The organism is Comamonas denitrificans, assembly GCF_017368815.1.
Lineage (GTDB): Bacteria > Pseudomonadota > Gammaproteobacteria > Burkholderiales > Burkholderiaceae_C > Comamonas > Comamonas denitrificans.
Map to the genome: position 1 here is coordinate 56878 of NZ_JAFNME010000005.1, position 57671 is coordinate 114548.

50 protein-coding genes (2 of these 50 only partly in view) are annotated in these 57671 nt (G+C 59.3%); 15 read left to right on the forward strand and 35 right to left on the reverse strand.

Features of this window, described 5'->3' with window-relative positions; translation table 11 throughout:
• From murI to J1777_RS03555, 4 genes are all read right to left on the reverse strand, one after another.
• Positions 1-296: the 5' end (the start) of a glutamate racemase gene (gene murI, locus J1777_RS03540; RefSeq protein WP_207574458.1), read on the reverse strand. Its footprint begins 559 nt before the window's first position; the window shows 296 of its 855 coding nt (coding positions 1-296); its start codon is at positions 294-296; its stop codon lies beyond the left edge, outside the window.
• Between the two features lie 179 nt (positions 297-475).
• Positions 476-1147 (reverse strand): c-type cytochrome, encoded by a 672-nt coding sequence (locus J1777_RS03545; protein ID WP_207574459.1) that lies wholly within the window; start codon positions 1145-1147, stop codon positions 476-478.
• Positions 1148-1302: 155 nt separating this feature from the next.
• The gene (locus J1777_RS03550) at positions 1303-1617 is read right to left on the reverse strand and encodes a helix-turn-helix domain-containing protein (RefSeq protein ID WP_207574460.1); all 315 of its coding nucleotides are present in this window, start codon (positions 1615-1617) and stop codon (positions 1303-1305) included.
• Positions 1618-1808: 191 nt separating this feature from the next.
• Entirely contained in the window at positions 1809-3368 is a 1560-nt protein-coding gene (locus tag J1777_RS03555; RefSeq protein WP_207574461.1) for a fumarate hydratase, read from the reverse strand.
• 196 nt (positions 3369-3564) lie between these two features.
• Between J1777_RS03555 and fumC the strand changes: the two genes are divergently transcribed.
• A complete protein-coding gene (gene fumC / locus J1777_RS03560) occupies positions 3565-4956 on the forward strand; it encodes a class II fumarate hydratase (RefSeq protein ID WP_207574462.1) in 1392 nt (463 codons plus the stop codon).
• Between the two features lie 40 nt (positions 4957-4996).
• Here the strand turns inward: fumC and J1777_RS03565 are convergent, their stop codons facing one another.
• The 20 genes from J1777_RS03565 to rpsB form a co-directional block, all read right to left on the reverse strand.
• Positions 4997-6748: an amidohydrolase gene (locus J1777_RS03565; protein ID WP_207574463.1), complete on the reverse strand. Its 1752-nt coding sequence runs from the start codon at positions 6746-6748 to the stop codon at positions 4997-4999.
• Positions 6749-6999: 251 nt separating this feature from the next.
• On the reverse strand, positions 7000-7476 hold the full coding sequence (gene greA / locus J1777_RS03570) for a transcription elongation factor GreA (RefSeq protein ID WP_207574464.1): 477 nt from the start codon (positions 7474-7476) through the stop codon (positions 7000-7002).
• A 142-nt stretch (positions 7477-7618) separates the two neighbouring features.
• Positions 7619-10867: a carbamoyl-phosphate synthase large subunit gene (carB, locus tag J1777_RS03575; protein WP_207574465.1), complete on the reverse strand. Its 3249-nt coding sequence runs from the start codon at positions 10865-10867 to the stop codon at positions 7619-7621.
• Positions 10867-12042, reverse strand: a complete 1176-nt coding sequence (gene carA / locus J1777_RS03580; RefSeq protein ID WP_207574466.1) for a glutamine-hydrolyzing carbamoyl-phosphate synthase small subunit — start codon at positions 12040-12042, stop codon at positions 10867-10869. Before carA ends, carB begins: the two co-directional genes overlap by 1 nt.
• 171 nt (positions 12043-12213) lie before the next feature.
• On the reverse strand, positions 12214-12996 hold the full coding sequence (locus J1777_RS03585; RefSeq protein ID WP_207574467.1) for a TrmH family RNA methyltransferase: 783 nt from the start codon (positions 12994-12996) through the stop codon (positions 12214-12216).
• Positions 12993-13622, reverse strand: a complete 630-nt coding sequence (rnhB, locus tag J1777_RS03590) for a ribonuclease HII (protein WP_207574468.1) — start codon at positions 13620-13622, stop codon at positions 12993-12995. Before rnhB ends, J1777_RS03585 begins: the two co-directional genes overlap by 4 nt.
• Positions 13615-14796, reverse strand: a complete 1182-nt coding sequence (gene lpxB, locus J1777_RS03595; RefSeq protein WP_242700366.1) for a lipid-A-disaccharide synthase — start codon at positions 14794-14796, stop codon at positions 13615-13617. The genes rnhB and lpxB overlap by 8 nt, the downstream gene beginning before the upstream one ends.
• A 42-nt stretch (positions 14797-14838) precedes the next feature.
• Entirely contained in the window at positions 14839-15630 is a 792-nt protein-coding gene (gene lpxA, locus J1777_RS03600; protein WP_207574469.1) for an acyl-ACP--UDP-N-acetylglucosamine O-acyltransferase, read from the reverse strand.
• A gap of 10 nt (positions 15631-15640) precedes the next feature.
• Positions 15641-16105 carry a 3-hydroxyacyl-ACP dehydratase FabZ gene (fabZ, locus tag J1777_RS03605; RefSeq protein WP_207574470.1) on the reverse strand — a complete coding sequence of 155 codons (465 nt, stop codon included), beginning with the start codon at positions 16103-16105 and terminating at the stop codon, positions 15641-15643.
• Positions 16106-16109: 4 nt separating this feature from the next.
• A complete protein-coding gene (gene lpxD / locus J1777_RS03610; protein ID WP_207574471.1) occupies positions 16110-17102 on the reverse strand; it encodes a UDP-3-O-(3-hydroxymyristoyl)glucosamine N-acyltransferase in 993 nt (330 codons plus the stop codon).
• A 13-nt stretch (positions 17103-17115) separates the two neighbouring features.
• Positions 17116-17619: an OmpH/Skp family outer membrane protein gene (locus tag J1777_RS03615; RefSeq protein WP_207574472.1), complete on the reverse strand. Its 504-nt coding sequence runs from the start codon at positions 17617-17619 to the stop codon at positions 17116-17118.
• Complete coding sequence (gene bamA / locus J1777_RS03620; RefSeq protein WP_207574473.1) at positions 17619-19961, reverse strand: outer membrane protein assembly factor BamA; 2343 nt, start codon at positions 19959-19961, stop codon at positions 17619-17621. The genes J1777_RS03615 and bamA overlap by 1 nt, the downstream gene beginning before the upstream one ends.
• Positions 19962-20022: 61 nt before the next feature.
• A complete protein-coding gene (gene rseP, locus J1777_RS03625; protein ID WP_207574474.1) occupies positions 20023-21378 on the reverse strand; it encodes an RIP metalloprotease RseP in 1356 nt (451 codons plus the stop codon).
• A 42-nt stretch (positions 21379-21420) separates the two neighbouring features.
• Positions 21421-22602: a 1-deoxy-D-xylulose-5-phosphate reductoisomerase gene (gene ispC, locus J1777_RS03630; protein ID WP_207574475.1), complete on the reverse strand. Its 1182-nt coding sequence runs from the start codon at positions 22600-22602 to the stop codon at positions 21421-21423.
• A gap of 9 nt (positions 22603-22611) precedes the next feature.
• On the reverse strand, positions 22612-23469 hold the full coding sequence (locus J1777_RS03635; protein ID WP_207574476.1) for a phosphatidate cytidylyltransferase: 858 nt from the start codon (positions 23467-23469) through the stop codon (positions 22612-22614).
• 108 nt (positions 23470-23577) lie between these two features.
• Entirely contained in the window at positions 23578-24294 is a 717-nt protein-coding gene (gene uppS / locus J1777_RS03640; protein WP_207574477.1) for a polyprenyl diphosphate synthase, read from the reverse strand.
• Positions 24294-24854, reverse strand: coding sequence for a ribosome recycling factor (frr, locus tag J1777_RS03645; RefSeq protein WP_207574478.1), 561 nt, complete (start codon positions 24852-24854; stop codon positions 24294-24296). The genes uppS and frr overlap by 1 nt, the downstream gene beginning before the upstream one ends.
• A 73-nt stretch (positions 24855-24927) precedes the next feature.
• A complete protein-coding gene (gene pyrH / locus J1777_RS03650) occupies positions 24928-25650 on the reverse strand; it encodes a UMP kinase (RefSeq protein ID WP_207574479.1) in 723 nt (240 codons plus the stop codon).
• Positions 25651-25701: 51 nt separating this feature from the next.
• On the reverse strand, positions 25702-26595 hold the full coding sequence (gene tsf / locus J1777_RS03655; RefSeq protein WP_207574480.1) for a translation elongation factor Ts: 894 nt from the start codon (positions 26593-26595) through the stop codon (positions 25702-25704).
• A 122-nt stretch (positions 26596-26717) separates the two neighbouring features.
• Positions 26718-27473 carry a 30S ribosomal protein S2 gene (gene rpsB / locus J1777_RS03660; RefSeq protein ID WP_207574481.1) on the reverse strand — a complete coding sequence of 252 codons (756 nt, stop codon included), beginning with the start codon at positions 27471-27473 and terminating at the stop codon, positions 26718-26720.
• A 157-nt stretch (positions 27474-27630) separates the two neighbouring features.
• On the opposite strand from rpsB, the gene J1777_RS03665 reads away from it, so the two are divergent.
• Positions 27631-29037, forward strand: coding sequence for an amidase (locus J1777_RS03665; protein ID WP_207574482.1), 1407 nt, complete (start codon positions 27631-27633; stop codon positions 29035-29037).
• Positions 29038-29040: 3 nt separating this feature from the next.
• Positions 29041-30597, forward strand: a complete 1557-nt coding sequence (locus J1777_RS03670; RefSeq protein ID WP_207574483.1) for an NAD(P)H-hydrate dehydratase — start codon at positions 29041-29043, stop codon at positions 30595-30597.
• A 180-nt stretch (positions 30598-30777) separates the two neighbouring features.
• Here J1777_RS03670 and aroC read toward each other — a convergent pair whose 3' ends face one another.
• The 5 genes from aroC to cobO all read right to left on the reverse strand — a co-directional run bounded on the left by aroC (position 30778) and on the right by cobO (position 37207).
• Positions 30778-31884 carry a chorismate synthase gene (gene aroC, locus J1777_RS03675; protein ID WP_207574528.1) on the reverse strand — a complete coding sequence of 369 codons (1107 nt, stop codon included), beginning with the start codon at positions 31882-31884 and terminating at the stop codon, positions 30778-30780.
• 76 nt (positions 31885-31960) lie between these two features.
• Positions 31961-33649 carry a PAS domain-containing sensor histidine kinase gene (locus tag J1777_RS03680; RefSeq protein ID WP_207574484.1) on the reverse strand — a complete coding sequence of 563 codons (1689 nt, stop codon included), beginning with the start codon at positions 33647-33649 and terminating at the stop codon, positions 31961-31963.
• A gap of 37 nt (positions 33650-33686) precedes the next feature.
• On the reverse strand, positions 33687-35948 hold the full coding sequence (locus tag J1777_RS03685) for an EAL domain-containing response regulator (RefSeq protein WP_207574485.1): 2262 nt from the start codon (positions 35946-35948) through the stop codon (positions 33687-33689).
• Positions 35949-36094: 146 nt separating this feature from the next.
• Positions 36095-36634, reverse strand: coding sequence for a methylated-DNA--[protein]-cysteine S-methyltransferase (locus J1777_RS03690; RefSeq protein WP_207574486.1), 540 nt, complete (start codon positions 36632-36634; stop codon positions 36095-36097).
• A 3-nt stretch (positions 36635-36637) separates the two neighbouring features.
• A complete protein-coding gene (gene cobO / locus J1777_RS03695; RefSeq protein WP_207574487.1) occupies positions 36638-37207 on the reverse strand; it encodes a cob(I)yrinic acid a,c-diamide adenosyltransferase in 570 nt (189 codons plus the stop codon).
• A gap of 227 nt (positions 37208-37434) precedes the next feature.
• Between cobO and J1777_RS03700 the strand changes: the two genes are divergently transcribed.
• The 3 genes from J1777_RS03700 to J1777_RS03710 are packed head-to-tail and all read left to right on the forward strand — an operon-like array spanning position 37435 to position 40351.
• The gene (locus J1777_RS03700) at positions 37435-39192 is read left to right on the forward strand and encodes a sensor domain-containing diguanylate cyclase (protein WP_207574488.1); all 1758 of its coding nucleotides are present in this window, start codon (positions 37435-37437) and stop codon (positions 39190-39192) included.
• Positions 39193-39203: 11 nt separating this feature from the next.
• Positions 39204-39794 (forward strand): nicotinamide riboside transporter PnuC, encoded by a 591-nt coding sequence (gene pnuC / locus J1777_RS03705; protein WP_207574489.1) that lies wholly within the window; start codon positions 39204-39206, stop codon positions 39792-39794.
• Positions 39737-40351: an AAA family ATPase gene (locus tag J1777_RS03710; protein WP_207574490.1), complete on the forward strand. Its 615-nt coding sequence runs from the start codon at positions 39737-39739 to the stop codon at positions 40349-40351. Before pnuC ends, J1777_RS03710 begins: the two co-directional genes overlap by 58 nt.
• On the opposite strand, the gene J1777_RS03715 is transcribed toward J1777_RS03710, so the two are convergent.
• The 4 genes from J1777_RS03715 to J1777_RS03730 all read right to left on the reverse strand — a co-directional run bounded on the left by J1777_RS03715 (position 40305) and on the right by J1777_RS03730 (position 47072).
• A complete protein-coding gene (locus tag J1777_RS03715; protein ID WP_207574491.1) occupies positions 40305-41750 on the reverse strand; it encodes an efflux transporter outer membrane subunit in 1446 nt (481 codons plus the stop codon). The two genes, J1777_RS03710 and J1777_RS03715, sit on opposite strands and share 47 nt — an antisense overlap.
• A complete protein-coding gene (locus J1777_RS03720) occupies positions 41743-44898 on the reverse strand; it encodes an efflux RND transporter permease subunit (protein ID WP_207574492.1) in 3156 nt (1051 codons plus the stop codon). Before J1777_RS03720 ends, J1777_RS03715 begins: the two co-directional genes overlap by 8 nt.
• A 13-nt stretch (positions 44899-44911) precedes the next feature.
• On the reverse strand, positions 44912-46147 hold the full coding sequence (locus J1777_RS03725) for an efflux RND transporter periplasmic adaptor subunit (RefSeq protein ID WP_242700368.1): 1236 nt from the start codon (positions 46145-46147) through the stop codon (positions 44912-44914).
• A gap of 139 nt (positions 46148-46286) precedes the next feature.
• Positions 46287-47072 carry an SDR family oxidoreductase gene (locus J1777_RS03730; protein WP_207574494.1) on the reverse strand — a complete coding sequence of 262 codons (786 nt, stop codon included), beginning with the start codon at positions 47070-47072 and terminating at the stop codon, positions 46287-46289.
• A 156-nt stretch (positions 47073-47228) separates the two neighbouring features.
• Between J1777_RS03730 and J1777_RS03735 the strand changes: the two genes are divergently transcribed.
• The 4 genes from J1777_RS03735 to J1777_RS03750 all read left to right on the forward strand — a co-directional run bounded on the left by J1777_RS03735 (position 47229) and on the right by J1777_RS03750 (position 51051).
• The gene (locus J1777_RS03735; RefSeq protein ID WP_207574495.1) at positions 47229-47552 is read left to right on the forward strand and encodes a hypothetical protein; all 324 of its coding nucleotides are present in this window, start codon (positions 47229-47231) and stop codon (positions 47550-47552) included.
• Positions 47553-47700: 148 nt separating this feature from the next.
• A complete protein-coding gene (gcvH, locus tag J1777_RS03740; protein WP_207574496.1) occupies positions 47701-48069 on the forward strand; it encodes a glycine cleavage system protein GcvH in 369 nt (122 codons plus the stop codon).
• Between the two features lie 97 nt (positions 48070-48166).
• Positions 48167-50407 (forward strand): PAS domain-containing hybrid sensor histidine kinase/response regulator, encoded by a 2241-nt coding sequence (locus J1777_RS03745; protein WP_207574497.1) that lies wholly within the window; start codon positions 48167-48169, stop codon positions 50405-50407.
• On the forward strand, positions 50404-51051 hold the full coding sequence (locus J1777_RS03750; protein WP_207574498.1) for an RluA family pseudouridine synthase: 648 nt from the start codon (positions 50404-50406) through the stop codon (positions 51049-51051). The genes J1777_RS03745 and J1777_RS03750 overlap by 4 nt, the downstream gene beginning before the upstream one ends.
• A gap of 19 nt (positions 51052-51070) precedes the next feature.
• Here the strand turns inward: J1777_RS03750 and J1777_RS03755 are convergent, their stop codons facing one another.
• Positions 51071-51247, reverse strand: coding sequence for a hypothetical protein (locus J1777_RS03755; RefSeq protein WP_207574499.1), 177 nt, complete (start codon positions 51245-51247; stop codon positions 51071-51073).
• A 137-nt stretch (positions 51248-51384) separates the two neighbouring features.
• On the opposite strand from J1777_RS03755, the gene J1777_RS03760 reads away from it, so the two are divergent.
• The 5 genes from J1777_RS03760 (at position 51385) to J1777_RS03780 (ending at position 56372) form a co-directional block, all read left to right on the forward strand.
• Positions 51385-52512 (forward strand): high-affinity branched-chain amino acid ABC transporter substrate-binding protein, encoded by a 1128-nt coding sequence (locus J1777_RS03760; RefSeq protein ID WP_207574500.1) that lies wholly within the window; start codon positions 51385-51387, stop codon positions 52510-52512.
• Positions 52513-52646: 134 nt separating this feature from the next.
• The gene (gene livH, locus J1777_RS03765) at positions 52647-53573 is read left to right on the forward strand and encodes a high-affinity branched-chain amino acid ABC transporter permease LivH (RefSeq protein ID WP_207574501.1); all 927 of its coding nucleotides are present in this window, start codon (positions 52647-52649) and stop codon (positions 53571-53573) included.
• Positions 53573-54817, forward strand: a complete 1245-nt coding sequence (livM, locus tag J1777_RS03770) for a high-affinity branched-chain amino acid ABC transporter permease LivM (protein WP_207574502.1) — start codon at positions 53573-53575, stop codon at positions 54815-54817. The genes livH and livM overlap by 1 nt, the downstream gene beginning before the upstream one ends.
• Before the next feature lie 35 nt (positions 54818-54852).
• On the forward strand, positions 54853-55626 hold the full coding sequence (gene livG / locus J1777_RS03775; protein ID WP_207574503.1) for a high-affinity branched-chain amino acid ABC transporter ATP-binding protein LivG: 774 nt from the start codon (positions 54853-54855) through the stop codon (positions 55624-55626).
• Between the two features lie 44 nt (positions 55627-55670).
• Complete coding sequence (locus tag J1777_RS03780) at positions 55671-56372, forward strand: ABC transporter ATP-binding protein (protein WP_207574529.1); 702 nt, start codon at positions 55671-55673, stop codon at positions 56370-56372.
• Between the two features lie 167 nt (positions 56373-56539).
• Here the strand turns inward: J1777_RS03780 and J1777_RS03785 are convergent, their stop codons facing one another.
• On the reverse strand, positions 56540-57671 hold the 3' portion of the coding sequence (locus J1777_RS03785; RefSeq protein WP_207574504.1) for a putative bifunctional diguanylate cyclase/phosphodiesterase. Its footprint extends 377 nt past the window's final position; only the last 1132 of its 1509 coding nucleotides appear in the window; its start codon lies beyond the right edge, outside the window; the stop codon is at positions 56540-56542.

Genomic DNA, 57671 nt, shown 5'->3' on the forward strand with positions numbered 1-57671 from the left:
ACCAGGGGCAATTGGGGCCAAAGGGCACGCAGGTGGCCAATGGCGGCAGCGGTGGCGGTGTTGCAGGCCACCACCAATAATTTGATGGTGTGGTGCTTGAGCAGGTAGTCGGCAATTGCGGCGCAGCGCTGTTGCACAAAAGCATCACCACGCTCGCCGTAGGGGGCGTGGCCGCTGTCTGCGACGTAGATGCAGGGCTCGTGCGGCAATGCCGCGCGCAGGGCTTGCAAGACGCTCAGGCCGCCAATGCCGCTGTCAAAAATTCCAATGGGTGCCATGCCAGAGGCTGTTTGCATACTCAAAACGTCCAATTGCGAAGGGGTGAAGTATGCACCTTGGCGCGGCTGGCAAATGGGGGGAATGGGGAAATGAGGGGGTGCCGAGGGGCCGGGCAGTAGTGGCTGCCGGCCCGGCTTGGGGCACAGGGCGTAAAGCAGTTTTTGCAGCAGTTTTTGCAGCGGTTTGAGAGCTGGCTTTAGGGCAGTGCCGCAACGTAGGCGGCGACAGCTTTCATGTCGGCCTCGCTCATGCCTTGGGTGATGCTTTCCATTTCGGGGTTGGAGCGAATGCCGTCCCTCTTCTTAAAGTGTTGGAGTGTGGCCAGCACATACCCTGGGTGTTGCCCAGCCAGGCGGGGCATGTGAGCGGTGCCCCGGGCATCGGCACCGTGGCAGGCGACGCACACTTTGCCAAAGTACTGTTTGCCTTTTTCGACCAAGGCAGCGGATTGAGTGGGCTGCGGCTCGACGGCTTGCGCGGCGTAAAACAGGGACATGCCGACGATTTCATCAACGCTCAGGGCTTTGAGCACGCCCTGCATAAAGGTATCGCGGCGGCGGCCGTCGATGTATTTGCGGGACTGCTCAATCAGGTAGTCCGAGTTTTGCCCAGCCAGCACGGGGATTTCTTCGGTATTGCTATGCCCTTTGTCGCCGTGGCAGTTGGCGCAGACAGCGGCGACTTTGCGGCCCAGGACGAAGAGTTTTTTTTCTAACTCCGGATTGGTGCGTGCCGCTTGCATCCTGTCATGAATGGGGCCGGTGCCTACAGCAGGTGCCTGGGCATACGCGCAAGTGGCAATGAAAGTGGCCGACAGCGCTGCCACTGGCAGCCGAAAAAAACGAGACACCCGCAATTTCTGGTTCATGACAATGCTTTATCAAAACAAACCGAAAGATCATAGGGGCAAGCGCTGCGCATCCCACGCAATGCACGACCAAAATAGTCGCGCTTTCAAAAAAGAGGGATGAAAAAACCGCCCGAAGGCGGCAGTTAGTTGGTAGGGAATAAGGCAGCGCTGGCTTAGACGGCCGCCAGACGCTTGACCGTGTCGGGATACTTTTTAACCAACCGCATGATGAGTGCGGCCTGGGCGTTGGGCTTGGCCCGGCCTTGCTCCCAGTTTTCCAGGGTGCGAGGGTTGGTGCGCAGATAGCGGGCGAACACAGCGCGGGACAGTCCCAGGCGATCGCGCAGGGAAACGATTTCGGCTGCTTCGATTTTTACTTCAGGCCTGATCTGCACCTCATGGGTACGCAAAGTGCGCTTGCCGGTGCGCTGCTCTTTCAGGGCCTCAAAGCCTTCGGTCAGTTCTGCAAAGATGTCGCGTTTGGTCATTGTCGGGCCTCCAGTTCTGCCTTGAGCATGGTCTTGAGCGCAGCCTTTTGCTTGGGGCTCAAGTCGTCTAGTTCGTGTTTGTCGTAGAGGGTAAAGAGCCAGAATTGGTTCTTGCCATCCCATCGATTGCGTATAGATTACAAAGAATGAAAAAACCGCCCGAAGGCGGTTTTTCTGCACAGGCCAGTGGTTTACGCGCTCTTGCGTTTTGTCACTGAAAACTCGCCGCTGGCAATGCGCTGCTGCCACTGGGCTGGGCCGGTGATGTGGGCGCTGGTGCCGCCGGCATCTACGGCCACGGTGACGGGCATATCGACCACGTCAAATTCGTAGATGGCTTCCATGCCTAAGTCTTCAAAGGCCAGCACTTTGGCGTGCTTGATGGCCTTGGACACCAAGTAGGCGGCGCCGCCCACGGCCATGAGGTAGGCGCTTTGGTTGTCTTTGATGGCTTCGATGGCGACCGGGCCGCGTTCGGATTTGCCGATCATGGCAATCAGGCCGGTTTGCTCCAGCATCATTCGGGTGAATTTGTCCATGCGGGTGGCGGTGGTGGGGCCGGCGGGGCCCACCACTTCATCGCGCACCGGATCGACGGGGCCGACGTAGTAGATCACGCGGTTGGTGAAGTCCACGGGCAGCTTCTCGCCCTTGGCCAGCATGTCTGCAATGCGTTTGTGGGCAGCATCGCGGCCGGTGAGCATTTTGCCGTTCAAGAGCAGGGTTTGGCCGGGCTTCCAGCTGGCGACTTCTTCCTTGGTCAGGGTGTTGAGGTCAATGCGCTTGCTGGTTTCGGTGTTGGGTGTCCATTCCACCTGGGGCCACAGATCGAGGCTGGGCGCTTCCAGGTAAACGGGGCCGCTGCCGTCCATGACAAAGTGGGCGTGGCGCGTGGCTGCGCAGTTGGGGATCATGGCCACGGGTTTGCTGGCCGCGTGCGTGGGGTAGAGCTTGATTTTTACGTCCAGCACGGTCGAGAGGCCGCCCAGGCCCTGCGCCCCAATGCCCAGGGCATTGACTTTTTCGTACAGCTCCAGGCGCAGCTCTTCGACCTGGTCGAGTTTCTCGCCGCGTTCGGCCTTGGCTTGCAGCTCGTACATGTTCAGGTCTTCCATCAGGCTTTCTTTGGCCAGCAGCACGGCTTTTTCTGCTGTGCCGCCCACGCCAATGCCCAGCATGCCCGGCGGACACCAGCCCGCGCCCATTTCAGGCACGGTTTTCAGCACCCAATCCACCAGGTTGTCGCTGGGGTTCATCATGATGACTTTGGACTTGTTCTCGCTGCCGCCGCCTTTGGCCGCGACGGTCACGTCCAGCTTGTCACCCGGGACGATTTGCACGTTGATGATGGCGGGGGTGTTGTCCTTGGTGTTTTTGCGGGCAAACAGCGGGTCGGCCACGACCGAGGCCCGCAAGGTGTTGTCCGGGTTCAGGTAGCCCCGGCGCACGCCTTCGTTGATGGCGTCTTCCAGGCTTTGGTCGGCGGGGAAACCTTCAAAACGCACGTCCATGCCGATTTTCAGGAAGACGTTCACGATGCCGGTGTCTTGGCAAATCGGGCGGTGGCCAAAGGCGGCCATTTTGGAGTTGGTCAAAATCTGCGCCATGGCATCTTTGGCGGCAGCGCTTTGCTCACGCTCATAGGCACGGGCCAGGTGCTGGATGTAGTCGGCCGGGTGGTAGTAGCTGATGTATTGCAGGGAAGCTGCAACAGATTCAACCAAGTCTTGGTAGCGAATGGTGGTAGTCATCGTCTCTCTACGGTCAAAGAAAGCGCTGTGCGCGGGAGGGTATCCCGGGATTATCGGGCCAAGACCCCTACACCCAGCTGACCTGGGCAAGCTCTTATACAAGAGTGGCAAGAGTGGCGCATTGGCTATCGGCCCGTTTGCTGCCCGAGCGCCTGTTGGGCTAGCATGATCGCCATCGCATACAAGGAGTTGCACGATGACCGACACCCGCATGGAATCCGACAGCTTTGGCCCCATCGCCGTCCCGGCGCAGCGCTTGTGGGGAGCGCAAACGCAGCGCTCGCTGATCCACTTTGCCATCAGCGGCGAAAAACAGCCGCGCGAACTGCTGCACGCGCTGGCCCTGGTCAAACGCGCCAGCGCCGCCGTCAATCACAAGCTGGGGCTGCTGGACGAGAAAAAAACCAAAGCCATCATGGCCGCTGCCGATGAGGTGCTGGAGGACAAGCACCCGGAAGAATTCCCCTTGGTGGTCTGGCAAACCGGCTCGGGCACACAAAGCAATATGAACATGAACGAGGTGCTGGCCAACCGCGCCAGCGAGTTGCTGGGCGGCCAGCGCGGCGAAGGGCGGCTGGTTCACCCCAACGATGATGTGAATAAAAGCCAATCAAGCAACGACGTGTTCCCCACCGCCATGCACGTGGCCGCCGTGGTGGCCTTGCAGCAGCGGCTGCTGCCCGCGCTGGAGCTGCTGCGCCAGACGCTGGCGGATAAATCCACCGCATTTGCCGACATCGTCAAAATTGGCCGCACCCACCTGCAAGATGCCACGCCGCTGACGCTGGGGCAGGAAATTTCTGGCTGGGTGGCCCAGCTCAGCCACGGCGCGGCCCATGTGCAAGCCGCCCTGCCCCACCTGAACGAGCTGGCCCTGGGCGGCACGGCCGTGGGCACCGGCCTGAACGCCCCCAAGGGCTACGCCGAAGCGGTGGCCAAAGAACTGGCCCGCCTGACCGGCGAAAACCTGGTCACCGCGCCGAACAAGTTTGAAGCCCTGGCCAGCTGCGATGCCCTGGTACATGCCCACGGCGCTTTAAAAACCCTGGCCGCCAGCCTGATGAAAATCGCCAACGATGTGCGCTGGCTGGCCAGCGGCCCGCGCAGCGGCATTGGCGAAATCCGCATTCCAGAAAACGAGCCCGGCTCGTCCATCATGCCCGGCAAGGTCAATCCCACCCAGTGCGAAGCGCTGACCATGGCCTGCGCCCAGGTGCTGGGCAACGACGTGGCCATCAACGTGGGCGGCTCCAGCGGCAACTTTGAGCTGAACGTTTTTCGGCCCATGGTGGCGCACAACTTTCTGCAAAGCGTGCGCCTGCTGGCCGATGGCATGCGCAGCTTCAACGACCACTGCGCCGTTGGCATTGAGCCCAACCGCGAGCGCATCGACGAACTGGTGGAGCGCTCCCTGATGCTGGTGACGGCGCTGAACCCACACATCGGCTACGACAAGGCCGCCACCATCGCCAAGAAAGCCCACCAAGAAGGCAGCACCCTGCGCGCAGCCGCCATTGCCAGCGGGCACCTAACAGCCCAGCAGTTTGATGCCTGGGTGGTGGCGAAAAATATGGTGGGAAATTTGTAAACAGGTGACAGATAACAGGTGGCGGCAGTGGGCACCGTATTTAGGGTGCTTGGTAGATGATTTGCCCCTCTTTGAGCGTCTGGATGACACGAATGTCCTTGATCGCCATGGGATCAACGGTCAGCGGGTTGTTATCCAAAATCACCAGATCGGCCAATTTTCCAGGCTCTAGCGAGCCCTTGGTGGCCTGCTCACCATGCTGCTCGGCAGCCCACAGCGTCATGGCTTTGAGGCCCTCCAGCGCGGTGATACGCTGGTCCGGGCCAATGGGCACGCCGTCCCGCGAAATCCGATTGACCGCAGACCACAGCATAAACATCTGGTCCAGCGGGGCAACCACCGCGTCCGTGTGGTTGGTCGGGCGCAAGCCCGCATCAATCGCATCACGCATGGGACTGATGTACATGGCTTGCGCTTTGCCACGGTTGTTAATGTGCGCTTGGGCAAAGTAGTAGGTGTGCAGTGTGTAAAAGGACGGGCGAATGTTGTACTGCACAAACTGCCTAATCTGGTCTTTGCGCGCGAACTGCGCGTGAATGGCCGTCACATTGCGCGGCTTGCCCAGATCGGGGGCGGCGGCAAATTCATGCGCTGCGAGCAGGGAATCAATCGCTGCATCGCCATTGACGTGAAAGAGCACTGGCACATTCAAGTCGTACACCTGCTTGAGCGCTTGGTTGATCACCGCCTGCGAAGCAATCAACTGCCCCTTCCAATCCTTTTCGCCGCCCGGCCCGCCCGTGAGGTAGGGGGTGGTGAAGGCAGCGGTTCGCCCTTGCGGGGAGCCGTCAATGGTGATTTTGACCCCACCAATTTTCACCCGCTGCTGGTACTGCCCCCAGCTGGCCACCGGAAACTGGGTGAGGGTATTTTGCAGATCGGTGATGAACGGGTAGGCAACCACATCAATGCTGTTGGCCCCGGCAGCGGCGGCGCGGTAAATGGTTTGCAACGCGCTCAGGTGCGTGGCCCCCTCTTGCGCTGTGGTGATGCCCGCTTGGGCGTACATCTGGTGCGCGGCCTTGGTGCCCTCAATCTCTTGCTGCGGTGTCAGCGGCGCGGCTTTTTCAAATATTGGCAAAAAAGCCGTTTCCATGATCAAACCGTAGGGCTCATTCGTCCCAGGCTTGCGCACGATGATGCCGCCGTCGGGGGTTTGGGTGTCCGCACCAATGCCGTAGAACTTTTGTGCCAAGGTGTTGAGCACCGTGCCGTGCATTGAGACGTGATCCACGCGCACCGGGTGGTTCGGGAAGGCACGATCGAGATCGTCGCGATTGAGCAAACGCCCCTGGGGCATCACCGTATCGTCATAGCCGTAGCCCATGATCATTTCACCAGGCGCAATCTTGCGCTCTAGGGCAAACCGTTGCAGTGCCGCAATGATGCTGGGGACATCTTGGCCCGGCCCTGCCGGTGGCGCGTACAACTTGGCCTGATGGGCCACCGAAAGCGCGTTGATGTAATGGCTGTGGGCATCAATAAAGCTGGGCATCAAGGTTTTTCCGCCAAGATTGACCACCTGGGTGTGGGCCGCTTGGTGGTTTTTTTCGATCTCTGCTTGTGGGCCAACTGCCAAAATTTTCCCATCCCGAATGGCCAGTGCCTGGGCGCTGGGCTGCGCATCGTTGAGGGTGACGATATCGCCGCCCAGGTAAATCACTTGCGCCGCGCCGGAGGGTAAAGCCGACGCTGCCGCCAATGGCGCGGGCTGCTGTGCCAGCGTATGGCAGCCAGCCAGTGCGGCAGCGGCCAAACAGCCAATCAGCACGCGGGGATGCATCAATCTCATGGGTGTCTCCTGGTATTAAATGGCCCAAGCCATCTGGTAATCATTTGCTAATCGTCTGGTAACCGGCCAGGGTACAGCAAAGTGGGCACCCATAAAGCCAAACACCCCAAGGCCAGGTTTGCCCGGCTTTGGGGTGTTGCGAGGGTATAAAAGTATGAATTAAATAGCTTGTTCCGCTTATTTAATAAAGAATTAAAGGCTTTTTAAAGATAAAAGCCTTTAAATTAAAACGCAAACAGCTATCAAATTTATTAAATGTATTTCACCGACACAATTTCGTAGCTGCGCTCGCCGCCGGGGGCCATAACAACGGCCACATCGCCCTCTTCTTTGCCGATCAGGGCGCGGGCAATGGGGCTGGAGACGTTGATCAGGCCAAACTTCAAATCGGCCTCGTCCTCGCCGACGATTTGGTAGGTCACCGCGGTGCCGGTGTCTTCATCTTCCAGATCAACCGTGGCACCAAAAACAATGCGGCCACCGGCATCCAGGGCGGAGGGGTCGATGATCTGCGCGGCCGAGAGCTTGCCCTCCACCTCCATGATGCGGCCTTCGATAAAGCCTTGGCGGTCTTTGGCGGCCTCGTATTCGGCGTTTTCGCTCAAATCGCCTTGGGCACGGGCCTCGGCGATGGCGGCGATCACGGCGGGACGCTCCACGGTTTTCAAGCGCTGCAGTTCTTCTTTGAGCTTTTCAGCGCCACGCTTGGTAATGGGCAGGGTTGCCATAACGAGTTTCTCCACAAATTAAACGCACAAAAGCAAACCGCCGCGCAAGCAATTGACGCGGCGGTTTTCTCAGGTATCGGCGGCTATTATGCCCCGTTTATCGCGTTTTTAGTGCGATGAATTGGCCCGGACGGGCTGGCTTTCAGGCCAGCAGGGCTTGCAGCTCTTGCACCGAAGTGACTTGCAGCGCACCGGCGCGCATGGCCTTCATGCCATCGACGGCGGCTTCGGCACCGAAGATGGTGGTGAAGGTGGTCACGCGCGCAGCCAGAGCGCTGGTGCGGATGGCCCGCGAGTCGGCAATGGCGTTACGGCGGTCTTCCACGGTGTGGATGACCATGGCGATTTCGCCGTTCTTGATCATGTCCACCACGTGGGGGCGGCCCTCGGTCACCTTGTTCACTGCCTGCACCTGCAAACCGGCGGCCGCCAGCGCAGCGGCGGTGCCTTTGGTGGCCACCAGCTCAAAGCCCATGGCCACCAGGTCTTTGGCAACCTGCACAGCACGCGGCTTGTCGGCATTTTTGATGGTCAAAAACACCTTGCCCTGGGTGGGCAGCTGCACGCCAGCGCCCAGCTGGCTTTTCACGAAGGCTTCGCCAAAGGTCTTGCCCACGCCCATGACTTCGCCGGTGGATTTCATCTCGGGGCCGAGGATGGTGTCCACACCGGGGAATTTCACGAACGGGAACACGGCCTCTTTCACGCTGAAGTACGGCGGGGTCACCTCTTTGGTCACGCCCTGGCTGGCCAGCGTTTGGCCGGCCATGCAGCGCGCGGCCACCTTGGCCAGCTGGATGCCCGTGGCCTTGCTGACAAAGGGCACCGTGCGCGAGGCGCGGGGGTTCACTTCCAGCACGTAGATGACGTCGCCGCCCTCGGTTTCCTGGATGGCGAACTGCACGTTCATCAGGCCGACCACGTTCAGGCCAGCAGCCATGGCCGCAGTCTGGCGCTTGATCTCAGCCACGGTTTCGGCCTTGAGGTAGTACGGCGGCAGCGAGCAGGCGGAGTCACCGGAGTGCACGCCCGCTTGTTCGATGTGCTCCATCACGCCGCCGATGAACACCGCGCCGGTATGGTCGCGCACGCAGTCCACATCGCACTCGATGGCGTTGGACAGGAAGTGGTCCAGCAGCACGGGCGAGTCGTTGGAGACCTTCACGGCTTCGCGCATGTAGCGCTCAAGGTCGCGCTGCTCGTGCACGATTTCCATCGCACGGCCACCCAGGACGTAGCTGGGGCGCACCACCAGGGGGTAGCCCAGGGCGGCGGCTTTTTCCAGCGCTTCGGCCTCGGTGCGGGCGGTGGCGTTGGGCGGCTGGCGCAGGTTCAGATCGTGCAGCAGCTTTTGGAAGCGCTCGCGGTCTTCGGCGGCGTCGATCATGTCGGGCGTGGTGCCGATGATCTTCACGCCTTCGCGCTCCAGGCCCAGGGCCAGCTTCAAAGGCGTTTGGCCGCCGTACTGCACGATCACACCTTCGGGCTGCTCCAGATCGACGATTTCCAGCACGTCTTCCAGCGTCAGCGGCTCGAAGTACAAGCGGTCGGAGGTGTCGTAGTCGGTCGACACCGTTTCGGGGTTGCAATTGACCATGATGGTCTCGTAACCGTCTTCGCGCATCGCCAGCGCAGCATGCACGCAGCAATAGTCAAACTCAATGCCCTGGCCGATGCGGTTGGGGCCACCGCCCAGCACCATGATTTTTTTCTTGCTGGTGGGCGCTGCTTCGCACTCTTCGTCATACGTCGAGTACATGTAAGCAGTGTTGGTAGCAAATTCGGCCGCGCAGGTATCCACGCGCTTGTACACGGGGCGCACTTTGAGCGCACGGCGCGCTTCGCGCACGGCTTTTTCGGTGGTGTGCAGCAGCTTGGCCAGACGGCGGTCGGAAAAACCCTTTTGCTTCAAGGTGCGCAGGGTGGCGGCATCCAGCGCTGCCAGGGCCTGCTCGCCCTTGTCGGCATAGAGTTTGTCCAGGTCGAGCTCGATCTTGACGATTTGCTCGATCTGCACCAAGAACCAGCGGTCGATCTTGGTCAGGTCAAACACTTCATCGACCGACAGGCCCATGGCAAACGCATCACCCACGTACCAGATGCGCTCGGGGCCGGGTTCGCCCAGCTCTTTTTCCAGGGTTTCGCGGTCCTGGGTTTTTTCGTTCATGCCGTCCACGCCCACTTCCAGGCCACGCAGGGCTTTTTGGAAGGATTCTTGGAAGGTGCGGCCCATGGCCATCACTTCGCCCACCGACTTCATCTGGGTGGTCAGGCGGTCGTTGGCTGCGGGGAATTTCTCGAAGGCAAAACGTGGGATTTTGGTAACCACATAGTCGATGCTGGGCTCAAACGATGCGGGGGTTGCGCCGCCGGTAATTTCGTTTTTCAGCTCGTCCAGGGTGTAGCCCACGGCCAGCTTGGCCGCCACCTTGGCAATCGGGAAGCCCGTGGCCTTGGAAGCCAGCGCCGAGGAGCGGCTCACGCGCGGGTTCATCTCAATGACGATGACGCGGCCATCCTTGGGGTTGATGGCAAATTGCACGTTGGAGCCGCCCGTGTCCACACCAATTTCGCGCAGCACGGCAATGCTGGCATCGCGCAGGATTTGGTACTCGCGGTCGGTCAGGGTCTGCGCCGGGGCCACGGTGATCGAGTCGCCGGTGTGCACGCCCATTGGGTCGAGGTTTTCGATCGAGCAGATGATGATGCAGTTGTCCGCCTTGTCGCGCACCACTTCCATCTCAAACTCTTTCCAGCCCAGCAGCGATTCTTCAATCAGCAACTCGGTGGTGGGCGAGGCTTCCAGGCCGCGCTTGGCAATGGTTTCAAACTCTTCGGCGTTGTAAGCAATGCCGCCGCCAGTACCGCCCAGGGTGAAGCTGGGGCGAATCACGGTGGGAAAGCCCACGCGCTTTTGCACTTCCCAGGCTTCGTCCATGCTGTGCGCAATGCCCGAGCGGGCCGACTCCAGACCAATTTTGGTCATGGCATCTTTGAACTTCAGGCGGTCTTCGGCCTTGTCGATGGCCTCGGGCTTGGCACCAATCAACTCTACGCCGTATTTGTCCAATACGCCGTGGTGCCACAGGTCCAGGGCGCAGTTCAGCGCCGTTTGTCCGCCCATGGTGGGCAGGATGGCATCCGGGCGCTCTTTGGCAATGATCTGCTCCACCGTCTGCCAAGTGATGGGCTCGATGTAGGTCACGTCCGCCGTGGCCGGGTCGGTCATGATGGTGGCGGGGTTGCTGTTGATCAGGATGACTTTGTAGCCTTCCTCGCGCAGGGCCTTGCAGGCCTGCACGCCGGAATAATCGAACTCGCACGCCTGGCCAATGATGATGGGGCCTGCGCCAATGATCAGAATACTTTTAAGGTCGGTGCGCTTGGGCATTATTTTTTCTCCTGGGTGGCTGCCATGGACGCAGTAAAGCGGTCAAACAAGTGGCCAATGTCGTTGGGGCCGGGCGCCGCTTCCGGGTGGCCCTGAAAGCTGAAGGCAGGCTTGTCCGTGCATTCAAAGCCTTGCAAGGTGCCATCAAACAAGCTGATGTGGGTAGCGCGGACATTGGCAGGCAAAGAGTCGGTGTCCACCGCAAAACCGTGGTTCTGGCTGGTGATACACACATGGCCGTTGGCCAGGGTTTTGACAGGGTGGTTGCCGCCGTGGTGGCCATGCGCCATCTTGAAGGTCTTGGCCCCCAGCGCCAGCGCCATGATTTGGTGCCCCAGGCAAATGCCAAACAAGGGAATGCCTTGCGCCAAGAAGGTCTGCACTGCCGCAATCGCGTAATCGCACGGCTGCGGATCGCCAGGGCCGTTGGAGAGGAAAATACCATCCGGATTGAGCGCCAGCACCTCGGCCGCAGGCGTTTGCGCCGGCACCACCGTCAGCTTGCAGCCGCGGCTAACCAGCATGCGCAAAATGTTGCGCTTGACACCAAAGTCATAGGCCACAACGTGAAAACGCGGGTTTTCCAGCTGGCCAAAGCCCTGGCCCAGCCTCCATTCGGTCTGTTCCCAGGCATAGGCTTCAGGGGTGCTGACCACCTTGGCCAGATCCAGCCCCGCCATGCTGGGGGCGTTTTGCGCGGCAGCGATGGCGGCGGCGATGCGTTCGGGGGTGACCTGCTCACCAGCGGCCAAGCCCACAATGGCACCGTTTTGCGATCCTTTTTCACGCAGCACGCGCGTTAAGCGACGGGTGTCAATATTGGCAATGGCCACCGTGCCTTGGCTGGTCAAAAATTCAGACAAACTTTGCTCGGCACGGAAATTGCTGACGGTCAAGGGCAGATCGCGAATGACCAGTCCAGCGGCCTGCACTTTGGCAGATTCCATGTCTTGCGCATTGACACCGTAGCTGCCAATGTGCGGATAGGTCAAAGTGACGATTTGCTGGCAATAGCTGGGGTCGGTGAGGATTTCTTGATAGCCGGTCATGGCGGTGTTAAACACCACTTCTCCGACGGTAGTCCCTGTGCTACCGATGGAGTTGCCAATAAAGACCGTGCCGTCTGCGAGCGCCAAGATGGCGGAAGGGAACGCTCCCTGAAGAGACAAAAGCACTGGGTTCTCCGAGTTGATTTCGGTTACGCCCAGCGTGTGCTTGACAACCTAGAGTTGTGCGGCAGCTTACAGCAGAAGTGGCCAAAAAACGACGCTAGGCGTAAAGTAGGTTAGCTGAAAGCCTCTCATTATAGCGACTCGCTCCTCACGTTTTGCGCATGCCATTCGGGATTACCCGACTTGCTTGCAGGCCTGTAGCGCACTGGCGTGCAAACAAATGGCTGCTGCGGCAGCGACATTGAGCGACTCCTCGCCCCCAGGCTGGGCAATGCGCACCCACAGCTGGGCCTGGCTGGCCACCTCAGGGCCTACGCCCTGCCCTTCATGGCCCATGGCCCAGGCGCACGGCCAAGGCAAATCGGCCTGGTGGAGAAACGCGCCTTGGTGCGAGCTGGTGGCCAGCAGCGGCACATTCAGCTGGGCAATATCGGCTGCACTGGCCGACTCCACCAGGTGCAAACCAAAATGCGCCCCCATGCCAGCGCGCAGCACCTTTTGGCTCCACAACGCTGCCGTGCCTTTGAGCGCCAGCACCTGGGCAAAGCCAAAGGCACTGGCGCTGCGCAGCATGGCGCCAACGTTGCCGGCATCTTGCACCCGATCAAGCACCAAGGTGGCCACCCCCGGTTGCAACTGGGTGGCAGCCCCTTGCCAGGGCAAGATGAAACCCATCTTGGCGGGGGACTCCAGGGCGCTGATCTCGGCAAACAAGGCATCCGGCAGGATTACAACTTTGCTAGCTGTTTGCGCCCATTCTTTCGATGTTTCAGACCAATAAGAGTCTGAAAACACCGCTGTATCAGCGCGAAGCCCTCTTGTAAGTGCAGCACGGCACAGGTGATCGCCCTCCAGCCAGACATAGCCCAAGCGCCGGTAAGCACTGGCCTCGCGGGCCAGGCGCTTGAGGTCTTTGATAAATCCGTTGTCACGGGAGGTGATGGTGATGATTTTCATAATGCCTTTTCTCCTTGCCCGGCCCCTTGGCTTTGCAGCGCCCGGGCCACCGGAGCAAAACTGCGCCGGTGTGCCGAAGTGGCCCCCAGCCGGGCCAAAGCCTGCATATGCTGCGCTGTGCCATAGCCTTTGTGCGCGGCAAAGCCGTATTCGGGATAGCGCACATCAAACTCGGCACACCAGCGATCACGCGTGACCTTGGCCAAAATAGAGGCCGCCGAAATCGCCGGCACCAGCAAGTCGCCCTTGACAATCGCTTCGCCCTGCACCGCCAGGCGTGGCAGGCGGTTGCCGTCCACTTGCACCAAGGCCGGTTTTAAGCGCAGGCCTTCCACCGCCCGCTGCATGGCCAGCATGGTGGCGTGCAAGATGTTTAACTGGTCAATTTCTTCAACGCTGGCCTGCGCCACGCAAAAGCACAAGGCTTTGGCGCGAATTTCATCAAACAAGGCTTCGCGGCGTTTGGCGGTGAGTTTTTTCGAGTCAGTCAGACCGGCAATGGGCTGCAGCTCGTCCAAAATGACCGCAGCAGCCACCACGGGCCCCGCCAAAGGGCCACGCCCCGCTTCATCGACCCCGGCCAACAAACCTGCGCAGGGCCAGGGCAAACCAATTTGCTCAGGCATAAATCAAAGTCTCAATGGCTTGTGCCGCCAAGGTAGAAGTATCACGCAGCAAGGACTGGTGCAAGGCCGCAAAGCGATCCTGCACCGCCGCCACCTGGGGCGCGGCCTCGGGGGTCAGCCACTGCTGCACCGCATCGGCCAGGGCGGCCGGGGTGGCGCGGTCTTGCAGCAATTCCGGCACCACAAAATCCTGGCACAAAATATTCGGTAGCCCCACCCAGGGCTGCAATTGCTTGCGCCGCATCAACCGCCAGCTGATCGGGTGCATGTGGTAGCCAATCACCATCGGGCGTTTGAACAAGGCCGCCTCCAACGTGGCCGTGCCGCTGGCAATCAAGGTGCAATCGCACGCCGCCAAGGCCGTGTGCGACTGGCCGGGCAGCAACTGCACGCGGTCGCTCAAGCCCAACTCACTGAGCAAGGCCTGGAGCTGGTCATACAAAGCGGGCACGGCGGGCAGCAGCACTTGCAGTTGCGGCAGGCGCTGCAGCAGCAAGGCCGTTGCCTGCAAAAAAGGCCGCGCAATGTATTGCACCTCCGCGCGGCGGCTGCCGGGCAGCACGGCCAGCACCGGGGCATCCATGGCCAAGCCCAAAGCCTGCCGCGCCGCCTGCTTGTCGGGCTGCTCAGGAATTACCTGGGCCAAGGGGTGACCGACAAAAGTGGCCGCAATGCCTTGCGCAGCCAGCAAAGCGGGCTCAAACGGAAACAGGCACAGCACATGATCGGCCGCAGCACGAATTTTGTGGATCCGCTCAGGCCGCCAAGCCCAAATCGAGGGGCAGACAAAATGCACGGTTTTGATGCCTTGCGCCCGCAAGTCGCGCTCTAACCCCAGATTGAAATCGGGGGCATCCACCCCGACAAATACCGCTGGCCGCTCTTGCAGCAGCTGGCTGCGCAACGCAGAGCGAATTTTTAATATATCTCGCAGTTTTAGGAGGACTTCAAAGCTGTAACCGTGAACTGCCAAGCGCTCACTGCTATACAAAGCATGAAATCCGCGCCGCTGCATCATGGCCCCGCCAATGCCATAGGCCTGCAAATCGGGCCAACGGCGCAGCAAGCCATCGAGCAGCAGGCCAGAGAGCAAATCGCCGGAGGTTTCTCCGGCGACCATGGCAATACGGGGTGGCTGAGGTGGCGTGACCGCCACAGGCATAGGATCAGGCATGGCGATTAACGAAGTTCGTCGGCTCAAGGCGCCAAACAGGGTTTAGCGTGCAATGCCACGGGTCGAGGCCTGCAGAAAATCCTGCATCAAGGCCACATCGGCAGCAGCTTCGGGCGTTTTCTCGGCCAACGCTGGCAAGGCGGCCAAGGCCGCTTGCAAAGTCAGCCCCTGGCGGTACAGCAGCTTGTGCATGGTTTTGACTGCTTGAATCCGTGCCGGAGTGAACCCCCGGCGGCGCAAACCTTCGATATTGAAACTGCGCACAGCCAAAGGATTGCCATCGACCATCATAAAAGGCGGAACATCCTGAGAAATATGGCTGGAAAATCCCGCCATGGCATGGGCACCAATACGGGTAAATTGATGCACCCCCGTAAGGCCACCCAAAATGACCCAATCCCCCACATGCACATGCCCCGCCAAAGTGGCATTATTGGCAAGAATGGTGTTATTGCCGACTTGGCAGTCGTGGGCAATATGCACATAGGCCATCACCCAGTTGTTATTGCCAAGCCGGGTGACCCCTTCGTCTTGCGCTGTACCGGTATTAAAAGTGCAAAACTCGCGAATAGTATTGCCATCGCCAATTTCCAAACGCGTGGGCTCACCGGCATATTTTTTATCCTGCGGCTGCGCCCCCAACGAAGCAAATTGAAAAATCTGGTTATTGCGCCCAATGCGGGTATGGCCCTCAATCACGCAATGCGGCCCAATGCATGTGCCTTCGCCAATCTCAACATCAGGGCCAATAATGCTGTACGCGCCCACCGACACCGATGGGTGCACCACGGCACCTTCGGCAATCAAAGCGGTAGAGTGAATGTGTTGCGACATAGGCAGCCGCTTACGCCTGCTTGTCCTGCTTATCAGGGCCAACGTAGCGCATGGTACACATCAGCTCGGCTTCGCAAGCGATTTCATCGCCGACACGTGCAACACCTTTAAATTTCCAAATTCCGCCCCGAATGCGATCAATCGAGGCTTCCAAAAGCAGCTGGTCACCAGGCTCGACCGGGCGCTTAAAACGGGCCGAATCAATGCCGACAAAATAGTAGATATTATTTTCATCCGGCACTTGTCCCATGGCATCAAATGCCAGCAAACCGGCTGCCTGGGCCAAGGCTTCGAGCATCAAGACACCGGGCATGACCGGGCGGCCTGGAAAATGCCCCATAAAGAATGGTTCATTGAAAGTGACGTTTTTTACCGCCAAGATTCGTGCATTGCGCTCAAGCTCGACAACTTTATCAACCAGTAAAAACGGGTAACGGTGCGGCAGTTGTTTCAGGATTGCGTGAATATTCATCATGTTTTTATTTATCCTCTGTCAAAGCATTGAGTGCTTTTTCAAGTTTCTTAATTCGTTCGCGCAGTTGTGACAACTGCTTCAACGAAGCCGCATTTTTTTCCCATTCGGCATTGGTTTGAATTGGGAAAATTCCAGTATATAAATCCGGCTTATGAATGGAGCGCGTGACCATCGAAGTGGGTGAAATACTGGTGCCATCAGCGATTTGCAAATGCCCCAAAATATTCGCCGCCCCACCAATAGAGCAATGGGCACCAATTTTTGCGCTACCAGCAATGCCGGTATTGCCCGCAATCACCGTGTGCGCGCCAATTTTGACGTTGTGGGCAATTTGCACCAGATTGTCGATTTTTACACCGTCGGCAATCACCGTATCATCCAAAGCGCCCCGGTCAATGCAGGTATTGGCACCGATTTCAACATCATCACCAATCACCACAGCACCTAGTTGCTCAATTTTTTGCCATTGGCCATTTTGTTTGGCAAACCCAAAGCCATCGGCACCAATAACCACGCCGGGATGCAAAATGCAGCGCTCACCGATGGTGCAGCCTTGGCCAATGTGCACCCGAGCGCGTAAAACCGTCTGCGCCCCCACAACGGCACCACGCTCGATGGTGCAATGGGGGCCAACGCTGGCAGAGGGATCAACCAGGGCCTCAGGATGCACCACCGCAGTTGGATGTACTCCTTGCGGCCAGGCAGGTGGTTGCTGGGCCTGCCACAGCTGGGTCAAGCGCGCAAAGTAGGCATAAGGATCGGGCGTGGTAATGCAAGCACCGTGGGCCAAAGCAGCCTCGCGCATGGCGGGCGCAACAATGACGCAGGCCGCCTGGGTTTGCGCCAATTGGGCTGCGTAGCGTGGATTGTGCAAAAAGCTGATGCTGTGGGCATCGGCCGATTCCAAAGGGGCAATCCGGGTAATCGGAGTTTGGGGGTCTCCCCCCTCCAGACACCCTCCCAGAGCCGCCACAATTTGACCAAGCTGCAAACCCACGCCCTGACCCGCCTTATTTGGCGGCGTTCAAAGCTTTAATCACCTTGTCGGTGATGTCATGCTTAGGGTTAACGTAAACCGCTTCTTGCAAAATCACGTCGTACTGCTCGGCCTCGGCGACCTGCTGCACGATTTTGTTTGCTTGGTCCAGAACCTTGGCCAATTCTTCGTTTTTCCGATTGCCCAGATCTTCTTGGAATTCACGGCTCTTGCGCTGGAATTCACGGTCTTGCTCAACCAAGTCACGCTGCTTGGTCACGCGCTGGCTTTCCGACATGGTCGGCGCATCGCGCTCAAACGCATCGGAGCCGCGCTTTAAATTGTCACGCAGAGCGATCAATTCCTTTTCGCGCTTGGAAAACTCTTGCTCTAACCTGGTTTGAGCAGCTTTTGCGGCATTCGCTTCGCGAAATACCCGATCGGTATTAACAAAACCAGCTTTAAAGTCAGCAAATGCCGAAAAGCTCAGACCGGCCAGCAAAGAAGCGGCGACGATGGTGCGAGTGAATTTTTTCATTAGAAAGAAGTCCCAATTTGAAATTGAATTTTTTGCAGTTTATCCTGCGGTTTCTTGCGCACGGGGGTAGCCCAAGCCAAACGCAAAGGCCCTAAAGGAGAAATCCAACTTAAACCAATACCGGCCGAAGCACGAAGCTCGTTAGTACGAATCGGATCGTTTTCGCCAAAAACGTTCCCCACGTCAAAGAAGGTAAACCAGCGCAAGGTTTTATCATTGCCATTGCCCGGGAAAGGGGCGATCAGCTCGAAGTTCATCACCGCCATTTTTGCGCCCCCTACGAAAGAGTAAGAGGTGCAGGGTGTGGCCTCGCCTTGGTAGCAATATGAGCGAGGGCCTAGGCTACCTTGGTCAAAGCCACGCACTGAGCCTAAACCACCTGCGTAGAAATTCTTAAAGACGGGAAATTCTTTGCCGCCCAAACCTTTGCCCCAGCCAATTTCGGTATTAAATGCAAAGGTGATCGCCTTGGTGATTGGAATGTATTGTTGGAACTGGTAATTGGCTTTGATGTATTTTAAATCGCCGGCCATCGACCAATCCGCATTCAAACGCTGGTAGCGCCCTTCATTCGGAGCCAATGCACTATCACGCGAATCGCGCCCCCAGCCCAGGGTTAAAGGAATAGCCGTATTGCTCTTACCCACATAAGGGGTGAAGTACAACGGCATGTACTGGCCGGATTTAATGCTGGTTTGCTCGACACCAGCACCAAAATACACCGTATCCAATTCGCTAAATGGCACACCAAAGCGGATCGATGCCCCCTTGGAGAGGATCTTATACATATCGCTGGTGCCAACCTCGGTGTCATCCACCACATACGAGTAAGGGCGCGAAGTGCGATAGTAAAGATCAATCGTGCGCGAGACACCATCTTGGGTGAAATACGGGTCCGTGGTGCTGACCACCAAAGTGCGGTTGTATTTGCCAGTATTTACATCAATACCCAGGTAATTACCAGAACCAAAAGCATTTTCTTGCTTAATACCAAAGCTCAAGGTCACTTTTTCAGCGCTTGAGAAACCGGCACCCAAAGTTACTGAGCCTGTGGGTTTTTCTTTGACTGTTGTAACCAAATCAACCTGGTCTGGAGAACCTGGAACCTCTTGGGTGTCCATATCCACTTCGGTAAAGAAGCCTAAACGGTCAATCCGGTCACGCGAGAGTTTAATTTTTTCTCCGTCGTACCAAGAGGATTCATACTGGCGAAACTCGCGGCGAATCACTTCATCGCGGGTGCGCTCATTGCCAGCCACTTGGATGCGGCGCACATAAGCGCGGCGTGAAGGTTCGGCCTGCAGAACAAAACTCACGCGGTTGTTTTCGCGGTCAATTTCGGGGACGGCCTCTACACGGGCAAAAGCAAAGCCAAAATTACCAAAGTGATCGGCAAACGCTTTGGTCGTGTCTGTGACCAGTTCAGCGTTATAGGGCTGGCCGGGTTTAATTTTCACCAGCGATTTGAATTCATCTTCACGATCGAGGTAGTTCCCTTCCAGACGCACATCAGAGACAACAAAGCGCTCGCCCTCGTGGATATTGACCACCAAAGAGATATTCTTTTTGTCAGGCGAGATGGCCACTTGGGTGGAATCAATACGAAAATCGATGTAACCGCGCTTCAAATAGTAGGAACGCAGCGTTTCCAAGTCCGCATTGAGCTTGCTGCGCGCATAGCGATTGGATTTGGTGTACCAGCTCATCCAGCCGCCGGTATCTTGGTCCATTTGTTTTTTCAAGGTGGATTCGCTAAAGGCGTTGGCACCCACAATGCGAATTTCATTGATTTTTGCCGCTTTGCCTTCCACCACCGAGAACGTTAAATTCACCCGGTTGCGCTCAATGGGCGTGACGGTAACCACCACTTCAGCGCCGTACAAGCTGCGGCTGATGTATTGGCGCTTGAGCTCTTGCTCGGCCCGATCGGCCAAGGCTTTATCGAATGGGCGGCCTTCGGCCAGACCCACATCGCGCATCGATTGCTGCAAGGCCTTTTTATCAAACTCTTTGGTACCAACAAATTCAACATTGGCAATGGTGGGGCGCTCTTCGACGACCACCACCAGCACATCGCCATTGGCCTCTAGGCGCACATCTTTGAACAAGCCCAAGGCAAACAGGGCACGAATGGCTGCGGTGCCTTTTTCGTCATCGTATTCGTCGCCCACACGCACGGGGATGGAAGCAAAAACGGTTCCTGCTTCTACGCGCTGCAAGCCCTCAACACGAATATCTTGCACCTTGAAGGGCTCTAAGGCCCAGGCCATTTGGGCCACGGTAAGCAAAGCGGCAGCGGCCACAACAGTGCGTGCGCCCAAGTATTGAACGGGTAGTTTCATGAGGATTTAAAACAGCCTGGAGAAACCAGGCAAAGTATTTTTAGATTAAGCAACCAGTAATTTATGCTGCAAACAGGCGTTGAATATCATTAAAAACAGCCACAGCCATCAATAATACCAAGATGCCGATTCCCACGCGCTGCAGCCCTTGCATCCAGCTTTCGCTGACCGGATGCCCGGTGACTGCCTCCCATAGATAATACATCAGGTGCCCCCCGTCCAAAACGGGCAACGGCAAGAGATTGAGCACCCCAAGGCTGACGCTGATCAGCGCCAAAAACGCCAAATATTGCATCAGCCCCATGCTGGCGGACTTGCCCGCATAGTCGGCAATGGTCAGCGGCCCGCTAAGATTTTTCACCGATGCTTCGCCCACCAGCATCTTGCCCATCATGCGCAGGCTCAGGATGGCCACCTCCCACGTTTTGCTAGCACCAGCAACCATCCCGTCGATAAAGCCGTACTGCACCGTGACCATTTCTGGCGCACGGCCAATCATGGCCCCAATGCGGCCATAGGGGCCCTGCGGGCTTTGCACAACTTCTGGCGTGACGGGCAATGTGAGTGTGCTACCGGCCCGCTCAATGGCCCAGTGCTGCACGCGGCCTTGGGTGTTGAGACGAATGGTTTGGCGCAGTTGGGCACCGTCGTGCATGGGCTGGCCATCGACGGCCAAGACGGCATCCCCATCGCGCAAGCCCGCTTGGCTGGCAGGGGTATCGGGCAGCACATCGCCCACCACGGCAGGCATCCACGGCGCGACCAAACCAATGCGCGAGAGCAAGGCCGCATCCACTTCAGCCGCTTGAATATTGGACAAAGGCAGCAGCACTGGACGGGCATGCAGGCCACGGGCATCGGTGACATGAAGCTGCAGATCCTGGCCGTTCAGGGCCCCTTGGGTCAGCTGCCAACGCAAATCGTCCCAAGAGCGAATCGCCTCGGTTTGCCCCTGAATGTGTGCCGATTGCACCCAGTCTTGCGCTTGCAAGCCAGCCTGCTCGGCCATGCTGCCAGGCACCGGGCTGGCAATGACGGCCTTGGGCGCTTCTACGCCCAACCAATTGATGAGGCTGTACAAGGCCACGGCCAAGATCAAATTGGCCAAAGGGCCGGCGGCCACAATCGCCACCCGCGAGCGCAGTGGCTGGGTGTTAAAGGCCAGGTGGCGCTCTTGAGGTGGCACGCTGCCTTCGCGCTCATCGAGCATCTTGACGTAGCCGCCCAGCGGCAGCGCGGCAATTACAAACTCGGTATCGGTACCCTTTTTGCGCCAGCGCAGCAAGGGTTTGCCCATGCCGATGGAAAAGCGCAACACCTTCACGCCACAGGCCACGGCCACGCGGTAGTGGCCATATTCATGAATCGCAATCAGCAGCCCCAGGGCGACCAAAAAAGCAACAAGGGTTAGCAACATGTCATTCCTTACGGGCCCAAGCACACACCGCTGTGCACCGCCCTATACAACCCAACGCTGGGCGATTTGCGCCGCAACGGCGCGGGCCTGGGCATCCAGATCCAGCAACGCGGCGACGCTGGCGGGGCGCTCGTGTGGCACCAACTGCGCCAGCGTGGCTTGATTGACGGCTTGGATGCGGTCAAAAGGCAAGCGTTCCGCCAAAAAAGCGGCCACGGCCACCTCGTTGGCGGCATTGAGCACGGTGGTGGTGCCTTCAGGGGCTTTGAGCGCTTGCCACGACAAATGCAAACCGGGAAAGCGCACCGCATCGGCCGCTTCAAACGTCAGCGCTGCCATTTGGGTGAAATCCAAGGGGGCCACGCCACTGCTGATGCGCTCAGGCCAAGCCATGCCGCAGGCAATCGGCACGCGCATATCGGGCGTGCCCAGTTGCGCGAGGATGGAGCTGTCTTGCAGCTGCACCATGGAATGCACAATTTGCTCAGGATGAATGACCACCCGAATTTGCTCGGGTGCCATGCCAAACAGCCAGCGCGCCTCGATCACCTCCAGCGCCTTGTTCATCATGGTGGCGGAATCGACCGAAATCTTGCGCCCCATGCTGAAGTTGGGGTGCTTGCACGCTTGCGCAGGGGTGACTTGCCCCAGCGTAGCCGGGTCGCGCTGGCGAAACGGCCCGCCCGAGGCCGTCAGGATGATGCTGTGCACGCGCTGCGCCCAGGTGCTGCGGTCTTCCGGCAGGCATTGGAAAATGGCCGAGTGCTCGCTATCAATGGGCAGCAGCGTGCAGCCATGGTCTTTCACGGTCTGCATAAACAGGGCACCGCCAACCACCAAGGCCTCTTTATTGGCCAAGAGCAGCCGTTTGCCCGCCCGCGCAGCCGCCAGGCACGGGGCCAAGCCTGCAGCGCCGACAATCGCGCCCATGACGGTATCGACTTCTGCATGCGATGCTATCGTTTCAAGTGCATCTGGCGCTTGCAAGACTTCGGTTTTAAGGTTGTTTTGCTTTAATTTATCGGCCAGCTGTGCGGCATGTGCTGCACTTGCCATTACGGCATAGCGCGGCGTGAAGGCTTGGCATTGCGCCAGCAAGGCATCCACCTGGGTTGCTGCACTGAGCGCAAAAATTTCAAATTGATCGGGGTGGCGGCGCACCACATCCAGCGTGCTGGTACCAATGGAGCCGGTCGAACCCAGCACCGTAAGACGTTGCTTCATAAAACTTCTTTAAATCACCGTGACGCTGCTGACCAGCATCATGGCCAAGGGCAAAGTGGGAACAAGGGCATCAATGCGGTCGAGCACGCCGCCATGGCCGGGCAGCAGCTGGCTGCTGTCTTTGACCCCGGCGCTGCGCTTGATCAGCGACTCGACCAAATCACCCAACACGCTCATGGCCGTTAAAAACAAAGTGGCCACCACCAGCAAGGCCCACCCGCCCTGCGCCAAATGGCTAAACAGGCTGAGTGAATCGGGCTGCCGCTGGGCATCGCATTGCACCCACAGCACGGCCATGAGCATCACCCCCACGGCGCCGCCCAGGGCCCCTTCCCAGCTTTTGCCGGGGCTGATGCTGGGGGCGAGTTTGACTTTGATAAACCGTTGCCCCAAAGCACGGCCGGCAAAATAGGCCGCGATGTCGGCCATCCAGACCAACAACAGCACCGAAAGCAAAAAATTGATGCCCATGCCCCGTGCCTGCACCATGGCCAAGCCTGCGGCCAGCAAGGCCAACAACCCCAAAGGCCAGCGCAGCCACAGCGCAATCCGCGCCCACACCGGCACGCCATGGCGCACCAAAAAACTGGCCGCCAACACCCAGGCACCCCCAACAGCCCACCACAGCAAAGGGTAGGAAGCGGCCAGCCAGCCCTGCTGCCAAGCCAGGCCCGCGACAGCGGCAACCCCGGCCACACTGGCCCAGGTGGCCACAGGGCCGACAAGGTTAAGCCGCCCCCACTCCCACGCGCCAGCGCTGACCATCACCAGCACAATGCCGTTAAAGCCAAGCGTGTTGGGGTGCAACAAGGCGGGCAAGAGGATGGCCAACAAAACCAAGGCGGTGATAACACGCTGTTTCAACATGCAAAGCTTCCTTCAGCCAGAATTAAACAGGAGCTGCTCCCGCTTTGTTCTCAATATTTTTATAAATAAATGGATTGAATACTTTTGTAGGTATGCGCAATCAGCTATTTATTTTGAAGCAATCTGGGCCGATATCTGCCCAAATCGGCGTTCTCGCTGGGCATACTGGGCGATGGCTGCATCCAAATCGGCCGCATCAAAATCGGGCCAGAGCCGATCACTGAACAGCAACTCGGAATACGCCGCCTGCCACAGCAAGAAGTTGCTGATGCGCATCTCGCCGCCGGTACGGATCAGCAAATCGGGCTCGCTTACATGGGCCAAGGCCATGGCCGCGCTCAGATTGTCTTCGGTCAAAGGCTGGCCAGCGGCTGCCACTTTGGCCGCTGCTTGGGCCATGTCCCAGCGCCCACCGTAGTTAAAGCAAATGTTCAGCACCAACTGCGTGTTGTGCGCGGTCATCTGCTCTGCCTGGGCAAAGCCGGTCTGCACCTTCTCTGACAGCCCTGCGCGTTCGCCAACAAAGTGCAGGCGCACGCCCTCGCGGGCCAGCTCGGGCACTTCGCGGGTCAGGGCCAGCGCCATCAAGTCCATCAGGCCAGAGACTTCTTCCTGTGGACGATTCCAGTTTTCCGACGAAAAGGCAAACACGGTGAGCACCGCCACACCGCGCTCGATGCACAGGCGTACACAGCGACGCAAGGCATCGACCCCTTTTTTATGCCCCGCCAAGCGCGGCAAAAAGCGTTTTGTGGCCCACCGGCCATTACCATCCATGGCGATGGCAATGTGCCGGGGCACGCTAGCACAAGCACCCGAAGGCATTACACCGCCATGATGTCCTGCTCTTTGGCCGAAACCAGAGCATCAATTTCAGCGATGAATTTATCGGTGAGTTTTTGGATATCGGCTTCCGTGCGCTTTTGATCGTCTTCGGAGGCTTCTTTTTCTTTCACCAGCTTTTTGACACTCTCGTTGGCATCGCGGCGCAGGTTGCGCACGGCCACTTTGGAGGCTTCGCCCTCGTTGCGGGCCAGCTTGGTCATTTCCTTGCGGCGCTCTTCGCTCATGGGCGGCATGGGCACGCGCAGCAAATCGCCCAAAGAGGCGGGGTTCAAGCCCAAATCGCTTTCGCGGATGGCTTTTTCGATCTTGGCAGCCATGTTTTTCTCCCACGGCTGCACGCCAATGGTGCGCGAATCAATCAGCGACAGATTGGCCACCTGCGACAGCGGCACCATGGCACCGTAGTAATCCACATGAATGGTGTCCAGCAACTGGGGGCTGGCGCGGCCCGTGCGGATGCGCGAGAGGTTGTTTTTCAGCGCCTCGATGGATTGCCCCATCTTGGTTTCGGCGTTTTTCTTGATATCGGCAATGGTCATTTGGCTTCTCTCCAAAAACAAACAGCCTTCCAATGTTTACACACAGGAAGGCTAAAAAAATCCTTAATCGGCTTTAGGCAGTCACCAGTGTGCCCTCATCCTCGCCCATCACCACGCGCATCAAAGCGCCCGGCTTGACGATGGAGAACACACGAATCGGCAGTTTTTGATCGCGGCACAGGGCAAAGGCCGTGGCATCCATGATGCCCAGATGGCGACCAATGGCCTCGTCAAACGACAGCCGGGTGTAGCGTGTGGCAGTGGGATCTTTCATCGGGTCGGCGGTGTAAACACCATCAACCTTGGTGGCCTTGAGCACCACTTCGGCACCAATTTCCGCACCGCGCAAGGACGCAGCGGTATCGGTGGTGAAGAAAGGGTTGCCCGTGCCCGCCGCAAAAATCACCACTTTGCCCTCTTCGAGGTACTGCAAGGCTTTGGGACGCACATAGGGCTCGACCACCTGCTGGATGTCGATGGCCGACATCACCCGGGCCGTTACCCCCTGTTTACCCATGGCATCGGCCAGGGCCAAGGCATTCATCACCGTGGCCAGCATGCCCATGTAATCGGCCGTGGCGCGATCCATTCCCGCCGAACCACCGGCAATGCCCCGGAAAATATTGCCCCCACCAATCACCACCGCCACTTGCACACCGATGCGGGCCACCTCGGCCACCTCGGCCACCATGCGTTCGATGGTGGCTTGGTTAATTCCAAAAGCATCGTCCCCCATCAACGCCTCGCCAGACAGCTTGAGCAAAATACGTTGATGGACGGGTTGTGGTGCGCTCATGGTGCGATTCCTGCAAAAAATAAAGGGGAGGGCAAATTTAAAACAGACCGATTAAGCACCTTTGGCAGCGGCCATTTGGGCAGCCACTTCAGCAGCGAAATCGTCGGCTTTTTTCTCAATGCCTTCACCCACCACGTACAGGGTAAACGCTTTGATGGTGGTGTTTTTGGCTTTGAGCATTGCGCCCACGGTTTGCTTGCCGTCTTCGGCTTTAACAAACACTTGGTCGGCCAGCGAGACTTCTTTGAGGTACTTTTGCACCGCGCCTTCAACCATTTTGGCGGCGATCTCGGCTGGTTTGCCCGACTCTTCGGCCTTGGCAGCAGCGACCGAGCGCTCTTTTTCGATCAAATCTGCAGGCACTTCGGCGCTGGTCAGGGCCACCGGCTTCATGGCGGCAATGTGCATTGCCACGTCTTTGGCGGCAGCAGCATCACCCTCAAAGGCCACCAGCACGCCAATGCGCGAACCGTGCAGGTAAGCGGCCAGCTCGCTGCCATCAAAACGCTTGAAGCGACGGAAGGACATGTTCTCGCCGATTTTGCCGATCAGGCCTTTGCGCACTTCTTCCAGGGTGGGGCCGAAACCATCTTGCTCGTAAGCCAACGCGCCCAGGGCATCGATGTCTGCGGGGTTGTGTTTAGCGATCAGCTCGGCAGCGGCCTTGGCCATGGCGATGAAGCTATCGTTTTTAGAAACAAAGTCGGTTTCGCTGTTCACTTCGACCAGGGCACCCAGGTTGCCTTCAACAAACGAGGCGACCACACCTTCAGCGGTCACGCGGCTTGCGGCTTTACCTGCTTTGGTGCCCAGTTTCACGCGCAGCAGCTCTTCGGCCTTGGCCATGTCGCCGGCGGCTTCGGTCAGGGCTTTTTTGCACTCCATCATGGGGGCGTCGGTTTTGCCACGCAGTTCAGCGACCATGCTTGCGGTAATTGCAGCCATTTTGATTCTCCGTATTCAGTTCAATGCTTTAAAAATAGCAGTTACAAAAAGGGGGCTACCTGAGCCCCTTTGTTCTGCGGTGCTGCGTGTTGGCAGCACCTGAGGGCAGCGAAAAGCTGTGCTTAGGCAGCGCTGCCTTCTTGCACTTCGACGAATTCGTCGTTGCCTTCGCTGGAGACGGCTTGCACCACTTCGTTCAGGCGGGCTTCACGGCCTTCCAGGATGGCATCAGCGATGCCACGGGCGTACAGCGCCACAGCCTTGGCCGAGTCGTCGTTACCGGGGATCACGTAATCAATGCCAACGGGGTTGTGGTTGGTATCGACCACACCGATCAGGGGAATGCCCAGTTTTTTGGCTTCAGTGATAGCAATTTTGTGGAAACCAACGTCGATCACAAAGATGGCATCGGGCAGGCCATTCATGTCTTGAATGCCGCCGATATCGCGCTCGAGCTTGGCCAGCTCACGGGCAAACATCAGTTGTTCTTTTTTCGACAGAGATTCCAAACCGACTTCTTGCTGGGCCTTCATGTCTTTGAGGCGCTTGATAGAAGTTTTCACGGTTTTGAAGTTGGTCAGCATGCCGCCCAACCAGCGCTGATCCACATAGGGCACGCCAGCGCGCTGGGCTTGCTCAACGACCAACTCACGGGCTTGGCGCTTGGTGCCAACCATCAAAATAGTGCCGCCCTTGGCTGCCAATTGCTTGACGAACTTTTGCGCGTCCTGGAACATGGGCAATGTTTTTTCCAGGTTGATGATGTGGATTTTGTTGCGATGGCCAAAAATGAAGGGGGCCATTTTCGGGTCCCAAAAACGAGTTTGGTGACCAAAGTGGACACCGGCTTCCAACATTTCGCGCATAGTGACGGACATAGATACTCCAGAAGGTTAGGTCTAAAATTCAGCTCGATTTTGCTGCTACCCGGTTAAAAATCAGGCGGCAACAACACCTTAAGGAAGCTGATTTGTTATTTGCTTCGCACCCCTGCACAAGTGCAAGTAGCAAAGCCTGTCAATTCTAGCATGAACCATGATTTCTGATTTCACTGCCCTGCGCGCGCAACTGGCCAACGGGCGCACCAGCGCGGCCACTGCTTTATCGGCCTGCCGCGCCCAGGCGCACAGCGCTGCTGGCAAGTTGGCTTACACCCACCTCGAAACCAGCGAAAACCACGCCTGCCGCAGCGCCCCGCTGCACCTGCCGTTGGCCGGCGTCGCGGTGTCGGTCAAAGCACTGTTTGATGTGCAAGGCTGGGTCACCCACGCGGGCTCTAAAGTCTTGCAAGCCCAGCCGGCGGCCACCACCGATGCCGTGGCGGTGGCCCGTTTGCGTGCTGCCGGGGCCACGCTGATGGGCCAAACGCACATGGTGGAATTTGCCTTTTCTGGCGTGGGTACCAACCCGCACTACCCCACACCGGCGGCCATGGATGCCTTGTGGGGACGCGATTTGGGCGATGTGTATGTGCCGGGCGGCTCCTCCTCCGGTGCGGCGGCTTCAGTGGCCAGCGGCAGCGCTTGGCTGGGGCTGGGGTCGGATACGGGGGGCTCGATTCGCATTCCAGCAGCGCTTAATGGGTTGGTGGGATTTAAATCCACCGCCAACCTGGTGCCGCTGCAAGGAACCCTGCCGCTGTCCAGCACCCTGGATACCGCCTGCGCCCTCACCCGCAGCGTGCGCGATGCCATCACCGCCCATGAGATTTTGGCCGCGCGACGCATCACCCGCAGCTGCGCACCGCTGGCCGCATGGCGGCTGGCCATTCCCAGCACCTTGATGCTCAGTGACTTGGCCCCTGCCATTGCCGCTGGTTTTACGCGCAGCATTGCGCTGCTGCGCCAAGCGGGCGCACACATTGAAGAAATAGCGCTGCCTGAACTGGATGCGCTGCCCGCCATCCACCGCCGTGGCACGCTCGCTGCCGCCGAAAGCTTTGCCTGGCACGAGCCACTGCTGGCCCAACACGGCCATAACTACGATCCACGTGTGCGCCAACGCATTGAAGCGGGGCGGCACATGAGCGCTGCCGATTACCTGCGCTTGCACCAGGCGCGAAACGACTGGATTGCACAGGTCAATGCCCGCATTGCCCGGTTTGATGCATTGCTCAGCCCCACCACGCCAATCACTGCGCCCTTGCTCGCAGCGGTGGCCCCGGCCAGCGCACTGGATCCGGCCCAGGACGCGGCCCGCGATGCGGCCTTTGTAACCGCCAACGCGCTGCTGCTGCGCAACACCAGCGTGGTGAACATGCTGGACGGCTGCGCCTTGAGCATTCCCTGTCACCTGCCCGGTGAGCTGCCCATGGGCTTGATGCTCTGGCACGGTGCTGATCGTGACGATGCCCTGTTCAACCTGGGCCTGTTGGCAGAAAGCACCTTGCTCACAGAGGCCCTGCGCCAAGGGGCCCAGCGCGCTCAGCCACTGCACTGCTAAACCATGCCCCAGCGTCTGCCTGCCACTCCCCTACCCCTGTTCAACAGTGCCAGCACCCGCGCCCTGGAGCAGGCGGCGCTGGCATGGCACCCCCAGCCCAGCCTGATGCAACGCGCCGGTCGCGCTTGCGCCCAGCTGGCCCAGGCGCTTGCCCCGCATGCCCAGCATATTTGGGTGCTGTGCGGCCCAGGCAATAACGGTGGCGATGGCTTGGCCGCTGCGGCCATCCTGGCCGCGCAGGGGCGCAAAGTCACCCTGACCTGGCTGGGCCAGCGCGAACGCTGCAGCAGCGACACCTTGGTCGCACTGCAGCAAGCACAAAACCAAGCCATTCACTGGAGCGACACGCCCCCGGCCCTGCAGCCGCACGACCTCATTGTGGATGCCCTGCTTGGCCTGGGCTTGCACAGCCAGGCAGCGACCAACCCCCGCATCGCCGCCCTGCTGCAGCACAGCTATGCCAGCCCGGCAACGGTTTTGGCGGTGGATTTACCCAGCGGGCTGCAGGCCGACACCGGCCTGTGGCAAGCGGGGTATGCACCGCAAACACCGCACCACAGCCCCGGCCACCAACAGCGCCACACCCTGAGTCTGCTGACCTTGAAACCCGGCCTGTTTACCGCCGATGGGCGCGATGCGGCGGGCCAAATTTGGTTCGATGATCTGGGCCTGGGGCAGCTGCCCATTGCCCTCCCCAGCCCTGCGCCCACCGCTTGGCTGCACCACCCTGCTGCACCGATCACGGCAGGATTGGCGGCCCGTCGCCACGCCAGCCACAAAGGCAGTTTTGGCGATGTGCTGGTCATTGGCGGCCAGGGCTTGCAAGCGGGGGCGGCCATGCAGGGCGCGGCGATTTTGGCCGCCAGTGCCGCCTTGCACCATGGCGCGGGCCGGGTGTTTCTGCACCTGCTAGACCATGGCCAGCTGCAGCAACTGCCCCAAACGCCCGAAATCATGCTGCGCAACCAAGTGACCGCCTTGGCGCAATTGCCCAGCAGCACGGTGGTGTGCGGCTGTGGCGGCGGCAGCAGCGTGGCCGCCTTGCTGCCCAAAGTGCTGGAGCACAGCGCCCGTTTGCTGCTGGACGCGGATGCATTGAACGCCATCGCCGCCGATGCCATGCTGCGCCAGCGCCTAAAAAACCGGGGGCCAGCGGGCCTGCCCACCGTGCTCACCCCCCACCCCCTTGAAGCAGCCCGGCTATTGAATAGCAGCGTGCCTGCTGTGCAAGCCGACCGCTTGGCGGCGGCGCACACCCTGGCCAACACCCTGGACTGCACCGTGCTGCTCAAAGGCAGCGGCAGCATCATTGCCAGCCCGGGCGAGGTGCCGCACATCAACCCCACCGGCAATGCCTTGCTGGCGACCGGCGGCACCGGCGATGTCTTGGCGGGCATGGTGGCCGCGCGCTGGGCCAGCATGCCAAACGGTATGCACCGCCAGGCCCACCACGCGGCCTGCGCTGGCGCTTATGCCCATGGGGCCATTGCCGATGGCTGGCCTGCGCAGCGCCCTTTAACGGCGCAGGCCTTGGCGCGCACATTGGCGCGTGCTTGCTAAGTGGTAGCTGGTAGCTGGTAGCTGGTAGCTGGTAGCTGGTAGCTGGTAGCTGGTAGCTGGTAGCTGGTAGCTGGTAGCAAGAAAGTATTAGTAATAAAAAGAGCTGGTTACGCTGAAAAAATAAATGGTTGAGGGATAAAACACCCTCAACCCTTTATGCATCAAGCGCAAACAGCTATCTTAAATAGGGGTATCCAGCGCAGCAGCAATGGCCGCCAAATCCACCTGCACGCCGCCACACTGGGCGCGTTGGCGCAAGGCGTGGTCCATCAGCACCAGGGCCAGCAGCGCCTCAGCAATCGGGGCGGCGCGAATGCCAACGCAGGGGTCGTGGCGGCCTTTGGTGACTACCTCGACCGGCTCTCCATGGATGTTGATGGAGGGGCGCGGGCTCAAAATCGAGCTGGTGGGTTTGATGGCAATGCTCACCTCAATATCCTGCCCGCTGCTGATGCCGCCCAGCACCCCGCCAGCGTGGTTGCTGGCAAAGCCTTGGGGGGTCATGGCATCGCCATGCACGGTGCCGCGCTGGGCAACGCTGTCAAAACCGGCACCAATTTCCACGCCTTTGACGGCGTTCAGCCCCATCATGGCGTAGGCAATGTCGGCATCGAGCTTGTCGTAAATCGGCTGCCCCAGGCCCACGGGCACACCGCTGGCTTGCACGCGAATGCGCGCCCCGCAGCTGTCATGCGCTTTGCGCAGCATGTCCATATAGTCTTCCAGCGCCTGCACATTGGCCACGGGGGCAAAGAAAGGGTTGTGAGCCACATGCGCCCAGCTCTCAAAGGCAATGGGCAATTCACCCAACTGGGTCATGCAGGCCCGAACTTGCGTGCCAAATTTTTCTTTCAGCCATTTTTTGGCCACCGCACCGGCGGCCACCGTGGGGGCCGTCAGCCGCGCCGAAGAGCGCCCACCGCCGCGCGGATCGCGCACGCCGTATTTTTGCCAATAGACGTAATCGGCATGCCCCGGGCGAAACTGCTGGGCGATATCGCCATAGTCTTTGCTGCGCTGGTCGGTATTGCGAATCAGCAGGGCAATGGGGGTGCCCGTGGTCACGCCCTCGTACACGCCCGAGAGGATTTCCACCTGGTCCGGCTCTTGCCGCTGGGTGACGTGGCGGCTGGTGCCGGGGCGACGGCGGTCCAGGTCGTGCTGAATATCGGCCGCTGTCAATGCCATGCCCGGCGGGCAGCCATCAATAACGCAGCCAATCGCTGGGCCGTGGGATTCACCAAAGTTGGTGACGGTAAAAAGGGTGCCAAAAGTATTGCCGCTCATAGTGGCGCGAATTATCACCCAGGCCATGGGCTACGGATGCCGCCCAGCGCCCTTGATTGGGGGGTGCGGTCTGCGCCTATGGCGCATCCTGCGCGGTGCCAGCGCTGGGCATGGGGGCGCACAGGGGCAACTCCAGCGTAAAGCGGCTGCCTTGGCCACAGTAGCTCTCGAGTGCAATGCGCCCGCCCAGCAAGCCCGTGACCAGGGTATAGACAATGTGCAGCCCCAGGCCCGAGCCACCTTGCCCCAGCTTGGTGGTGAAAAAAGGATCAAACACGCGTTTTTGCTGGTTGGCGGGAATGCCACAGCCATCGTCACTGACCACCAGGCGCACGCAATCGTCATCACACAGCCACGCTTGCACCCAGATATTGCCCGCCACCCCAGCCGCAAAGGCATGGGTCAAAGCATTGGCAATCAAATTCATCAGCACCTGCCCCAAAGGGCCGGGGTAACTTTCCAACTCCAGCTGGGGCGGGATGGTGCAATGCAATTGATGGGCCGTGCGGCGAATGGCTGGGCGCATGGTCAGGGCAATTTCTTGCATCAGCTCGTGCAAATCAAAGCGCCGCCGCTGGCTGCTGGCTTGGTCCACCGCCAACTGTTTGAAGCTGCCCAGCAATTGCGCCGCACGGTGCAGGTTGCGCTCGATGATGGCACTGCCTTCTTGCGCATCGGCCAAGTACTGCGCCAGCGCCGTGCGCGTCAGCCCGCTGGCCACCTGCTGCTGCAGCCGCTGCTGGGCGTGTTGCAAGGTGGAGGCGACGGTGACGGCATTGCCGATCGGGGTGCTCAGCTCATGCGCCACCCCGGCGACCAAAGCGCCTAGCGAGGCCAATTTTTCGCTTTGCAGCAAGCCTTCCTGGGTTTGCTGCAGGCGCTCCAAGGTGGCTTGCAACTGCGCCGTGCGCTCTTGTACACGCTGCTCTAGCTCGGTGTTGAGGGTGTGAATTTCTTGCTCATACAGCTTGCGCTCGGTGATGTCGAACTCAATACCGTCAAACACAATGTGGCCATTGGCCAGCCGCCGGGGGGAGGAAACCACCCGGAACCAGCGAACGCTGCCATCGGGCAAGCGGCTGCGCACCTCCAGCTTGAACGGGGTGAGGTGGGTGAGGCATTCGTGCTCAATGGCCTGCAAGCGCCGGGCATCTTCGGGCAGTAACTGCTGGTACAGCAGGCGTGCATCTTGCTGCACCGCATGCGCGGACAGTTGGTGCATGCGCTGCACGCCCTGGCTGATATAGGTCAGCACCCGCTGCTGGCCATCGATACCACAGTCCATTTGAAACACCATGGCATCGGGCAGGTTGTCGCTGATCCGCTGCAGCCGCTGCTGGCTCTCGTGCAGATGGCTTTGGGCCTGCTTGAGGCTGGTGATGTTGATATGGGTCCCCACCACCCGCCCTGAACCCTGCCCTTGGGCACCCGGCAAGGCCATGCCCCGCGACCAAATCCAGACCCACGAGCCATCGGCATGGCGCATGCGAAACTCGTTTTCGTACATGCCTTGCGCCCCGGCGGCCAAATACTGCGCAAAGTCGGCACTGGCGCGTTCCCGATCCTGCGGATGCAGCCACTGCACCCAAATGGCATGCAAGTTGTGGCTGCCTTGGGTATCCGGAAAGTCTTCTGGCCGCTGCCCCAGCATGGTGAAATATTCTGGGCTGGCCCACAGGTGCTGGGTGTTTGGCTCCCACTCCCAGACCCCGGTATTGGAAACCTGGGCCAAAATATTTTGCAGGCGCTCAAGTTCTGAATTCATAGCTGCTTGCGCTTGAGGGATCAGCGTTTAAGGCTGTTTAAGTGCTATTTTTTTCTAACCAAAGCAAGAAGTCTTGCTCTGGTAACGGGCGGGAGAAGAAATAGCCCTGCCCCAGTTCACAGCCTGCCGCCAGCAACGCCCGGCGCTGCGCATCGGTTTCAATGCCTTCGGCCAAGGTGGCCAGTTTTAAGTGCTGGGCCAAGGTGATGATGGTGTTCGCAATCTCCAAATGCACGCCGGTGCCAGCGTCGGCCTGGGCCTGCGGCAGATCACCGCTGACAAAGCTGCGGTCAATCTTGAGTTTGTCCAGCGACAGGCGCTGCAAGATGCTCAGCGATGAGTAGCCCGTGCCAAAGTCATCCATCGCCACACGAATGCCCTGGGCACGCAGGGCTTTGAGCTTGGCTTGCACATCCTCCACCTTGCTCACGGCCACCGATTCGGTCAGCTCAATTTCTACTTGGTAGCCCTGCACACCCGAAGCGGCCACCAAGGCCAATACTTGCTCGACAAAATCGGGCTCGGCAAATTGTACTTGCGAGACATTGATCGCCACCCGAAAGGCATCATTCACCCGCCCTACCAAACTTTTGCGCCAGCGCAAGGCCGTGGCAATGACCCAATGCCCCAAGGCCAGCATCAAACCGGCCTGTTCAGCCAGGGGAATAAATTGGTCCGGGGGAATGAATTTTCCGCCTGGCACCGGCCAGCGCAGCAGGCACTCGGCGGCCACCACCTGCCCGGTGCGCAAATCAACGCACGGCTGGTAGTGCAGGCACAACTGCTCTTCGGAAAACGCCGCGCGCAAGCAATTTAAGCGCTGCATGCGCTGGCTGGCCGCTTCCGATTGGGTAGGGTCAAAGTACAGGCTTTTGCCACGCGCCTGCCGCTTCGCTTGCTTGAGTGCGACCCCGGCATCTTTCAAGGCAGTCACCCCATCGGTCGAGCGCAATTGCACCAGCCCCACGGTGGCAGAAAGGCGCAACAGCTCGCCGTCCTTCACGGCAAAGGGCTGAGCAAACACCCCCAGCAAACGCTGCGGTGCGATGCTCGCTGGGGCACCGTACACCCCGAACAGGTCACCACCGACACGGGCAACCACAGCATCCTGGGCAAATTCTGCGTGCAATCGGTGGGCCACGGCTTTGAGCACGGCATCACCAAAATGGGCATCCAGCACGCTGTTAATGTCGGCAAAACCATCTAAATCAAGCAGGGCCAGCACCCCTTGCGGGTATTGCTGGGCATCCAGCGCCGCCACCATGGCGTTGCGGTTGGGCAGGCCCACCAAGTCATCACTGAACGCCAAAGCGTTGATGTCCAGGTACAGCTGCAATTTTTCAAAGGCCATCGTGGCATTGCTGACAAACACCTCCAGCAAGCCTTGCTCCAGGGAGTGCGTAGACATTTGCAATGCCGAACGCGTGGCAGACACCGCCAGCACCACACCATGGGCACTGGGAATAAACAAATGCACTGCCTGGGCATCAAAGCGATGGCTTTGGGCTTGCAAGGTTTGCTGCAGACCCGCCCCCATGGGCACATGCTCCAGGGCACTGCCCACCCAATGTTGGCAGTCTGCACTGGCCGCCAGCACATAAGGCGCTGTACCGGCCACGTGCACAGCAATGGCGATTTGCCCCTGCTCTTGGCACGCAGAGGCCGAGCCATCGCCGTACAGCAAAACCTCCAGTTGGCGCAGTAAATTCTGGGCAAAGCCTTGCAGATTGTTGGCCTTGCCCAGCGCCAAACTGGCTTGCAAAATCCGCGCCAGCCGCGCTTGCCCCCATTGCAGCAGCTCAATTTGGGCATAGGCGCGAATGGCGATGACCAAACTGGTGAACAGGCGCTCCTGTGTCAGCTCCGACTTGGTTTTGTAATCATTGATGTCGTATTGCTGAATGGTTTGCAGCTCGGGCACATCGCCCGGCTGGCCCGTGCGCAAGACCACGCGGATGGCGGTATTGCCCAGCACCTCACGAATATGGCGCACCAATTGCAGGCCCGCGTCCTGCTGCTCCATCACCACATCAATCAAGGCGACCGCAAAATCTGGGTTCTGCGCCAGCAAGGCCTGCGCCTGCTGGCTGGAGTAAGCATGGCTAAAGGCCAAACTGCGGCCTTCAACCTCGATGCCTTTGAGCGCCAGCTTGGTGGCGGCATGCACATCCGGCTCATCATCGACCACCAAGATATGCCACACCGCTGGGCTTTGCGTTTTTTGCGTGGTGTGCGGTGCAGGTGCAGCACTGACTTCTTCAGCAAAAACAAACTCATCACTGACGGTGCTTGAATTCATACAAGTTTGGGCGCTTAGACCTTGGCAGACAAGAAAATAACTCTACGAGTTTAATAGCAAAAAAAAATGCATTTTAGTTTTTTTCAATGATCTGCAGTTTTATCCTGAACAGCACCACCGCCCTCTTTTGCGATGCGCCAGACCGATTAAAAATGCCTTGAAAAGTCCTGCTGCCCAGCCTCTAGCGCTATCAAAGCCTGTTTGCGGGGCAAGCCACCGGCGTAGCCCGTCAGCGTGCCATTGCTGCCAACCACCCGGTGGCAGGGCACGATAATGCTGATCTTGTTTTGCCCATTGGCGTTGGCCACGGCCCGCACGGCACGGGGCTGGCCCAGTGCCTCGGATTGCTGTGCGTAGCTGCACGTCTGGCCAAAAGGAATGCGCAGCAGGGTTTGCCAAACCCGCACTTGAAAATCCGTACCAACCCAATCCAGCGGCACATCAAACGCTTGGCGCTGCCCGGCAAAGTATTGCGCCAACTGCAGCTGCGTGGCGTGCAGCACGGCCGTTGCAGCCGTTGCACTTGCCACCTCCACGCCCCCATGGGCTTGGCGCACCTGGGCCGTGTGCCGCTGCAAGCTTTTTTGCTCGGCAAAATCCAGCAGGCACAACCCCCGATCACTGGCAATGGCCAGCATCTCACCCAGCGGGGTGGGGATCAGCAAAGAGTGCAAAACGGCCGCCATACCTCAATCCTCAATGCCGCGCTGTGCGGGCACGCCCGCGTTGAATGCGTGCTTGATTTGCTGCATCTCGGTGACCGTATCGGCCAGGTCAATGATCTCTTGCGGGCAATTGCGCCCCGTCAGGCACACATGCACGGTTTTGGGCCGCTGCTGCAACGTCTCGAGCACTTCTGCCAGCGGCAGCCAGCCAAAAATCAGTGGGTAGGTCACCTCATCGAGCACCACCAAAAACTGCTCGCCCGACAAAATATCGGCCCGCGCCCGCGCCCAGCCATCGCGGGCCAGTTGGGCTGAATGCGCTAAATCCTTGCTGTCCCAAGAAAAGCCATCGCCCAACCCCTCGACCGACAGGCCCACCCGCTCGGCCAAACGGTGCTCGCCAAAGCGGGCGCTGGGCACTTTCATGAACTGGTACACCTTGACCGCCTTGCCCCGCCCCAGGGCACGAAAGGCCAAGCCAAAGGCGGCGGTACTTTTACCCTTGCCGTCACCGGTATTGACGATGACCAGGCCACGGCGCTCGCCATCGGGTTTTTCATAGGGTTTTGTAGTCGGAGGAGATGTAATTTGCATAATGATTAATATTAACAAGCTCAAAAAACCATACGGAATTTGCTTGCAAAATTCGAAGCAATAGCCAAATAAAACCCGGCATACTTCAGGGCATGCCTCGACCATCTGCATTGCATCTGTTTACCGGAGCCCCCAATAAATCAAAATTTGGTTTGTTGGTAATACTGCTTTTAGGGCTGGGCTATTGGGCTGTTTTATTGCACAACCACCAAGAACAGCGTGCAAGCTTGCAAGCCCAAACGCAATTGCGCGTCACCCAGGTAAGCCATGCGCTGGCCAACCAAGTCGGGCTGCTGTTTTCCAATATTGATGATGCCGCGCTGCGTTTTGGCAGCGTCTATGCAAAAGATCCGGACTATGCGCTCACGCACCTGCCATCTTTTTTTGCACTCACTTCTGCCAACCAGGCCATCTCCCAAGTGGCCCTGGCCAATCCCCAGGGGATTGTTACTTATTCCTCCCTGGCCCCTCATGGACAGCCAGAAGCCACCATTTCCATCGCAGACAGGGAGCACTTTCGGGTGCATGCCCAGGGGCAGGTCGATGGGCTGTATATCGGCGTTCCCGTGAAGGGCCGTGTTTCGGGCCAATGGACCATCCAGCTCAGTCGCGCCTTGCAGCGCAATGGGCACTTTCTGGGGGTTGTGGTGGTGTCCATCCCGAGCGATTACCTGGCGGGCATGTTCCAGGATGTGTTCAACCAACCCCACGATGTCGTGGAATTGCGCCGCACAGATGGCCGCTTTTTAGCCCGCACACTGGACACCGAGCAAGCCTTGTCCCAATCCACACCCAGCCCCATCGGCATAGAAACGGGGCCAGAAACTACCGATCACTCCCGCCCTGCTACCGGAGCCAGCGTACAAACATCGCCGCTTGACCACATTCAACGCTTTTATGCCTGGGCGACGGTGCCCCAATTTGAGGTACAGGTGATTGCCGGAGTCGATCAGCGTGCGGTCTTGGCCCCATTGGAAGCCAGTATCCAGAAAAATCTTGTCCTCAGTGCGCTGGGCACGGGCTTGGGCTTGCTGGCGGCTTTGCTGCTGCTGCGCTTTAGCCAACAACGCCATCGCATGTTCAACCACCTGCACTTGGTGCAAGCACAGCTCATGGCCTTGATTGCCCGCTTCCCGGGTGGTGTGGTACTAGAAAATCCACTGGAACACACCAGCGTCACCATCAACCCCCCGTTGGCACAGCTGTTGCACCTACCCAAGACACTGAAAATTCAGCACGATGATTTAAAAAACCGCATTCCTGCTGAGCTGCGTGAAGTGCTTTTGCCCCAAGCCCCAGATGCCGAAATACCCCAAGGGCAAGAGGTGGCCTTGGCCGATGGCCGCGTGCTGGAGGTGGTGCAGTTTCTCTTGCAATCACCCCATGTTGCCGCTGGCCAAGCGTTGGGGCGCTTGTCCCTGGTGCAGGATGTCACGGCCCGCCACCAGCACCAAAGCATGCTGGAGCAACTGGCGCTGACCGATGCCTTGACCGGCCTGCCCAACCGCCGCGCTTTCATGCAAGCCTTGGAGCACGAATGCACACTGATTACCACCCAAAAAGCCCCCGATGCCGCCTTGGTGCTTCTGGACATTGACCACTTTAAAAAGGTCAATGACACCTATGGCCACAGCGTGGGCGATGAGGTCATCAGCCACCTGGGACACCTGCTGCGCCAAGGGCTGCGCACCTCGGATATTCCGGGGCGCATTGGCGGCGAGGAGTTTGCCGTGCTGCTGCCAAAAATCAACCTTGGACAAGCCCAGGCACTGGCCGAACGCCTGCGCCAAAGCCTGGAGAACAACCCGGTTCCCACCTCGGCGGGGCCTTTGGTGGTTCACGCCAGTTTTGGGGTGTACCCCATCACCAGGAAAACGGCGGATGCGGCCCAATGCCTGCACCGGGCCGACATGGCGCTGTACGACGCGAAAAATAACGGCCGCAACCAAGTGCGCACCTGGCACCCAGGGCTGCAACCACGGTAAATTGCGCCCCCATGTTCTTCTGGATTGAAAATTTGGCCGCCGCGTTGGGCGTGCTGTCGGTGTGGCTGATGGCCCGCCAAAAACCTATAGCCTGGCCCATTGGTTTTTTTATGGTGGTGCTGTACGCCATCGTGTTTTTTGAGGCCAAGCTGTATTCGGAAACCCTGCTGCAAATCATCTATGCCGGGCTGCAAGCCTATGGCTGGTGGTGTTGGCTGCGGGGTGCAAAAGCCCAGGCACTGCCCGTCACCATTTTGGCCATGCCCTGTGTGCTGCGTGATCTGGCCGTTGGCGCACTGATAACACTGGCCTTGGGCAGTTTCATGCACTTGCACACCGATGCACAAATGCCATGGCTGGATGCCACACTCACCGGCTTGAGCTTGGTGGGCCAATACTGGATGGCCCATAAACGCCTGCAATGCTGGCCGCTATGGCTGGTGGTGGATGTGGCCTACGTGGGCATGTTTTGGGCGGCAGGCTTGGTGACCACCACGCTGCTGTATGTCGGCTTTATCGGCTTGGCCGTGTATGGCTGGCGGCAATGGTCGATGGCCATGGCGCAAAACACCGTTTTGCCATTGCCCAAGGCCGCGCCATGAAAGTCGTGGTTTTAACCGGCCCGGAGTCGGCCGGCAAAAGTACCCTGTGTAGCGCCCTGGCCCAGCGCTTTCAGGCCCCAGTGGTGCGCGAATACGTGCGCGAATACATGCACGGCCTGGGGCGCGAGACCTGTCTGGCCGATGTCACCCCGATTGCCCAGGTGCAATGGCAGCGCGAGCAAGCGGCCCGTGCCTTGCGGCCGCCCTTGTTGCTGCTGGATACGCATTTACTCTCTAACCACCAATGGAGCCTGGCGCTGTTTGGCCACAGCCCCGCCTGGATTGCCCAGACATTGGCCCAGCAACACTACGACGCGGTGTTTTTACTCAGCCCCGAAGGCCTTGCATGGCAAGCCGATGGCCTGCGCTGCCAGCCCAAGGTGTCGGAGCGCTGGGCCTTTCACGATGCCCTGCACCACTGGTTGGCCACGCACCCACACACCTCCAGCACCACAACCTTGGTCACAGGCGATTGGCAACAGCGCTACCAGCAGATTGAGGCGGCGCTGATCACTCTGCTGGCAGCGCCTGCCCGCCCAGCACCTTCCACAAGGTAATGCGGTTTTGCTGCTCGGCCAGTTGCAGGCTGATCTGCATTTGCTGGGCCGCGTACAGGCTGCGCCGCGCATCCAGCACGGTCAGAAAATCATCGGCCCCCGCATCAAAGCGGGCCTCTGACAGCGCTTGCACCTTCTGCGCTGTGTGTACCACACCGTTTTGCGCCCCCAAACGCGCGCCCCATTGGTCGCGATCGGCCAGCACATCGGCCACTTCCCGGAAGGCGGTCTGCACGGTTTTTTCGTACTGGGCCAGGGCGATGCGCTGGTTGGCTTGCGCCACTTGCAGCCCAGCGCGCAACCGTCCCCCCGAAAAAATGGGCAAATGCACGGCGGGGGCAAAATTCCAAGTGCGGCTGGCCCCGGTAAACAGCGCATCCAGTGCCGTACTGCTGCTGCCGGTGCTGGCCGTCAGGCTGATCGTGGGAAAAAACGCCGCCCGCGCAGCACCAATGTGGGCGTGCTGGGCGATCAAAGCATGCTCAGCAGCCTGCACATCGGGGCGGGCCAGCAAGACGCTGGAGGGCAGCGCCTGCGGCAGCGCGGGCCAAACCGCCTGGGCCGGCGCTTGCAGCCAGCCTGCAGGTGGTAAGGCCTCTGCCGCCAGCGCCGCCCCCACCAACAGCTGCAGCGCATTGCGGCTGCGGGCCAGTTGGGCGGTGTACTGGGCCACATCGCCCCGGGCGGTTTCCACCGTGCCCAGGTTCTGCGCCAGCGCCAGGCCCGAGGTCGCGCCCAGCTGGAACATGCGGCGCATCAAGGCGTAAGACTGTTCCCGGGTGTCCAGGGTTTGCTGGGCCAGCGCCAGGCGCTCTTGGTCGGCGGCCAGGGTCAGCCAGGCATTGGCCACCTCGGCAATCAAGGCAATTTCTACGCCCCGGCGGTTTTCTTGCACTTGCAAAAACTGCTGCCAGGCCGCCGCATTCAAGTTGCGAATGCGGCCCCACAAATCCACCTCGTAGCTGGCAAAGCCAATGCTGGCGCTGACCTGCTCATTCACCAGGCGGGTGCTGTTGCTGACATCGGCGCTGCTGCGGCTGCGCTGGCCTTGCAGCTGGGCGGCAATGCTGGGCAGCTGATCGGCCCGGGCGATGCCGTACTGGGCGCGGGCCTTGGCCACGTTGTCGGCGGCGATGCGCAAATCGCGGTTGTTGTGCAGCGCCAAGGCAACGGTGTGGCGCAAGCGGTCATCGGCCAGCCATTGCAGCGCATCGGCTTGGGCGGCCGCCAGCACGGCTGGCGCAAGCGCTGGCGCTGGTGTGGCATCTGGCACCGTGGCCGCCACCACATCCTGCGGTTGTTGATAGCTGGGAGCGAAGTTGCAGCCTAATAAAATGCTTGAAAATAGCAATAAAACACTGATTTTGCAAGCGTTGGCAGCTCTGCTATTTTTAGTCATGCGGGGCACTCCCGGCCTCTGCAGCCTCGGTGGGCTGGCGGCTGCGGCTTTGGAACCAGCTGCGCACCAGCAAGAAAAACACTGGCACCAAAAACAAACCCAGCACCGTTGAGGCCAGCATCCCGCCCAACACCGCCGTGCCAATGGCATTGCGCCCGCCCGCGCCTGCGCCCGTGCCCAGGGCCAGCGGCAGCACGCCAAAGCCAAAGGCCAGCGAGGTCATCAAAATGGGCCGCAAGCGCAGGCGCACGGCCTGCACCGTGGCATCAACCAACTTGTGCCCCCGCTCTTGCAGCTGCACGGCAAACTCCACAATCAAAATCGCATTTTTCGAGGCCAACCCTATGGTGGTGAGCAGCCCCACTTGGAAGTACACATCGTTCGTCAGCCCCCGGCTGTAGGTGGCCAACAGCGCCCCCACCACCCCCAGCGGCACAGCCAGCATGACGGACAAGGGCACCGTCCAGCTTTCGTACAGCGCCGCCAGGCACAAAAAGACAAACAAGATCGAAATGGCGTACAGCAGCGGCGCTTGCGCCCCGGATTGGCGCTCTTGCAGCGATGCGCCCGTCCACTCATACCCAATACCAGGGGGCAGGGTTTGCAAAATGTCTTCGACGATTTGCATGGCCACCCCGGAGCTGATGCCCGGTGCGGCGCTGCCAATGATTTCATAGGCTGGAGCGCCGCTGTAACGCAGCAACTGCGGCGAGCCGTAATCCCAGTAGCTGCTGGAGAACGCGTCAAAACCCACCATCTCGCCGTTCTTATTGCGCACCGCCCATTGCTCGATGTCTTGCGGCAGCATGCGGTAGGGCGCATCGCCTTGGATGTACACGCGCTTGACGCGGCCGTTGTGCAAAAAGTCATTCACATAGGTGCCGCCCATGGCGCTGGAGAGGGTGCTATTGACATCGCTGTAGCCCAGCCCCAGGGCAGCGGCCTTGCGGTCGTCGATGTGCAGGCGCAGCTCGGTGGCATCGTCCAAATTGGTGCTGCGCACATTGGTCAGCTCGGCGTATTGGCGCGCTTCTTGCAAAAACTGGTCTTTGGCCGCCAGCAAGGCCGTGTGGCCCAGCCCGCCCACGTCTTTGAGCATGACGTTAAAGCCGGCGTTCGAACCCAGCCCGCGCACGGCGGGCGGCTGCATGACAAACACCTTGGCATCGCGGATGCTGGCCAGCGCCTGGGTGGCGCGGTGGGCCACCTCGCCCGCCGATTGGCTGGGCAAAGGGCGCTGGGCCCAGGTTTTTAGCCGCACAAAGCCCCGGGCCGAGCTTTGGTCGCCGCTCAAACCCGACACCTGGTTGAAGCTGACCACCTCGGGTTGGGCCAGAAAGTACTCGCGCACCTGGTCCAGCACCTGCTGCAGCCGGGCATCGGCGGCCCCGGCCGGCAAATTCACGCTGACAAAGACAAAGCCCTGGTCCTCGTCGGGCAAGAACGAGGTGGGCAAGCGCTGCAGCAGCACCCACATGGCCATCAAAATGGCCAGAAAGATCAGCAGCATGCGTTTGCTGCGCTGCAAAATTTTGGCCACCCCGCTTTGGTAGCGATCGGCCGTGGCATCAAAGTGGCGGTTGAACCAGATAAAAAAGCGGTCGTTGATGCCCAGCAGCCCTTTGCGAATCCGGCCGCCGTGCGCCGTGGGCGGTTTGAGCAACGTGGCGCACAGCGCGGGGGTCAAAGTCAGCGCGACAAACACCGAAAACGCCATCGCCGCGACGATGGTGATGGAAAACTGGCGGTAAATAATGCCCGTGGAGCCGCCAAAAAACGCCATGGGCACAAAGACCGCCGACAAGGTCACGCCAATGCCCACCAGCGCGGGCGTGATCTCGCGCATGGATTGGCGCGTGGCCTCTTTGGCGGGCAGGCCCGTCTCGTGCATCACGCGCTCCACGTTTTCCACCACCACAATGGCATCGTCCACCAGCAGGCCAATGGCCAGCACCATGGCAAACATGGTCAGCGTATTGATCGAAAACCCGGCCGCCGCCAGCACCCCCAGCGTGCCCAGCAGCACCACAGGCACGGCAATGGCCGGAATCAAGGTGGCGCGAAAGTTTTGTAAAAACAAAAACATCACCAACACCACCAGCACCATGGCCTCGCCCAGCGCTTTGAGCACCTCTTCAATCGAAGCGCGCACAAAGGGGGTTGAATCTGAGCTGACAAAGTAGTCAATCTCGTTGGGGAAAAACGGCTTCATGCTGTTGAGCTTGGCCACCACCGCATCGGCCACGTCCATGGCATTGGCCCCATCGGCCAGCACCACGCCCATGCCCGCGCCGGGCATGCCGTTGAGTTTGGATTTGACAGTGAGCGAATCAGGCCCCAGCTCCACCCGAGCTACGTCTTTAATAGCTACGACCGCACCGTTTTCAGTGGATTTCAAGACGATTGATTCAAATTCTTCGACCGTTTTAAGCTTGGTGCGTGCAGTAATCGTAGCGTTGAGCTGTTGATTCTCCACCGCCGGCAAGGCCCCCAGCTGCCCGGCCGACACCTGGGCATTCTGGGCATTGAGGGCTGCCACCAAGTCGGCGGGAATCAAGGCGTACTGGCGCATCTTGGCCGGGTCCATCCAGATGCGCATGGCATAGCTGGTGCCAAATACGTTCACATCGCCCACGCCATCAATGCGGCCGATTTCATCGACGATGTAGGTTTGCAGGTAGTCACCAATATCCACCGAGGTCATGCTGGGCACGGTGGAATAAAAGCTGTAGGTGGCCAAAAAGTCCTGCCCACCCTTGTTCACAAACACGCCCCGGCTTTTCACGGCATCGGGCAAGCGGTTCATGGCCGATTGCAGCTTGTTTTGCACCTGCACCTGGGCCACGTCAATGTCGGTTCCCGGCGCAAAGGTCAGCGTGGTGCGGGCGCGGCCTGAGGAGTCGGAGGTGGAGCTCATGTACAGCACGTTGTCAATGCCTTTGAGCTGCTGTTCGATGATTTGCGTCACCGAGTTCTCCACCGTCTCGGCCGAGGCACCGGTGTACTGCGCCCCGATCGTCACGCGCGGCGGGGCAATGTCAGGGTACTGCTCTAGCGGCAGGGTAAACAGCGACAAAGCCCCAGCCAGCATGGTGACGATGGCCAGCACCCACGCAAAAATGGGGCGGTTGATAAAAAACTGTGCCATGGTGTGCGCCCCTTTATGGCTGGCGCTCTAAGGCCGAGCGCAGGGCCGCTGCCGCGGCCTGGGGATCAACCGCTGCGGCGGCAGGGCGCTGCGCGGGCATGGTCTGAGGGTCCACTCGATCGCCGGGTTTAAAGCGCTGAAAACCTTCCACCACCACCATGTCGCCCGCCTGCACCCCGCTTTCGACCAGCCACTGGTTGCCCACGGCCTGGGCCAATTGCACCGTGCGCTGCACGGCAATTTTTTGCCCCTCCCTGTCTTGCACCACCAGCACCGAGGCGCGGCCCGTGGCATCGCGCGTCACCGCCTGCTGCGGGATCAGCAAAGCGCCGCTGGCCATGCCCGTGGGCAGCACGGCCTGGGCAAACATGCCCGGCAGCAACTGGCCATCCGGATTGGGCACCACCGCCCGCAAGGTCACGGTGCCCATGCTGGGATTGACCATCAGTCCCGAAAACTGCAGCTTGCCCACATGGGGGTAGGCACTACCGTCTTCTAGCTGCAGGGCAATGGGCATGCTGCTGGCATCAAGCTTTTCGTAGCGCCCCGCGGCCCAATCGCGCTGCAATTGCAGCAATTGGGCGGTGGACTGGGTGAAATCGACGTACATCGGATCGATCTGCACCACCTCGGTCAAAGCCGTACTTTGGTTGGCCGTGACCAAGGCCCCAGGGGTCACGTTGGACAGGCTGATGCGCCCGGCAATCGGCGCTTCAATCCTAGCATAGCGCAAGTTGGTCTGCGCCATTTGCACACTGGCGCGCGCGGCCTGCACTTCGGCCTGGGCAATGCGGGCCGCCGCTTGGGTGTCTTCGTCCTGCTGGGCGCTGATGGCGGCGATTTTCACCAACTGCGCGCTGCGTTGCGCCTGCAGCTGCTGGCGCTCAAAACTGGCCTGCGCCTTGGCCAGCGCCGCTTGGGCGCTGCTGAGGTTGGCCTGCAGCAAGGTGGCATCTATCTGGTACAGCGCCTGCCCTTGGCGCACCAAGGCCCCCTCGGTAAACAGCTGCTTTTGAATAATGCCGCCCACCTGGGGCCGCACCTCGGCCATCTGAAACGCCCGCACACGGCCGGGCAAGGTCGTTTGCAGGGCTTGGTCTTGGGGCTGCAGCACCACCACCCCCACCTGGGCAATGTCTTGCGGGGTGGTGTTCGCTGGGTCTTTGCTCCCTGGGCCACAGCCTGTGAGCAAGCCCAGGCCCACTCCCAAGCTGCCCAGCAATGCCGCCACCCTGGCCCATTGGTTCATTTTTTGCTGCACTGAAGAAGAACGACCAAGGGGAATGGGGAAGAAAACAGACATCGGTTCGGCAGGGGGGATGGAAAGCAAGGCGGCATTGTCGCTTGCCCAAGTGAAGTTTTTGTAAACCGCTGTACCCAGCTGGCGGCTAGCCCAAAACGGCACTCACCCCGCCATCCACCGCCAGCCATTGGCCGGTAATGTGCTTGCCCGCCGCACTGGCCAAGAGCACGGTGATGCCTTTTAAATCCTCGTCATCCCCCAGCCGGCGCAAAGGGGCCTGGGCGCACATCTGCGCCTCACCAATGGAGTCAATCAAACCGGAAGCCATTTTGGTGCGGAAAAACCCTGGGCAAATGGCATTCACCGTAATGCCCTGCGGCCCCCACTCGGCCGCCAATGCGCGGGTGAAGTTCAGCACCGCGCCTTTGGAGGTGTTGTAGGCCAGGGTGCGCATGGCAATCGGGTTGCCACCCAGCCCGGCGATCGAAGAGATATTGATGATGCGCCCGCCGCGCTGCAGCATGCCCGCGCGGGCCACCGCTTGGCTTAATAAAAAATAGCCCCGGATATTCAAATCCATCACCTTGTCCCAGGCGGCCAGGGGGTGCTCCTCGGCCTTGGCACCCCACGTGGCCCCGGCGTTGTTCACCAAGATATCAATACTGCCCAGGCGTTGCACCGCCGCTTGCACCAAGCTGGCAATCGCCTCAGGCTGGGCGCAATCGGCCGCCAGCCACTGGGCATCAATGCCTTGGGCCTGCAGCGCAGTGACAGCACTTTCCAGCTCGGCGGCTTTGCGGGCCGTGAGCAGCACCCGTGCCCCGGCTTCGCCCAAAGCCTGGGCCATTTGCAGCCCCAAGCCCCGCGAGCCCCCCGTGACCAAAGCAGTTTTTCCGGTTAAATCAAACAGTTGTTGCACGCTGCGTGCCATGGCAAGTCTCCCTGAAAGTGAATGAAAAAAAACATTGTCCCGAGCGAGGCCAGCGGGCCTTGTCACACGGGTGCCACAGTCTCAAAAGAACACTTGCCAAAGCTGCAAAAATAACTGTATATTTGAACAGTTACTGCTTATTCATACAGGTGTTTTATGCAAACTACTTTTGAAACTTTCCCCAGCAACACGCAGTTTTCCATCGAGCTGTGCGACTACCCCGAGCTGCCCGAAACCCAGCGCGAACGCGCCGAGGCCCGCTATGCCCGCACCTTGGAGCGCCAACTGGGCGATGCCCAATCCGTCTGCGCCCTGTACACGCTGATGGAGCAGCTGCAAGAGGCCAGCCCGGAAGACATCCCGCCCAACGCCCCGGCCCTGTACCAGCGCTGGCTCAAAGCCGTGCAGGCCGCCACCGAAGCGGGCATGCAAGGCCTGGGCGAAGCGGAAACGGCGTACTTCTCGATTCGACTGCAATAAAAATAGCTGCTTGCGCTTGTTTTTAGGCATTTTTATATTAAAAACATTTAAATATGCTCTTTAATAAAGCGCAAGCAGCTATTCTTTTATCCAGCTTGAAAATCGCTACAGTTGCCGCTTTCCCCTGTTTTGCTTTTCAGCCCCTGCCATGCCCCGCCTCTACTCTGTTGAACATGTTTGGCTTGATGCCAGCACCCCCGACGCGGCCACCGTCGGCATTACCGCCCACGCCCAAGAGGCGCTGGGCGATGTCGTATTTACCGACTTGCCCGCCCCCGGCACCGTGCTGGCGGCAGGCCAAGTGGCCGGAGTGATTGAATCGGTCAAAGCCGCAGCCGATTTATTTGCCCCCGCCAGCGGGGAAGTCCTGGCGATCAATCCCGCCGTGCAAGCCAACCCCAGCTTGCTCAACACCGACCCCCTGGGCGCGGGCTGGCTGTTTACCGTGCGCCTGACGGCCCCCGCACAGCTCGATGCATTAATGGACGAAGCCGCCTACCAAGCGTTTTGCCAGTAAGTTGCTGGCCGTTGGCCACCCGCAGGCGCGGCCAGCTTCCCCAGTAAGCGCCAGCAGTGGTAAAACCGGGCACCTGCCGTTTTGCCCTGCTGCTGCCATGCGCCAACCTGATTTGTCTTTTCTCGTCCAACGCCAAGAAAGCCTGGGCGATGACGCACCCCTGCCGCTGTTGCCGCAGGAGCCCTGCTTCGCCCCGCTCGAGGCCGTCGAAGCGGCCGCGCAGCTGCCCCAGGACGACCCCTTGGCCATTTTGATTGCCGAGTTGCGCAACTACCAGGCCGAGCTGGAGGTGCAAAACCAGGTACTCAATTACAGCCAGGCGGTGGCAGAAAGCGCCTCTGAGCGGTTTGAAGCCTTGTTTGCCAGCGTGCCGCTGCCGCTGCTGGTGCTGGACGATGCGCACGACATGGTGATCCAGGCCAACGCCATGGCGCTCAATGCCTTTCAGCCCCAGGGCAGTGACCGGCTGCTGGCCTCTTTCATGCCGTTTGTCTGCCCCGCCGACCGCGACCGGGTGCAGCAGGCCTTCACCCTGGCCCGCAGCCAAGGCAAAAGCGAAGTGCATGAAATGGTCTTCAACCTGGGCAACCGCAGCACCATGCAGGGCGACTTGCACATTGCCTGCATTGAAGTGCCCCGGCAAGACGGCCCCCCCACGGCGCAATTCATGTGCGCCATCATCGACCAGGAGCCGCTGCTGGCCGAGCGGCGCACCCTGCAGCAGCGCAATGCCCAGCTGCTGGCCAGCGAAAAACGGCTGGAGGCGGTGATCAACGCCTCGATGGATGCCATCATCAGCGTGGACAAGGCGATGCGCATCACCGTCTTCAACCCCACAGCAGCGGCCTTGTTTGCCTGCAGCGCCGAAGATGCCCTGGGCAGCCCCTTGGCGCGGTTTTTGCCCGAGGTGGCCGCCTCTTTGCCCTTGTCCCACATCACCACCCAGGCCCTGCTGGGCGAAATGCAGGCCCACACAGCCAGTGGCCAGCGGGTGGCGGTGGAGGTCAGCGTCGCTTTTGAGCCTGACGGAACCAGTACCACCGTGTTTGCCCGCGACCTGACCAGCCGCAAGCGCACCGAAGCGCAGCGCAGCGCCCTGGAAACCCAATTGCGCGAAGCGCACAAAATGCAGGCGCTGGGCACCATGGCCGGGGGCATTGCGCACGACTTCAACAACATCGTCGGTGCAATCCTGGGCAACGTGGAATTGGCCAAAACCGATAGCAGCCACCAGCCGCAGCTTTTGGACAGCTTGCTGGAAATTGAAAAAGCCGGCCGCCGCGCCCGTGATTTGGTGCGGCAAATTCTCACCTTTAGCCGCAACGAGCCCCCCGCCCGCCGCGCCGTCCACCCACGGCACGCCATCCAAGAAAGCGAAAAACTCTTGCGCATGGGCCTGCCCCCGGCGATTGAGCTGGCGATTGATGCCCCGGCCGATCTTCCCCCCATGCTGGCCGACCCGGCCCAGGTCGAGCAAGCCTTGTTCAACCTGACCAACAACGCCATTCATGCCATTCACAACAGCATGCATTCCGGCGGAAAAATCACCATTCGCGCCCGCCTGGCACTGCCCGATTTGGGGCTGGTGCAGCGCTTTGACTTGCAGCCGGACAACTACATTGCCCTGACGGTGCAAGACAACGGCCCGGGCATGGATGCCGCCACCCAAGAGCGCATTTTTGAACCCTTCTTCACCACTAAGCCCGTGGGCCAAGGCACTGGGCTGGGGCTGGCCGTAGTGCACGGCCTGATGCGCACCCACGAAGGGGCTGTCGAGGTGCACAGCCACCCGGGCCAAGGCTGCACCTTCACGCTGTACTTTCCGCTGCTGCCCGCCAGTACGGCGGCGATTTTTACTGCCCCCCGGTTGCAGCGCGTTAAACCCCTGGAATCGGCCGCCCTGCCCGTCACCCTGCACTCGGCCCCACAAATGCAGCACCATGTGATGTATGTCGATGACGATGCCGCCATGGTGCATTTGGTGCAGCGCCTGCTGCGCCGCCGGGGCTACCAAATCACCACCTTTGAAGATCCCCGGGCGGCCGTCCAAGCGTTGCACGCTACGCCCCACGCCTTTGATTTGGTGGTCACCGACTACAACATGCCCGGTTACTGCGGTCTGGACTTGCTCAAAGCGGCCCAGTCGATTCGCCCCGATTTGCCCGTGGCCCTGGCCTCGGGCTACGTCACCTCGGAAATCAGCGAACAGGCCCTGGCCGCCGGGGCTTTGGCCCTGATTCACAAACCCAACGATGTCAGCGAGTTGTGCGCCATCGTGGATCAGCTTTTGCACCCCAATACCCATGCCACCACCGACTGGCATGAACGCCAAAAATGACCCCTCCACGCCCTGTCTGCCTGTATGAAGACCACGCCCTGCTGGTCTTGCTCAAACCTGCGGGCCTGCTGTGTGTACCGGGCCGAGGGCCGGACAAACAAGACTGCCTCAGCGCCCGCGCCCAGGCGCATTGGCCCGATGCGCTGGTGGTGCACCGCCTGGACATGGCCACCTCCGGTCTGGTGTTGCTGGCCCGCAATAAAACCGCCCAGGCGCAGCTAAGCCAAGCCTTTGCCCAGCGCCAAGTGCACAAGCGCTACAGCGCCATCGCGGCGGGCGCACTGCACACCAAAGGCTGGCAGCAAATAGATGCCCCGCTGCGCTGCGATTGGGAGCAGCGCCCCCGGCAAATGGTCGATCCCGTGGCCGGCAAACCCAGCACCACCCGCTATTGCGTGGCCCCCGACCAAACGGGCGTGCCTGGCGCGTGTACCCGGCTGTGGCTGGAGCCCATAACTGGGCGCAGCCACCAGCTGCGCGTGCACTTGGCCCACTTGGGGCACCCCTTGGTGGGCGATGCTTTGTATGCCCCACCTCGTGTGCAAACGCTGGCTCCACGCTTACTGCTGCATGCCCAAAGCTTGGGCTTTGCCCATCCAGAGCACGGTAAACCCCTGTTTTTTCATTCCACAGCCGATTTTTGAATTGTTTTTTATTTAGGTATTAACCCTTGGTTTGAATAATTTCGCCGAAATATTTTTCCGCTGAATACGCTAAAAATTTCTGCTTATTTTTTAATCCAAGCCTTGTATAACAAGGGTTTAGTGCTACTTTTATGCCAAGTTGCTTGGCCTTGCGCCATATACACGCCGCGCCATCGCTAAAAGGAAAGGCAGCCATAGTAAAAACCCGCTTGCTGGCTTATGCACGCAATTTTTATCCTCTCGCCCCATGTGACAAGCTTGCAAACTGCAAGATTTGTCCATCAACCGAAACCTTTGTGTGCGCATTAATCATCTAAAGAGAGGACAAGCACCATGCATATTCCCTTCCGTCTGCAAACCTTGGTCGCCACCATGGGCTTGGCTGGCGCTGCCTTGCTGGGTCAGGCGCATGCCGCAGACTCCATCAAAATCGCCATGGTCATTCCCGCCACCGGCCCCCTGACCCAATACGGCGACATGGTCAAAGAAGGTGTTGCCACTGCTGTTGAGCAAATCAACGCGGCGGGTGGCATCAACGGCAAAAAAATCGAAACCACCGTGGTCGATGATGCTTGCGAACCCAAGCAAGGCCCCGTGGCCGCCAACCGGGTGGTGAACGACAAAATCCGTTACGTCATCGGCCCTGTGTGCTCCGGCGCTGCCATCGCCGCCGCCCCGATTTACAACAACGAAGGCGTGGTGGTCATTACCCCCTCGGCCACGTCGCCCGCACTGACCGAAGGCAAGAACTTTCACTTCATCTTCCGCACCATTGGCCGCGATGACCAGCAAGGGCCAGCGGCTGCCAAGTTCATCATCAACAAAGCCAAGCCCAAAAAAGTGGCCGTGCTGCACGACAAACAGTCGTATGGCCAGGGCATTGCCGCCTCGGTGCGCGATGAGCTGAAAAAAGCCAACGTCGAAGTGGCCCTGTTTGAAGGCATCAACGCCGGCGACAGCGACTACTCGGCTGTGATCACCAAACTCAAAAGCGCCGGTGCCGATTTTGTGTACTACGGTGGCTACCACCCTGAAATGGGTCTGCTGCTGCGCCAAGCCGCTGAGCAAGGCCTGAAAGTGCGCATGATGGGCCCCGAAGGTGTGGGCAACCCCGAGATCAACGCCATCGCTGGCAATGCCGTCGAAGGCATGCTGGTAACCCTGCCGGCCGACCCCGCCTCCAAGCCAGAAAATGCTGCCTTGGTCAAAGCCTTTAAAGACAAAGGCCGCGATCCTTCGGGTGCTTTCCAAATGGGCGCTTACACCGCCACCCAAGTACTGGCCCAAAGCATCAAAGCCGTGGGTGACGATGCCGAAAAAGTGGCTGACTACCTGCACAAAACCGCATTCAACATGCCCACCGGCAATGTGGCCTGGGATGCCAAAGGCGACTTGAAGGCATTTGACTTCCCCGTTTACTCTTGGCACAAGGACGGCAGCAAGTCCGTGGCTGAAAAGTAATCCAGCAATCCCTTCACATCCATTCTTTACTCGGATGGCCCACAGTGTTTCCTTCATAAGGCCTGTGGGCTTTTAAGTTCCAAAAAAACCAATACCCCGGTTGCTTGTGCCCGTCGCAAGCAGGAAATGCGGATATGAACGAATTCCTCCCTCAGCTGATACAACAGCTTTTTAACGGCCTCTCACTGGGGGCCATTTACGCCTTGATTGCCATTGGCTATACCATGGTTTACGGCATCATCGGCATGATCAACTTCGCTCACGGTGAGATTTACATGATCGGTGGCTACGTGGGTCTGGTGACCCTCTCGGCCGTGGGCACGCAAAGCGGCCTGCCGATTTGGATGGTGATTGGCCTCATGCTGGTCGTTGCCGTCTTTATTACCGGTTTGTACGGTTTTGCCATTGAGCAGGTGGCCTACAAGCCCTTGCGCGGCAGCCCGCGCCTGGTACCGCTGATTTCGGCCATTGGTATGTCCATCTTTTTGCAAAACTGGGTGGCCCTGGGCCAAGGTGCCCGCGACATGGCCGTGCCTGCGCTGCTGCCCGGTGCCTTGCGCTTTGGGGACGAAAGTGGTTTTGAAATTTTTGTTCCCTACGCACGCATTCTCATCATCGTGGTCACCGTGGTGCTGATGATTGCGCTGACCCTGTTTATCCGCCATTCGCGCATGGGCCGCGCCAGCCGCGCGTGCTCGCAAGACATGCACATGGCCAGCCTGCTGGGCATCAATACCAACCAGGTCATCTCGTTTACCTTTGTGCTGGGGGCCATGCTTGCTGCAGTTGGCGGAGTGCTTATCGCACTGGCCGTGGGCAAATTGAACCCATTCATTGGTTTTATTGCCGGTATTAAAGCGTTTACAGCTGCAGTTTTAGGTGGAATCGGCTCCATTCCCGGCGCGATGCTGGGCGGGGTGATTCTGGGTGTGGCCGAAACGCTGGCCGCAGCCTACATCTCCTCGGAATACAAAGACATCGTAGCCTTTAGCCTGTTGGTGCTGATTTTGCTGTTCCGCCCCACGGGTCTGCTGGGCAAGCCTGAAGTGGAGAAGGTGTAATGCGCAAAATTCAACACAACCTTGTCCCGGCCCTGTTGGCCGCTGTGATTGCCGCCTTGGTGATCATCCCGATTTTTGGTCTGGAGCTCAAACGCGCTGGCATGACCATGGGCCTGGAATCGCACTGGAGCTTTGTGCTCTGGGGCAGCTTGGCCGTATTTATCGTGCAACTGCTCAAACCCACCCTCCAGGCACGCACCGCCGGGCTGGGCCTGAGCCTGCCCAAACTGCCCAGCTTGCCTGCCCAATGGGTCAAGCCGCTGATGTTTGCCGCCTTGCTCATGGCCGTGACCTGGCCCTTTTTTGCCGGGCGCAACGCCATTGACATTGCCACCCTGGCGCTGATTTACGTCATGCTGGGGCTGGGGCTGAACGTGGTGGTCGGCTTTGCCGGGCTGCTCGATTTGGGCTTTGTCGGCTTCTACGCCGTCGGGGCCTACACCTACGCCTTGCTGTTTCACTGGGCGGACTGGAGCTTTTGGCAAGCACTGCCGCTGGCCGGGGCCATGGCGGCGCTGTTTGGCTTTTTGCTGGGCTTTCCGGTGCTGCGCTTGCGCGGCGACTATTTGGCGATTGTGACCTTGGGCTTTGGCGAGATCATTCGCCTGTTGCTGGTGAACCTGACCGATTGGACCGGCGGCCCCGATGGTATTTCTGGCATTCCCAAGCCCACGGTGATGGGCTTGGAGATGTCCCGCAATGCCAGCGTCGAAGGTGCTCAAACCTTTCACCAGTTCTTTGACCTGGCGTTCAACTCGGTACACATGGTGATCTTTTTGTACCTGATGGCCTTGCTGCTGGCGCTGGTGACGCTGTTTATCAGCAACCGCCTCATCCGCATGCCCATTGGCCGTGCCTGGGAAGCGCTGCGCGAGGATGAAATCGCCTGCCGCTCGCTGGGCCTGAGCCCCATGAAGATCAAGCTCTCGGCCTTCACCTTGGGCGCGATGTTTGCCGGCTTTGGCGGCGCTTTCTTTGCCGCACGCCAAGGCATCGTGAATCCCGAATCGTTCACCTTTATCGAGTCAGCCCTGATTTTGGCCATCGTGGTGCTGGGCGGCATGGGCTCCCAGTTAGGGGTGATTGTTGCCGCTGTGCTGCTGACGGCTTTGCCTGAAATTGCCCGCGAGTTCTCCGAATACCGCATGCTGATTTTCGGCTTGGTGATGATTTTGATGATGATCTGGCGCCCCCAGGGCCTGTTGCCCATGAAACGCCACCAGATCAAAGTCGATACGGTTTAACTCCGCCAGCGCAATCATTGGAAAGATTTAAGAGCATGACACAGAGCGGATCGCTACTTGAAGTACACAACTTGGGCATGCGTTTTGGCGGTTTGATTGCCGTCGATGGCATCGAGCTGAACCTGCGGCCCAAGGAAATTTTTGCCATCATCGGCCCCAACGGGGCGGGCAAAACCACGGTGTTCAACTGCATCAGCGGTTTTTACACCCCCTCGTCGGGCAACATCAACTTGGAGGGCCAGCGCATCGACGGCCTGGGCAGCCACAGCGTGGCCCGCAAAGGCATTGTGCGCACCTTCCAGAACGTGCGCCTATTCAAAACCATGACGGCACTGGAAAACCTGCTGGTCGCCCAGCACCAGCACCACAAGGCCTCGGTGCTGGCTGGGCTGTTCAACACCGCCAGCTACCGCAAGCAGGAGCAAGAATCTATCGAACGCGCCATGCACTGGCTGCGCTACATGGGCATTGCCGAATTTGCCAACCGCGAAGCCGGCAACCTGGCCTACGGCCACCAGCGCCGCCTAGAAATTGCCCGCTGCATGATCACCGAGCCCAAGCTGTTGATGCTGGACGAGCCGGCCGCAGGCCTGAACCCCCAGGAGAAAAAAGACCTGCAGCAACTCATTGGCCGCCTGCGTGATGAATACGGTGTCACCATCTTGCTCATTGAGCACGATATGGGCCTGGTGATGGGCGTATCTGAGCGGATTTTGGTGATGGAATATGGTCGCCCGATTGCGGTGGGCCTGCCCGAAGAAATCCAAAACAATGAACAGGTCATCAAGGCCTATTTGGGAGAAGCCTGATGCAAGCAAGCAACAACGCCACCACCCGCCCAGGGCAGCGCCCCATGCTCGCCATCGAGCAGCTGTGTACCCACTACGGGGCCATTTGCGCAGTGGATCACGTCAGCCTGCACGTGAACCAGGGCGAAATCGTCAGCCTGATCGGTGCCAACGGCGCAGGCAAAACTTCGCTGTTGATGACCGTGTGCGGCACCCCCCGTGCCACCTCGGGATCGGTGCAGTTTGAGGGCGAAGAGATCACCAACCTGCCCTCGCACCACATCATGCGCAAAGGCATCGCCATCTCGCCCGAAGGGCGGCGCATTTTCCCGGCGCTAACCGTGATGGAAAACCTGCAAATGGGCGGCTTCTTTCACACCAAGGACGACATCGCCAGCGGCATGGAGCACGTGTTCCACCTCTTCCCGCGCCTGCGCGAGCGTGCTGCCCAGCGGGCCGGCACCATGAGCGGTGGCGAACAGCAAATGCTGGCCATTGGCCGCGCCTTGATGACCAAGCCGCGCCTGCTGCTGCTCGATGAGCCAACGCTGGGGCTGGCACCGCTGATCATTGCGCAGATTTTTGACATCATTCAAACCATCCGCGCCGAAGGGGTCACGGTGTTTTTGGTCGAACAAAACGCCAACCGCGCTCTGCAAATTGCCGACCGGGGCTACGTTCTTGAAAACGGCCGGGTGGTGCTGGAAGACACCGGCGCCGCTTTGCTGACCAACGACGCGGTGCGCAAAGCCTATCTGGGCGGGTAAACCACACAAAACTTCAAATCAATAGCTGCTACCGCTGTCTATCGCTGGTTTTTTGCATTGTTCAATGCTGAAATCCAATGATTACAAGCGGTAGCAGCTATTTTTTTTAGCCTCTGCCCCATCTCAGCGTCCACGGCATGGCAGCATGAAACGATCTGGAACAGGGTTCAAGACAAGGCGCCGTGGACTTGCCTGACTTGCTCAATGCTGCTGCACAACTGGTCCAGGGGTTTGGGCGGTGCCAAAAGATAGCCCTGGAGTTCATGGCAGCCCAGCTCATGCAGCAACTGGCGCTGCGCCTGCGTCTCGACGCCTTCGGCCACAATCGAGATTTGAAAATTATTCGCAATTCCTACCAGGGCGGTAATAATCGCCTGGGTGCGCGGCTGGGTTTCCAGGTTAAAGACAAAAGAGCGGTCTATCTTGATCTCATCGACCGACAGGTCTTTGAGCATCGACAGCGAAGAAAACCCGGTTCCAAAATCGTCCAGAGACAGTCGCAAGCCTTTCTGGCGCAAATGCGCGACCAGTTCAACACTTCCGCCCAGGTTGCTGATGGCCGCAGTTTCCGTAATTTCCAATTGCAGGTATTGAATATAATTTTTTTGCGATTCAATATGCAGCAATAATGCCTTCATCAGGGCCGGGCTGCTGAATTCCAGTGCAGAGACATTGATCGAAACCCGGTGAATTTCCTTTCCCAGCATCGGTGCCAGCTCTGTATAACTTTGCTCTATCACAAAGGCCGTCAGTTTCGAGATCAGCATATTCTTTTCCGCGATGGGAATGAAAATATCCGGGCTGATGAATCCATGAACCGGATGCTGCCAGCGCAACAAGACTTCCACTCCACAAAGGCTGAGATCTGCCGTTGAAAACTGCGGCTGGTAAACCAGCAAGAGTGTTTTTCTCTCGATGGCCACCGACAAGTCATACAATAATTCCTGCCGCTCGCTCTCATGCCGGGAGACCTCTTGGTTAAAGAACACGATGCCGGAACGATTGCTTTTTTTGGCGGTATTCAGCGCATTGGAAGCTGCTGCCATCAAGGCCTTGGCCGTTTTGCCATCCATGGGGGCAATGGCAATGCCAATACTGCAATGGGCCTCCACATGGAAATGAAGACCTGTCTTTCGCAATAAACGACGCAATTCTTGCGCTTGTGCTTCTGCCACTTCCGCGCTGGCAATACCAGGCAAGGCAATGGCAAACTGGTCGGTACTGATGCGTGCAATGCGTGCCGAACCACGGCTGTGTTCCCGCAAGGCATTGGCAAAATCCCGGAGCAATAAGTCTGCA

Coding starts and splice junctions, on each gene's coding strand:
- lpxB (WP_242700366.1), bottom strand. CDS start 14,796: ATGCCTGATCCTATGCCTGTGGCGGTCACGCCACCTCAGCCACCCCGT.
- tsf (WP_207574480.1), bottom strand. CDS start 26,595: ATGGCTGCAATTACCGCAAGCATGGTCGCTGAACTGCGTGGCAAAACC.
- ispC (WP_207574475.1), bottom strand. CDS start 22,602: ATGAAGCAACGTCTTACGGTGCTGGGTTCGACCGGCTCCATTGGTACC.
- uppS (WP_207574477.1), bottom strand. CDS start 24,294: ATGCCTTCGGGTGCTTGTGCTAGCGTGCCCCGGCACATTGCCATCGCC.
- J1777_RS03670 (WP_207574483.1), top strand. CDS start 29,041: ATGCCCCAGCGTCTGCCTGCCACTCCCCTACCCCTGTTCAACAGTGCC.
- fabZ (WP_207574470.1), bottom strand. CDS start 16,105: ATGATGAATATTCACGCAATCCTGAAACAACTGCCGCACCGTTACCCG.
- J1777_RS03750 (WP_207574498.1), top strand. CDS start 50,404: ATGACCCCTCCACGCCCTGTCTGCCTGTATGAAGACCACGCCCTGCTG.
- livH (WP_207574501.1), top strand. CDS start 52,647: ATGAACGAATTCCTCCCTCAGCTGATACAACAGCTTTTTAACGGCCTC.
- J1777_RS03685 (WP_207574485.1), bottom strand. CDS start 35,948: ATGAATTCAAGCACCGTCAGTGATGAGTTTGTTTTTGCTGAAGAAGTC.
- livG (WP_207574503.1), top strand. CDS start 54,853: ATGACACAGAGCGGATCGCTACTTGAAGTACACAACTTGGGCATGCGT.
- J1777_RS03680 (WP_207574484.1), bottom strand. CDS start 33,649: ATGAATTCAGAACTTGAGCGCCTGCAAAATATTTTGGCCCAGGTTTCC.
- J1777_RS03565 (WP_207574463.1), bottom strand. CDS start 6,748: ATGAGATTGATGCATCCCCGCGTGCTGATTGGCTGTTTGGCCGCTGCC.
- pyrH (WP_207574479.1), bottom strand. CDS start 25,650: ATGAGCGCACCACAACCCGTCCATCAACGTATTTTGCTCAAGCTGTCT.
- rpsB (WP_207574481.1), bottom strand. CDS start 27,473: ATGTCCGTCACTATGCGCGAAATGTTGGAAGCCGGTGTCCACTTTGGT.
- J1777_RS03555 (WP_207574461.1), bottom strand. CDS start 3,368: ATGACTACCACCATTCGCTACCAAGACTTGGTTGAATCTGTTGCAGCT.
- frr (WP_207574478.1), bottom strand. CDS start 24,854: ATGACCATTGCCGATATCAAGAAAAACGCCGAAACCAAGATGGGGCAA.
- J1777_RS03780 (WP_207574529.1), top strand. CDS start 55,671: ATGCTCGCCATCGAGCAGCTGTGTACCCACTACGGGGCCATTTGCGCA.
- J1777_RS03710 (WP_207574490.1), top strand. CDS start 39,737: ATGGTCGATGGCCATGGCGCAAAACACCGTTTTGCCATTGCCCAAGGC.
- J1777_RS03720 (WP_207574492.1), bottom strand. CDS start 44,898: ATGGCACAGTTTTTTATCAACCGCCCCATTTTTGCGTGGGTGCTGGCC.
- pnuC (WP_207574489.1), top strand. CDS start 39,204: ATGTTCTTCTGGATTGAAAATTTGGCCGCCGCGTTGGGCGTGCTGTCG.
- cobO (WP_207574487.1), bottom strand. CDS start 37,207: ATGCAAATTACATCTCCTCCGACTACAAAACCCTATGAAAAACCCGAT.
- J1777_RS03615 (WP_207574472.1), bottom strand. CDS start 17,619: ATGAAAAAATTCACTCGCACCATCGTCGCCGCTTCTTTGCTGGCCGGT.
- J1777_RS03715 (WP_207574491.1), bottom strand. CDS start 41,750: ATGACTAAAAATAGCAGAGCTGCCAACGCTTGCAAAATCAGTGTTTTA.
- aroC (WP_207574528.1), bottom strand. CDS start 31,884: ATGAGCGGCAATACTTTTGGCACCCTTTTTACCGTCACCAACTTTGGT.
- fumC (WP_207574462.1), top strand. CDS start 3,565: ATGACCGACACCCGCATGGAATCCGACAGCTTTGGCCCCATCGCCGTC.
- gcvH (WP_207574496.1), top strand. CDS start 47,701: ATGCCCCGCCTCTACTCTGTTGAACATGTTTGGCTTGATGCCAGCACC.
- J1777_RS03760 (WP_207574500.1), top strand. CDS start 51,385: ATGCATATTCCCTTCCGTCTGCAAACCTTGGTCGCCACCATGGGCTTG.
- lpxA (WP_207574469.1), bottom strand. CDS start 15,630: ATGTCGCAACACATTCACTCTACCGCTTTGATTGCCGAAGGTGCCGTG.
- J1777_RS03635 (WP_207574476.1), bottom strand. CDS start 23,469: ATGTTGAAACAGCGTGTTATCACCGCCTTGGTTTTGTTGGCCATCCTC.
- J1777_RS03730 (WP_207574494.1), bottom strand. CDS start 47,072: ATGGCACGCAGCGTGCAACAACTGTTTGATTTAACCGGAAAAACTGCT.
- bamA (WP_207574473.1), bottom strand. CDS start 19,961: ATGAAACTACCCGTTCAATACTTGGGCGCACGCACTGTTGTGGCCGCT.
- rseP (WP_207574474.1), bottom strand. CDS start 21,378: ATGTTGCTAACCCTTGTTGCTTTTTTGGTCGCCCTGGGGCTGCTGATT.
- rnhB (WP_207574468.1), bottom strand. CDS start 13,622: ATGCCTGAGCAAATTGGTTTGCCCTGGCCCTGCGCAGGTTTGTTGGCC.
- J1777_RS03585 (WP_207574467.1), bottom strand. CDS start 12,996: ATGAAAATCATCACCATCACCTCCCGTGACAACGGATTTATCAAAGAC.
- greA (WP_207574464.1), bottom strand. CDS start 7,476: ATGGCAACCCTGCCCATTACCAAGCGTGGCGCTGAAAAGCTCAAAGAA.
- J1777_RS03755 (WP_207574499.1), bottom strand. CDS start 51,247: ATGGCTGCCTTTCCTTTTAGCGATGGCGCGGCGTGTATATGGCGCAAG.
- J1777_RS03545 (WP_207574459.1), bottom strand. CDS start 1,147: ATGAACCAGAAATTGCGGGTGTCTCGTTTTTTTCGGCTGCCAGTGGCA.
- J1777_RS03725 (WP_242700368.1), bottom strand. CDS start 46,147: ATGAACCAATGGGCCAGGGTGGCGGCATTGCTGGGCAGCTTGGGAGTG.
- carB (WP_207574465.1), bottom strand. CDS start 10,867: ATGCCCAAGCGCACCGACCTTAAAAGTATTCTGATCATTGGCGCAGGC.
- J1777_RS03690 (WP_207574486.1), bottom strand. CDS start 36,634: ATGGCGGCCGTTTTGCACTCTTTGCTGATCCCCACCCCGCTGGGTGAG.
- J1777_RS03745 (WP_207574497.1), top strand. CDS start 48,167: ATGCGCCAACCTGATTTGTCTTTTCTCGTCCAACGCCAAGAAAGCCTG.
- J1777_RS03735 (WP_207574495.1), top strand. CDS start 47,229: ATGCAAACTACTTTTGAAACTTTCCCCAGCAACACGCAGTTTTCCATC.
- J1777_RS03665 (WP_207574482.1), top strand. CDS start 27,631: ATGATTTCTGATTTCACTGCCCTGCGCGCGCAACTGGCCAACGGGCGC.
- J1777_RS03550 (WP_207574460.1), bottom strand. CDS start 1,617: ATGACCAAACGCGACATCTTTGCAGAACTGACCGAAGGCTTTGAGGCC.
- livM (WP_207574502.1), top strand. CDS start 53,573: ATGCGCAAAATTCAACACAACCTTGTCCCGGCCCTGTTGGCCGCTGTG.